Annotated in this window: 53 protein-coding genes, 1 tRNA gene and 1 pseudogene (1 of these 55 running past the window's edge); 21 read left to right on the top strand and 34 right to left on the bottom strand. The window is 64.6% G+C overall.

The window, feature by feature from the left end:
* The 6 genes from HXX15_RS22400 to HXX15_RS22375 all read right to left on the bottom strand — a co-directional run.
* Positions 1-704, bottom strand: partial view of an ABC transporter ATP-binding protein gene (locus HXX15_RS22400; protein ID WP_296519120.1) — the 5' portion only. Its footprint begins 142 nt before the window's first position; 704 of the gene's 846 nt are visible here — the first part of the coding sequence; its start codon is at positions 702-704; the stop codon falls past the left edge of the window.
* Between the two features lie 246 nt (positions 705-950).
* Entirely contained in the window at positions 951-2234 is a 1284-nt protein-coding gene (locus HXX15_RS22395; RefSeq protein WP_296519119.1) for an ABC transporter substrate-binding protein, read from the bottom strand.
* Between the two features lie 57 nt (positions 2235-2291).
* Positions 2292-3365: a branched-chain amino acid ABC transporter permease gene (locus HXX15_RS22390; RefSeq protein ID WP_296519118.1), complete on the bottom strand. Its 1074-nt coding sequence runs from the start codon at positions 3363-3365 to the stop codon at positions 2292-2294.
* 3 nt (positions 3366-3368) lie between these two features.
* Complete coding sequence (locus HXX15_RS22385) at positions 3369-4262, bottom strand: branched-chain amino acid ABC transporter permease (protein ID WP_296519116.1); 894 nt, start codon at positions 4260-4262, stop codon at positions 3369-3371.
* A gap of 151 nt (positions 4263-4413) precedes the next feature.
* Positions 4414-6345, bottom strand: coding sequence for a long-chain fatty acid--CoA ligase (locus HXX15_RS22380; protein WP_296519115.1), 1932 nt, complete (start codon positions 6343-6345; stop codon positions 4414-4416).
* Positions 6342-7172, bottom strand: a complete 831-nt coding sequence (locus HXX15_RS22375) for an ABC transporter ATP-binding protein (RefSeq protein WP_296519113.1) — start codon at positions 7170-7172, stop codon at positions 6342-6344. The genes HXX15_RS22380 and HXX15_RS22375 overlap by 4 nt, the downstream gene beginning before the upstream one ends.
* A 292-nt stretch (positions 7173-7464) precedes the next feature.
* Between HXX15_RS22375 and HXX15_RS22370 the strand changes: the two genes are divergently transcribed.
* Together HXX15_RS22370 and HXX15_RS22365 are read left to right on the top strand one after the other, a co-directional pair.
* A complete protein-coding gene (locus HXX15_RS22370) occupies positions 7465-7755 on the top strand; it encodes a type II toxin-antitoxin system prevent-host-death family antitoxin (RefSeq protein WP_296519112.1) in 291 nt (96 codons plus the stop codon).
* Positions 7752-8144 carry a PIN domain-containing protein gene (locus HXX15_RS22365; RefSeq protein WP_296519110.1) on the top strand — a complete coding sequence of 131 codons (393 nt, stop codon included), beginning with the start codon at positions 7752-7754 and terminating at the stop codon, positions 8142-8144. Before HXX15_RS22370 ends, HXX15_RS22365 begins: the two co-directional genes overlap by 4 nt.
* A 31-nt stretch (positions 8145-8175) precedes the next feature.
* On the opposite strand, the gene HXX15_RS22360 is transcribed toward HXX15_RS22365, so the two are convergent.
* From HXX15_RS22360 to HXX15_RS22330, 7 genes are all read right to left on the bottom strand, one after another.
* A complete protein-coding gene (locus HXX15_RS22360; RefSeq protein WP_296519108.1) occupies positions 8176-8871 on the bottom strand; it encodes an ABC transporter ATP-binding protein in 696 nt (231 codons plus the stop codon).
* The gene (locus tag HXX15_RS22355) at positions 8871-9620 is read right to left on the bottom strand and encodes an ABC transporter ATP-binding protein (RefSeq protein ID WP_296519106.1); all 750 of its coding nucleotides are present in this window, start codon (positions 9618-9620) and stop codon (positions 8871-8873) included. The genes HXX15_RS22360 and HXX15_RS22355 overlap by 1 nt, the downstream gene beginning before the upstream one ends.
* Positions 9617-10918 carry a branched-chain amino acid ABC transporter permease gene (locus tag HXX15_RS22350; protein WP_296519104.1) on the bottom strand — a complete coding sequence of 434 codons (1302 nt, stop codon included), beginning with the start codon at positions 10916-10918 and terminating at the stop codon, positions 9617-9619. Before HXX15_RS22350 ends, HXX15_RS22355 begins: the two co-directional genes overlap by 4 nt.
* Positions 10915-11862: a branched-chain amino acid ABC transporter permease gene (locus HXX15_RS22345; RefSeq protein ID WP_296519102.1), complete on the bottom strand. Its 948-nt coding sequence runs from the start codon at positions 11860-11862 to the stop codon at positions 10915-10917. Before HXX15_RS22345 ends, HXX15_RS22350 begins: the two co-directional genes overlap by 4 nt.
* Positions 11863-12054: 192 nt before the next feature.
* Positions 12055-13287, bottom strand: coding sequence for a branched-chain amino acid ABC transporter substrate-binding protein (locus tag HXX15_RS22340; protein WP_296519101.1), 1233 nt, complete (start codon positions 13285-13287; stop codon positions 12055-12057).
* Positions 13288-13543: 256 nt separating this feature from the next.
* A complete protein-coding gene (locus HXX15_RS22335; protein WP_296519130.1) occupies positions 13544-15982 on the bottom strand; it encodes a CoA transferase in 2439 nt (812 codons plus the stop codon).
* A gap of 66 nt (positions 15983-16048) precedes the next feature.
* Positions 16049-16894, bottom strand: coding sequence for a uroporphyrinogen-III synthase (locus HXX15_RS22330; RefSeq protein WP_296519098.1), 846 nt, complete (start codon positions 16892-16894; stop codon positions 16049-16051).
* Between the two features lie 149 nt (positions 16895-17043).
* On the opposite strand from HXX15_RS22330, the gene purU reads away from it, so the two are divergent.
* Complete coding sequence (gene purU, locus HXX15_RS22325) at positions 17044-17907, top strand: formyltetrahydrofolate deformylase (RefSeq protein WP_296519096.1); 864 nt, start codon at positions 17044-17046, stop codon at positions 17905-17907.
* Positions 17908-17943: 36 nt separating this feature from the next.
* On the opposite strand, the gene HXX15_RS22320 is transcribed toward purU, so the two are convergent.
* A complete protein-coding gene (locus HXX15_RS22320) occupies positions 17944-18219 on the bottom strand; it encodes a hypothetical protein (RefSeq protein ID WP_296519129.1) in 276 nt (91 codons plus the stop codon).
* A 424-nt stretch (positions 18220-18643) separates the two neighbouring features.
* Between HXX15_RS22320 and HXX15_RS22315 the strand changes: the two genes are divergently transcribed.
* From HXX15_RS22315 to HXX15_RS22290, 6 genes are all read left to right on the top strand, one after another.
* Complete coding sequence (locus HXX15_RS22315; protein WP_296519128.1) at positions 18644-19822, top strand: ABC transporter substrate-binding protein; 1179 nt, start codon at positions 18644-18646, stop codon at positions 19820-19822.
* 191 nt (positions 19823-20013) lie between these two features.
* Positions 20014-20880, top strand: a complete 867-nt coding sequence (locus HXX15_RS22310; protein WP_296519094.1) for a branched-chain amino acid ABC transporter permease — start codon at positions 20014-20016, stop codon at positions 20878-20880.
* 6 nt (positions 20881-20886) lie between these two features.
* The gene (locus tag HXX15_RS22305; RefSeq protein ID WP_296519091.1) at positions 20887-21900 is read left to right on the top strand and encodes a branched-chain amino acid ABC transporter permease; all 1014 of its coding nucleotides are present in this window, start codon (positions 20887-20889) and stop codon (positions 21898-21900) included.
* The gene (locus tag HXX15_RS22300) at positions 21897-22649 is read left to right on the top strand and encodes an ABC transporter ATP-binding protein (protein ID WP_296519090.1); all 753 of its coding nucleotides are present in this window, start codon (positions 21897-21899) and stop codon (positions 22647-22649) included. The genes HXX15_RS22305 and HXX15_RS22300 overlap by 4 nt, the downstream gene beginning before the upstream one ends.
* A complete protein-coding gene (locus HXX15_RS22295) occupies positions 22642-23352 on the top strand; it encodes an ABC transporter ATP-binding protein (RefSeq protein ID WP_296519088.1) in 711 nt (236 codons plus the stop codon). Before HXX15_RS22300 ends, HXX15_RS22295 begins: the two co-directional genes overlap by 8 nt.
* A gap of 69 nt (positions 23353-23421) precedes the next feature.
* On the top strand, positions 23422-24540 hold the full coding sequence (locus HXX15_RS22290; protein ID WP_296519086.1) for a cobalamin-independent methionine synthase II family protein: 1119 nt from the start codon (positions 23422-23424) through the stop codon (positions 24538-24540).
* Positions 24541-24656: 116 nt separating this feature from the next.
* On the opposite strand, the gene HXX15_RS22285 is transcribed toward HXX15_RS22290, so the two are convergent.
* The gene (locus HXX15_RS22285) at positions 24657-26360 is read right to left on the bottom strand and encodes a tetratricopeptide repeat protein (protein WP_296519084.1); all 1704 of its coding nucleotides are present in this window, start codon (positions 26358-26360) and stop codon (positions 24657-24659) included.
* Positions 26361-26444: 84 nt separating this feature from the next.
* Entirely contained in the window at positions 26445-27758 is a 1314-nt protein-coding gene (locus HXX15_RS22280) for a UDP-glucose/GDP-mannose dehydrogenase family protein (RefSeq protein ID WP_296519127.1), read from the bottom strand.
* Between the two features lie 213 nt (positions 27759-27971).
* Here HXX15_RS22280 and HXX15_RS22275 point away from each other — a divergent pair, with 213 nt between their 5' ends.
* The 3 genes from HXX15_RS22275 (at position 27972) to ahcY (ending at position 32287) form a co-directional block, all read left to right on the top strand.
* Positions 27972-29324 (top strand): hypothetical protein, encoded by a 1353-nt coding sequence (locus HXX15_RS22275; protein ID WP_296519082.1) that lies wholly within the window; start codon positions 27972-27974, stop codon positions 29322-29324.
* Between the two features lie 58 nt (positions 29325-29382).
* Positions 29383-30579: a methionine adenosyltransferase gene (metK, locus tag HXX15_RS22270; RefSeq protein WP_296519080.1), complete on the top strand. Its 1197-nt coding sequence runs from the start codon at positions 29383-29385 to the stop codon at positions 30577-30579.
* Between the two features lie 283 nt (positions 30580-30862).
* Complete coding sequence (gene ahcY, locus HXX15_RS22265) at positions 30863-32287, top strand: adenosylhomocysteinase (RefSeq protein ID WP_296519078.1); 1425 nt, start codon at positions 30863-30865, stop codon at positions 32285-32287.
* A 261-nt stretch (positions 32288-32548) separates the two neighbouring features.
* On the opposite strand, the gene HXX15_RS22260 is transcribed toward ahcY, so the two are convergent.
* A complete protein-coding gene (locus tag HXX15_RS22260) occupies positions 32549-33319 on the bottom strand; it encodes an abortive infection family protein (RefSeq protein ID WP_296519076.1) in 771 nt (256 codons plus the stop codon).
* Between the two features lie 63 nt (positions 33320-33382).
* Between HXX15_RS22260 and HXX15_RS22255 the strand changes: the two are divergent.
* Both HXX15_RS22255 and HXX15_RS22250 read left to right on the top strand, forming a co-directional pair.
* A pseudogene (locus tag HXX15_RS22255) lies at positions 33383-33523 on the top strand (adenosylhomocysteinase); the annotation flags it as partial.
* A 266-nt stretch (positions 33524-33789) separates the two neighbouring features.
* On the top strand, positions 33790-34692 hold the full coding sequence (locus HXX15_RS22250) for a restriction endonuclease (protein ID WP_296519074.1): 903 nt from the start codon (positions 33790-33792) through the stop codon (positions 34690-34692).
* Between the two features lie 123 nt (positions 34693-34815).
* On the opposite strand, the gene HXX15_RS22245 is transcribed toward HXX15_RS22250, so the two are convergent.
* The 9 genes from HXX15_RS22245 to HXX15_RS22205 all read right to left on the bottom strand — a co-directional run bounded on the left by HXX15_RS22245 (position 34816) and on the right by HXX15_RS22205 (position 42587).
* On the bottom strand, positions 34816-35226 hold the full coding sequence (locus tag HXX15_RS22245) for a type II toxin-antitoxin system VapC family toxin (RefSeq protein ID WP_296519072.1): 411 nt from the start codon (positions 35224-35226) through the stop codon (positions 34816-34818).
* Positions 35226-35483 (bottom strand): type II toxin-antitoxin system Phd/YefM family antitoxin, encoded by a 258-nt coding sequence (locus HXX15_RS22240; protein ID WP_296519070.1) that lies wholly within the window; start codon positions 35481-35483, stop codon positions 35226-35228. Before HXX15_RS22240 ends, HXX15_RS22245 begins: the two co-directional genes overlap by 1 nt.
* Before the next feature lie 117 nt (positions 35484-35600).
* The gene (locus HXX15_RS22235; RefSeq protein ID WP_296519068.1) at positions 35601-36023 is read right to left on the bottom strand and encodes a type II toxin-antitoxin system VapC family toxin; all 423 of its coding nucleotides are present in this window, start codon (positions 36021-36023) and stop codon (positions 35601-35603) included.
* The gene (locus tag HXX15_RS22230; protein ID WP_296519067.1) at positions 36020-36268 is read right to left on the bottom strand and encodes a plasmid stabilization protein; all 249 of its coding nucleotides are present in this window, start codon (positions 36266-36268) and stop codon (positions 36020-36022) included. Before HXX15_RS22230 ends, HXX15_RS22235 begins: the two co-directional genes overlap by 4 nt.
* Positions 36269-36350: 82 nt before the next feature.
* On the bottom strand, positions 36351-37973 hold the full coding sequence (gene mdlC / locus HXX15_RS22225) for a benzoylformate decarboxylase (protein WP_296519065.1): 1623 nt from the start codon (positions 37971-37973) through the stop codon (positions 36351-36353).
* Positions 37974-38125: 152 nt separating this feature from the next.
* The gene (locus tag HXX15_RS22220; protein ID WP_296519063.1) at positions 38126-38989 is read right to left on the bottom strand and encodes a MaoC family dehydratase N-terminal domain-containing protein; all 864 of its coding nucleotides are present in this window, start codon (positions 38987-38989) and stop codon (positions 38126-38128) included.
* On the bottom strand, positions 38986-40098 hold the full coding sequence (locus HXX15_RS22215; RefSeq protein ID WP_296519061.1) for a CaiB/BaiF CoA-transferase family protein: 1113 nt from the start codon (positions 40096-40098) through the stop codon (positions 38986-38988). Before HXX15_RS22215 ends, HXX15_RS22220 begins: the two co-directional genes overlap by 4 nt.
* Positions 40099-40108: 10 nt before the next feature.
* Positions 40109-41281: an acyl-CoA dehydrogenase family protein gene (locus HXX15_RS22210; protein WP_296519059.1), complete on the bottom strand. Its 1173-nt coding sequence runs from the start codon at positions 41279-41281 to the stop codon at positions 40109-40111.
* A gap of 40 nt (positions 41282-41321) precedes the next feature.
* Positions 41322-42587, bottom strand: coding sequence for a cytochrome P450 (locus HXX15_RS22205; RefSeq protein WP_296519057.1), 1266 nt, complete (start codon positions 42585-42587; stop codon positions 41322-41324).
* Between the two features lie 310 nt (positions 42588-42897).
* Between HXX15_RS22205 and HXX15_RS22200 the strand changes: the two genes are divergently transcribed.
* Entirely contained in the window at positions 42898-44070 is a 1173-nt protein-coding gene (locus tag HXX15_RS22200) for an isovaleryl-CoA dehydrogenase (protein ID WP_296519054.1), read from the top strand.
* A gap of 235 nt (positions 44071-44305) precedes the next feature.
* On the opposite strand, the gene HXX15_RS22195 is transcribed toward HXX15_RS22200, so the two are convergent.
* The gene (locus tag HXX15_RS22195) at positions 44306-44740 is read right to left on the bottom strand and encodes a hypothetical protein (RefSeq protein WP_296519052.1); all 435 of its coding nucleotides are present in this window, start codon (positions 44738-44740) and stop codon (positions 44306-44308) included.
* Between the two features lie 262 nt (positions 44741-45002).
* On the opposite strand from HXX15_RS22195, the gene HXX15_RS22190 reads away from it, so the two are divergent.
* Complete coding sequence (locus HXX15_RS22190) at positions 45003-45293, top strand: hypothetical protein (protein WP_296519051.1); 291 nt, start codon at positions 45003-45005, stop codon at positions 45291-45293.
* A 147-nt stretch (positions 45294-45440) separates the two neighbouring features.
* On the opposite strand, the gene HXX15_RS22185 is transcribed toward HXX15_RS22190, so the two are convergent.
* Together HXX15_RS22185 and HXX15_RS22180 are read right to left on the bottom strand one after the other, a co-directional pair.
* The gene (locus tag HXX15_RS22185; protein ID WP_296519049.1) at positions 45441-46259 is read right to left on the bottom strand and encodes a DUF2927 domain-containing protein; all 819 of its coding nucleotides are present in this window, start codon (positions 46257-46259) and stop codon (positions 45441-45443) included.
* Between the two features lie 66 nt (positions 46260-46325).
* Positions 46326-46934 (bottom strand): L,D-transpeptidase, encoded by a 609-nt coding sequence (locus HXX15_RS22180; protein ID WP_296519047.1) that lies wholly within the window; start codon positions 46932-46934, stop codon positions 46326-46328.
* A gap of 231 nt (positions 46935-47165) precedes the next feature.
* On the opposite strand from HXX15_RS22180, the gene HXX15_RS22175 reads away from it, so the two are divergent.
* From HXX15_RS22175 to HXX15_RS22165, 3 genes are all read left to right on the top strand, one after another.
* Positions 47166-48710, top strand: coding sequence for an acetolactate synthase large subunit (locus tag HXX15_RS22175; protein ID WP_296519046.1), 1545 nt, complete (start codon positions 47166-47168; stop codon positions 48708-48710).
* Between the two features lie 88 nt (positions 48711-48798).
* The gene (locus HXX15_RS22170) at positions 48799-49299 is read left to right on the top strand and encodes a hypothetical protein (RefSeq protein ID WP_296519044.1); all 501 of its coding nucleotides are present in this window, start codon (positions 48799-48801) and stop codon (positions 49297-49299) included.
* Positions 49300-49397: 98 nt separating this feature from the next.
* Positions 49398-49829 (top strand): DUF5413 family protein, encoded by a 432-nt coding sequence (locus HXX15_RS22165; RefSeq protein ID WP_296519042.1) that lies wholly within the window; start codon positions 49398-49400, stop codon positions 49827-49829.
* A 901-nt stretch (positions 49830-50730) separates the two neighbouring features.
* On the opposite strand, the gene HXX15_RS22160 is transcribed toward HXX15_RS22165, so the two are convergent.
* From HXX15_RS22160 to HXX15_RS22145, 4 genes are all read right to left on the bottom strand, one after another.
* Complete coding sequence (locus tag HXX15_RS22160; RefSeq protein ID WP_296519040.1) at positions 50731-51048, bottom strand: hypothetical protein; 318 nt, start codon at positions 51046-51048, stop codon at positions 50731-50733.
* 183 nt (positions 51049-51231) lie between these two features.
* Positions 51232-51306 (bottom strand) — tRNA-Val (locus HXX15_RS22155).
* 117 nt (positions 51307-51423) lie between these two features.
* Positions 51424-52698, bottom strand: a complete 1275-nt coding sequence (locus HXX15_RS22150; protein ID WP_296519039.1) for a hypothetical protein — start codon at positions 52696-52698, stop codon at positions 51424-51426.
* A gap of 227 nt (positions 52699-52925) precedes the next feature.
* Entirely contained in the window at positions 52926-53546 is a 621-nt protein-coding gene (locus HXX15_RS22145; protein ID WP_296519037.1) for a DUF1134 domain-containing protein, read from the bottom strand.
* A gap of 110 nt (positions 53547-53656) precedes the next feature.
* Here HXX15_RS22145 and HXX15_RS22140 point away from each other — a divergent pair, with 110 nt between their 5' ends.
* Positions 53657-54157 (top strand): YHS domain-containing (seleno)protein, encoded by a 501-nt coding sequence (locus HXX15_RS22140; RefSeq protein WP_296519035.1) that lies wholly within the window; start codon positions 53657-53659, stop codon positions 54155-54157.
* A 3-nt stretch (positions 54158-54160) separates the two neighbouring features.
* Here HXX15_RS22140 and HXX15_RS22135 read toward each other — a convergent pair whose 3' ends face one another.
* Positions 54161-54994: a 3'(2'),5'-bisphosphate nucleotidase CysQ gene (locus HXX15_RS22135; protein WP_296519033.1), complete on the bottom strand. Its 834-nt coding sequence runs from the start codon at positions 54992-54994 to the stop codon at positions 54161-54163.
* 132 nt (positions 54995-55126) lie between these two features.
* Here HXX15_RS22135 and chpT point away from each other — a divergent pair, with 132 nt between their 5' ends.
* Positions 55127-55804 (top strand): histidine phosphotransferase ChpT, encoded by a 678-nt coding sequence (gene chpT / locus HXX15_RS22130; RefSeq protein WP_296519031.1) that lies wholly within the window; start codon positions 55127-55129, stop codon positions 55802-55804.
* Positions 55805-56039: the final 235 nt, after the last annotated feature.

Here is a 56039-nt window from a genome sequence, read left to right as displayed (position 1 = left end):
TGTTCCATGATGTAGCCGTGGCTGGCCACCGAAAGGGCTGCGCGGGCATTCTGCTCGACCAGCAGGATGGTGACGCCGAGGTCCTGGTTGATCTGGCGGATGATCGAAAACACTTCCTTGACCAGGAGCGGCGACAGCCCCATCGACGGCTCGTCCATCAGGATCATCTTCGGCCGCGCCATCAGCGCCCGGCCGATCGCCAGCATCTGCTGCTCGCCGCCGCTCAGATAGCCGGCAAGGCCGGTGCGCTCCTTGAGCCGCGGGAAATAGCGGTAGACCATCTCGATGTCGGACGAGACCTCGCGATCGCTGCGGGTGAAGGCGCCGAGCCGCAGATTCTCCAGCGAGGTCATGTCGGAGACGATGCGGCGGCCCTCCATCACCTGGAAGATGCCACGGCGGACGATCTTGTCCGGATCGATGCCATTGATCCGTTCGCCGTCGAAGATGATGTCGCCGCGGGTGACCTCGCCGTCCTCGGTCTTCAGCAGGCCGGAGATCGCCTTCAGCGTGGTCGATTTGCCGGCGCCGTTGGCGCCGAGCAGCGCCACGATGGCGCCCTGCGGCACCTCGATCGACAGCCCGCGCAGCACCAGAATGACATCGTCATAGACCACCTCGATGTTCTTGACGCTGAGCAACGGGGCTGCGGCGGGCGCCGCATGCGCGGTAGGCGTTCGCGAAATGTCGATTGCTTCGGCCATGGTGTTCCTGGCGTTCACGAGTGTCCCAAGGTGTCGGTGAAGCAACGCGCTTCATTCTGCCTGCTGCCGTCATCACCCGCGAAAGCGGGTGACCCAGTATTCCAGAGCGCTGAAATTCGCTGGCAACGCTGCGGCGTACTGGATCCCCGCTTTCGCGGGGATAACGGCTGTGCAGATTTCGTCGGCCGGCCCTCCCCGCAAGGGGGAGGGAGGCCATTGGCGTTTCGTCAGATCACGAACCCACGATCACCAGCCGGCCCATTCCGGCTTGCGCGGCAGTTCGACGGTCTTGACCTTCTCGAGCTTGATGGTGCCCTTCTTGATCAGGTCGGCGGTGTCGCCGTCGGTCTGGCCCGAGACCTTGGAGCGATAGAGATCGACCTTCAGCGTGCCGCGGTGGTCCTTGTCGGTCCAGGTCGAGGGATTGCAGACGCCTTCCATCCCGGCCGGCACCCAGTCCTTCTTCTGATAGAAACCCTTGGCGACGTTCTCACCGGTGGCACCGCCGTTCTTGACGGCCCAGTCCAGCGCTTCCTTCATGTACATCGCCGAGCAGACCGCGGCGACGTAATGCACCGGCCGATAGGCCGTGCCGGTCGGATCGGACATCTTGGAGATTTCCTGCACGGTCTTCATGCCCGGCGCGTCGCCGCCCCACGCCACCGCGGTGCGCAGCGGGAAGATCACGCCATCGGCGGCATCGCCCGCGGTCTTCGCGGCGTTCTCGTCCATGCCCCAGACGTTGCTCATGAACTGCACGTCGACGCCGGCGGTCTTGCAGGCCTTCATCACCGAGATGTTGGAGGCTGCGGTGTTGCCGAGATAGGCGTAGTTCGCGCCGGCACTCTTCAGGCTCAAGCACTGCGCGCTGTAGTCGCCCGGCGCCAGCGCGAACACCAGCGGCGGCAGCACCTCGAAGCCGAGTTCGGCGGCGATCGCTTCGCCGGCGGCCTTGGGCGCGTTCGGATAGGGATGGTTGGCGCCCATATGGACGAATTTCGGCTTGCCGGGCTTGCCCTTGGCCTTCCAGTCCTCGGCGGCCCACATCAGTTCGGCGCGCACCGCGTCGGAATAAGACGGGCCATAGAAGAAGTTGTAGGGCGCGGGCTTGGCCTTGCCGCTGGTACCTTCGGGATCGGTCAGCGCCGCCGCATAGGAGCCGGACATGTCGGGGATCTTGTCCTGCGCCAGGAACCCGGTCAGCGCCTCGGTATCGGCGGTGCCCCAGCCCATGATCGCCGCGACCTTGTCGCCGCCGGACCACTTCTTGTACAGCGCGATCGCGCGAGGCACCTGGTAGCCGTAATCATTGGTGTCGATGGCGATCTGCTTGCCGCCGACGCCGCCGTTCTTGTTGATCCAGGCGAAGGTGTCGGCGACGGCCTGGCCGTAGGGGGTGCCGACGTCCGAAGTGCCGCCGGAATAATCCGCCAGATGGCCGATCGCGATCTGCGCCTGCGCACCCGCCGCCGCCGAGGCGATCAGCAGCGCCAGCGAGGCGGTGCTCAAAAGGGATTTCATCGTCTTCATTCTGTTCCTCCGGTGGTCTTTGTCGAGGTCGTGCGTCCGATCCGTCCCGTTCCGACCTCAATGCGAGAACGGGTAGAGTTTCCAGTAGGTCTTGATCTGCCGCCAGCGATGCGCCAGCCCGTCCGGCTCGAAGATCAGGAACGCGATGATGATCAGTCCGATCGCGATCTCGCGCAGGAAGGTCAGGTTGTTGTTGAGCGACAGCGCGCGGTCGATCGCGCTGCCCTTCAGCCCGGCGCTGATCCATTCCATGGTTTCCGGCAGCAGCACCACGAAGGCGGTGCCCATCAGCGTGCCCATGATCGAGCCGGTGCCGCCGATGATGATCATGGCGAGAAAGATGATCGAGCGTTCGATGCCGAAGCCTTCGTTCGACACCACCAGCTGGTAATGTGCGTAGAGCGCGCCGGCGAGGCCGGCATAGAACGCTGCAAGCCCGAACGACAGCGTCCGGTATTTGGTGAGGTTGATGCCCATGATCTCGGCGGACAGATAGTGGTCGCGCACCGCCACCAGCGCGCGGCCGTCGCGGGTCCGCATCAGATTGGTCACCAGCAGGTAGCTGACCAGCAGATAGGCCAGCACGACGTAGAAATATTGCCGGTCGCCGCGCAGCACGTAGCCGAAGATCGAGAACGGGTTGGCCATCGCCGGCACCGAGCCGCCGGTGAACCATTCGGCGCGGGAGAAGAAGTCGAGCAGGATATATTGCGCCGCCAGCGTGGCGATCACCAGATACAGTCCCTTCAGCCGCGCCGCCGGCAGGCCGAACACCAGCCCGACTAGCGCGGTCAGCAGTCCGGAAAGCGGAATCGCGAAGAACACCGGGATCGGCAGGGTGTTGGAGATGTAGGCCGAGGTGAAGGCGCCAAGCAGGAAGAACGCGGCGTGGCCGATCGAGATCTGGCCGGTGAAGCCGACCAGGATGTTGAGGCCCAGCGCCGCGATGCCGAAGATGCCAATCTGGATCAGGATGCTGAGCCAGTAGGCGCTCAGCACCATCGGGGCGAAACAGATCAGGATCAGGCCGACGATCGCGGCGTTGCGGCTGGTCCGGGTCGGGAAGATCGTGGTGTCGGCGGCGTAGGTGGTGCGGAAATCGCCGGCGGGGATCAGGGAGGGGCTTGCCATGGGTCAGATCCGCTCGATGTCTTTGGTGCCGAACAGCCCGTAGGGTTTGATCATCAGGATGATGATCAGCACGTAGAACGGCGCGATCTCGTAGAGATTGCCCCAGTGCAGATATTCGCTGTCGACATATTGGGCGACGTTCTCCAACAGCCCGATGATGATGCCGCCGAGCACCGCGCCGCCGATCGAATCCAGCCCGCCGAGGATCGCCGCCGGAAAAACCTTGATGCCGTAGGCCGACAGCCCCGACGAAACGCCGTTGACCACGGCGACGACGACGCCGGCGACCGCCGACACCGTGGCGGAGATCGCCCAGGCCATCGCGAACACGCTCTTCACCGAAATGCCGAGCGACTGCGCTACTTGCTGGTTGAACGCGGTGGCGCGCATCGCCAGACCATATTTCGAGACCCGGAAGAACCACGCCATCCCGATCATCATCGCCACCGAGACCACCAGGCTCATCACATAGACGGTCTGGATCTGCAGCCCGGCGAAACTCACCGACTGGCTCTCGAACACCCGCGGAAACGGCTGCGGGCTGACGCCGTAGATCCATTTCAGCGCTGCCTGCAGCACGGTGGACAGCGCGATCGTCACCATGATCACCGAGATGATCGGTTCGCCGATCATCGGCCGTAGGAACACGATCTGGATGACGATACCGAACGCGAACATGAACACCAGCGTCAGCGGCATGCCGAGATAGAACGGCACCTGGTATTTAGCCAGCAGCGTCCAGCACACCCAGGCGCCGACCAAGAGCAACTCGCCCTGCGCGAAATTCACCACCTGGGTGGCCTTGTAGATCAGCACGAAACTCATCGCCACCACGCCATACAGCGTGCCGACCACGAGGCCGTTGACGAGAAGCTGGATCAGAAGCTGGGAATTCATGCGGATGCGTTTCCGGCGTCGTTGCATTTCGTGAAAGCTGAAAGCCTTTCCGCGTCATGCCCGGGCTTGTCCCGGGCATCCAGGTCTTGGCAGCACGGGACGGCGTGGACGGCCGGGTCAAGCCCGGCCATGACGGTGGAGAGGTTTCCGTTCATTCCGCGGCCTCCGCGAGCACCTGATCGCGGGCGAGGTCGACGACCTGGAGCGTGGTGCGGATCCGCTGGGTGGTACCGTCCTGGAACTTGATTACGGTATCGACCGGGATATCGCGCGCGCCGCCATAGATGTCGTCGATGATGGTGCCGTATTTCTCGTTGATGACGCTGCGGCGGACTTTTCGGGTCCGGGTCAATTCGCCGTCGTCAGCGTCGAGCTCCTTGTACAGCAGCAGGAATTTGGCGATCCGCTGCGCCGGCGGCAGCGTGGCGTTGACCGCCTCGACCTCCTTGCGCAGCAGCGCGTAGACCTCGGGACGCGAGGCGAGGTCGGTATAGGTGGTGAAGGATATCCGCTTCTTCTCCGCCCATTTCGAGATGATCGAGAACCGGATGCAGATCATCGCCGCCAGCACGTCGCGGCCGGCGCCGAGCACCACGGTCTCGGCGACGTAGGGCGAGAATTTCAGTTTGTTCTCGATATATTGCGGCGAGAACCGCTCGCCATGCGAGGTCTCGGCCAGGTCCTTGATGCGGTCGATCACCACCAGCTGCTTGGCGTCGTTGAAATAACCGGCGTCGCCGGAATGCAGCCAGCCGTCCTGCATGTCGGCGGCGGAGGCTTCCGGATTCTTGTAGTAGCCGACGAACATGTTGGGGTGCCGCACCACGATCTCGCCGACGCCATGGATGTCGGGATGATCGATGCGGATGTCGATGTCGCCGGAGAGCGCCACGCCGGTGGTGTCGGGGTCGACGGCGTCTTCGCGGTGAAGCGTATAGGCGCCGAGCGTCTCGGTCTGGCCGTACAGCGTCCGTAACGGCACGCCCATCGCGCGAAAGAATTTGAAGGTGTCGGGACCCAGCGCCGAGCCGCCGGTGGCGGCCGACCGCAGCCGGGTGAAGCCGAGCCGGTCGCGCAGCGCCCGGAACAGCACAGCGTCGGCAAAGCCGGAATGCCGGCCCTGCGCCAGCGCCGCCAGCCCGGTCTTCATGCCGATGCCGTAGAGGCCCTGTTTGAGCGGCGATGCATCCATTACCCGGGCTCGGACGTCGGCGGCGATGCCCTCCCACACCCGGGGCGCGAACAGCACGAAGGTCGGTGCGATCTCGCGGAAGTCGTTCATCATGGTGTCGGGCTGCTCGACGAAGTTGACCTTCATCCGGCAGATCAGGTTCTGCGCCAGCGCGTAGAGCTGCTCCATCACCCATGGCAGCGGCAGCACCGAGACGTACTCATCCTCGGGCCCTCTTGGGTCGAAGGCGAGGTAAGCGGCGCAATGGCGCAGCAGCCGGCCCGCCGGGACCATGGCCAGCTTTGGATGCGAGGTGGTGCCGGAGGTGGTGCCGAGGATCGCCACGTCCTCGCCCTTGGTGGCGTCGACCAGTTGGTCGTACAAAGCGGGTTCGCGCGCGGCGCGGTCGCGGCCCATCGCGGCGAGCTTGTCGGCTTCCAGCAGCCGCGGGTCGTCGTATTTGCGCATACCGCGCGGGTCGGAATAGACGATGTGTTGCAGGTTTGGCACCCGTTCGGCCAGCGCCAGCAGCTTGTCGACCTGCTCCTCGTCCTCGGCGAACACCAGCCGCGCTTCGCCGTAGGTCAGCAGGTAGGCGGCTTCCTCGTCGAGCACGTCACGATACAGCCCGAGGCTCATCGCGCCGATGGTGTGGCTGGCGATTTCGGCCGCGACCCAGTCCGGGCGGTTGTCGCCGATGATGCCGATGACGTCGCCGCGCGTGAGGCCGAGTTCGAGCAGGCCGAGCGCGAAGTCATGCACCCGGCGCTGGTAGTCGCTCCAGCTGAACACTCGCCACAGCCCGAGATCCTTCTCGCGCAGCGCGATCTCGCTGCCATGTTCGCGGGCGTTGAGACGCAGCAGCTTCGGAAAGGTATCGGCCTGCGCCACCCGGCCCGCATAGTCGATCATGCCGCGCACTCCGGAGCTGTCGGATGATCCGGCGCGTCGTCGGGATCGACCAGGATTTCGTCTTCCTCGCCCAGATAGGCTTTCTTGACATGCGGATCGGCCAGCACCGCGCCGGGATCGCCCTCGGCGATCTTGCGGCCGAAATCCAGCACCATGACGCGGTGGGAGATGTCCATCACCACGCCCATGTCGTGCTCGATCATCATCACCGTCATGCCGTATTCTTCGTTGAGGTCGACGATGTAGCGCGCCATATCCTCCTTTTCCTCGAAGTTCATCCCCGCCATCGGCTCGTCGAGCAGGATCAGGCTCGGTTCCAGCGCCATCGCGCGGGCCAGTTCGACGCGCTTGCGCAAACCGTAGGGCAGGGTGCCGGCGGTGGCCTTGCGCACGCTCTGCAGGTCGAGAAAGTCGATGATCTCCTCGACCTTGTGGCGATGCTCGAGTTCTTCCTTGCGGGCGCCGGTGAACCAGTACAGCGAGCCGGTGATGAAATTGTTTTTCAGCAGATGGTGTCGCCCGACCATGATGTTGTCGAGCACGCTCATGTGGTGGAACAGCGCCAGGTTCTGGAAGGTGCGGCCGATGCCGAGCCCGGCGCGAGCGTTGGGTTTCAGCGCGGTGATGTCACGGCCGCGCCAGAACAGCTGGCCCTCGGTCGGGGTATAGCGGCCGGAGATGCAGTTGACGATCGAGGTCTTGCCCGCGCCGTTCGGTCCGATGATGGAAAACAGCTCGCCATCATTGACGGCGAAGCTGACCTCGCTCAGCGCGCGCACGCCGCCGAAGCGTAAGGACACGTCGCGCACTTCCAATGCGTGTTCCAAACCTTTCCTCCCTCGAGCCTGGTTCGGCGATGGATCCGGCCTGCGGTCCCATTCTGCTTGCCGTCCAAGCGTTTTCGACGCTTTGCATCAGCGGTTTATCCGCTTGTCCGAACTTACACCAGCGGGATGGTCGGCCATATTCGACTAAGGAGGTTCTGGATCACTTGGATACTGCCGGGCCAACCGGGATGGCGGGCTCGCCATAGGGGTGTGGACGGCCATTGCCAAACATTTTTGACAAAGTAGCCTCTGGTAGCTACAATTTATCAATGCGCTCCGTGGGTCTTTCGCAATGCGGTCCGTCGGTCTCAAGACACTCAAGAACAGATTGAGCGAATACGTCCGGATCGCCGCCAGTGGCGAGACCGTTCTGGTCACCGATCGGGACCGTGTCGTGGCTGAAATGGGTCCGCCCAGCCCAACCCGAAGTTCGATTCTGTCGGACGCGCTGTTGCTGGATGCCGTCCGCCAGGGCTGGCTAACGCCGCCGGTCTCGGTCGGGCGCGGGCCACCGGCCCGCCAACCGGTGATGACGATCGCCACTCTCTTGAATGATCTTCAGAACGATCGAGCAGACCGGTGATCTATCTCGATAGCTCTGTCGCGCTCGCATATCTGCTGGCAGAAGATCGATCTCCGCCCGATGAGCTCTGGGACGAGCAACTGGTGTCCAGTCGGCTGCTTGAATGCGAGGTTTGGAATCGGATCAATGCGCAGCAGCTTCACGATTCGCATGGCGATGCGGTGCGGAATTTGATCGGTCGCGTGGCCATGATCGAAATGGTGGGACCTGTGCTGACGCGCTCGTTGCAGGCCTTTCCAGTTCCGGTCCGGACGCTGGATGCCATTCATCTTGGAGCTATGGAGTTCATCCGCGCTCAAAAGCAGCTGGTGCAACTGGCCAGCTACGATCAGCGGCTCATTGCGGCAGCGCGCCTGCTCGGAATTTCCGAATGGAACGCGAGCCGGTAAGCGGTCGGCCCGAGGCCTAGGTGGTATTGCCTCAGACCTCGAGCCATTCCTTGCGGATGGCGTCATTGGCCTTGAGTTCCTCGGGGGTGCCTTCGAACACGATCTTGCCGTGGCCCATCACATAGACCCGGTGCGAGATCCGCAGCGCGATCGAGAGCTTCTGCTCCACCAGCAGGATCGCGACGCCGCGGCGGGCGATCTCGGCGATCAGGTCGCCGACCTGCTGGACGATGATCGGGGCGAGGCCCTCGGTCGGCTCGTCGATCATCACCAGTTCGGGATCGCCCATCAGGGTGCGGCAGATCGTCAGCATCTGCTTCTCGCCGCCGGACAGCACGCCGGCGGCGGTGTCGGCGCGTTCCTTGAGGTTGCTGAACATCTCCAGCATGTCGTCGAGCCGCCACTTGCCGGGGTTCTTCGGGTCCTTGACGCCGAGCATCAGGTTCTGCCGCACCGTGAGGCCCGGGAAGATGTCGCGATGCTCGGGCACATAGCCGAGCCCGAGATGCGCGATCTTGTAGCTCGGCAATCCGGCGATGTTGGCGCCCTTGAAGCTGATTGTGCCGTGCGGCGGCACCTCGCCCATGATCGCCTTCACGGTGGTGGAGCGGCCGACGCCGTTGCGGCCCAACAGGCTGACCACTTCGCCGGCGTCGATATGCATGTCGACGCCCTGCAGGATGTGGCTCTTGCCGTAATAGGCGTGCAGGTCTTTGACCTCGAGCATCACGCCGCCTCCTCGCCGAGATAGGCTTCCTTGACCTTCGGATTGCCGCGGATTTCCTCCGGGGTGCCAGAGGCGATGATCTGGCCGTAGACCAGCACCGAGATCCGGTCAGCGAGGCCGAACACCACGCTCATGTCGTGCTCGACGATCAGCAGCGTGCGGCCCTCGGTGAGGCGGCGGATCAATTCCACCGCGCGCTCGGTCTCGGCATGGCTCATGCCGGCGGTCGGCTCGTCGAGCAGGATCACATCGGCGCCGCCCGCGATGGTGATGCCGATCTCCAGCGCGCGCTGTTCGGCATAGGTCAGGAGGCCGGCCGGAACGTCGCGGCGGCCGACCAGGTGGATGTCCTGCAGGATTTCCGCGGTGCGCTGGCGCACCTCGGGCAGCTTGTCGACATTCTTCCAGAACGCGTAGCGGTGCCCGGTCGCCCACAGCACGGCGCAGCGCAGATTTTCCCACACCGTCATGTTGGCGAACACATTGGTGACCTGGAAGCTGCGCGACAGCCCGCGGCGGTTGATCTGGTACGGCCGCAATCCCGAGATGGTCTGGTCGCGCAGCAGGATGCTGCCGGCGCTCGGCGTCATGTAACCCGAGATCAGGTTGAACAGCGTCGACTTGCCGGCGCCGTTCGGGCCGATCAAGGCGTGGCGCTCACCCTGGGCGACCGTGAGGCTGACGTTCTGGATCACCTTGGTGACGCCAAAGCTCTTTTCGACGCCGCGGAGTTCGATGGCGGTGCTCATGTGGCGTGCACCTTGGCGCGGGCGGCGGTCAGCGTTTCGTCCCAGACATGGGCGGTCCGGCGCCAGCTGATCCGGGCCAGCGCGAAGCCGCCCACGATCAGCGCCGCGGCCACCAGCCAGGTGATCGAACTGGCGGCATTGAACGGAATGCCGAACGCCTTGACGTGGGGATCCTCGCCGGGATTGACGGTGTAGTGCACGGTGGTCTCGATCGCCAGCATCAGCCCGGTGATCAGCGCCAGCGTCGGCAGGAGGGCGATCAGATAGCTCGGCAGCATCCGCGTCAGCATGCCGGCCTTGATCAGCGGCCGGTGCATCATCAATAGGCCGGTGATGCCGCCGGGCGCGAACATCACCACCGCTATGAAGAACAGGCCGAAATACAATTGCCATACCGTGGTGAGGTCGCTGAGGCCGAGCGACAGCACGGTGACGAAGATCGCGCCGACGATCGGGCCGATGAAGAAGCCGATGCCGCCGATATAGGCGGCGAACAGCACGGTGCCGGACTGCACCGCGCCGAGATAGGCGGAGTTGGCGATCTCGAAATTGATCGCGGCGAGCGAGCCGGCGATGCCGGCGAAGAAGCCGGCGAAGCAGAATGCCAGATAGCGGACCACGTGCGGGTCGTAGCCGACGAACTGCACCCGCTCCGGATTGTCGCGCACCGCGTTGCACATCCGGCCGAGCGGGGTCCGGGTCAGCGCGTACATCGCGATCACCGCGATCAGCGTCCAGGCCGCGACCAGGTAATAGATCTGGATCTGCGGCCCGAAATTGAAGCCGAAGACCTTCAGCAGCTTGGTGCGGTTGGCGGAGACCCCGGCCTCGCCGCCGAAGAAGGTGCGCAGGATCAAGGCCGAGGAGGCGACCAGTTCGGCCAGCCCGAGCGAGATCATCGCGAACGCGGTGCCGCTGCGCTGGGTCGAGACCCAGCCGATCAGCGCTGCGAAGAACAGTCCGGTGACGCCGCCGATCAGCGGCACCAGCGGCAGCGGGATCGGCCATTTGTTGGCGCCGATGATGTTGATGGCGTGGATCGCCAGAAAGCCGCCGAGGCCGTAATACACCGCGTGGCCGAACGACAGCATCCCGGTCTGGCCGAGCAGGATGTTGTAGGACAAGGCAAAGATGATCGAGATGCCGATCAGGCTGAAGGTGGTGAGCGAACCGCCGGTAGCGAACAGCTTCGGCAGCAGCAACAGCACTAGCGCCACGACGACCCAGATCGCGTAGAATTTCAGTTTGTCGGCCAGTGCGGGCAGCGGCGGGGCGGCGGTCGCGGCGAGGTCTCTCATGTGTCGCGCGTCCCCAGCAGGCCCATCGGCCGGAAGATCAGAATCAGCACCAGCAGCAGATAGGGCATGATCGGTGCCACCTGCGCGATGGTGACGCTCCAGATGTCGGCGACCCAGCTCGACGCCCAGTCCGGGCCGAGCGGCCCGAAGGCGCCGGCCAGCGAGCCGTTCATCGACACCGCGAAGGTCTGCACCAGCCCGATCAGCAGCGAGGCGACGAAGGCGCCCGGCAGCGAGCCGAGCCCGCCGACCACGACCACCACGAACAGGATCGGGCCGAGCAGCCCGGCCATGTTGGATTGCGTCACCAGCGCCGGACCGGCGATCACGCCGGCGACCGCGGCGAGCGCGGTGCCGACCCCGAACACAAGCATGAAGATGCGCCCGACATTGTGGCCGAGATGGCCGACCATGTTGGGATGGGTCAGCGCCGCCTGCACGATCAGCCCGATCCTGGTCTTCTTCAGCACCAGCAACAGGCCGACGAAGATCGCGATCGACACCGCCAGCATGAACATCTTGAAAGCGGGGTAATTGGTCGAGAAGATCGTGAAGGCCGGGAAATCCAGCAGCGGCGGGACGCGGAAATCCACCGGGCTCTTGCCCCAGATGATCTGCACGATTTCCTCGATCGCGAATGCGAGCCCGAAGGTGAACAGCAGCTCGGCGACGTGGCCGTTCTTGTGCACCGGACGCAGACCGTAGCGCTCGACCGCGGCGCCGATCGCGCCGGCGAGGATCGGGGCGATCAGCAGCGCCGGCCAGAATCCGACCCAGCGGCTGATCTGGAAGCCGAAGAACGCGCCCAGCATGTAGAAGCTGGCATGTGCGAAATTCAGCACGCCGAGCATGCTGAAGATCACGGTGAGGCCGCTCGCCATCAGGAACAGCAGCATGCCGTACAGCACGCCGTTCAGGGTGGATATGACGATCAGTTCAAGCACGGAGGGGCCTGTCGGTTACGATGAGGTGGTGGCAGTAACCTCGGATTGCGAAGCAATCCGGGTGAGGGGGTGTTTCGACACAACGCAGAGTCCGCGTGATGCCGAGGCGACCCCTCACCCCGATCCTCTCCCCGCACGCGGGGAGAGGGAGAATGCCGCACGCGTTCGTCCGCTGTGCGCCTCTCGCCGTACTTATGGCCGTTCCATCTTGCAGGTGGTCGGCAGCATGGTCTGCGCGGTGTCGATCGTGGCGACGGTCTTCCAGCCCCAACCGGTCTTCTCCTCGTCGAATTCGCCAGCCTTCAACTCGCCGAACTGCGCGATGTACATTGGCTGGAAAAACTGGTGGTCGTCCTTGCGCATGGTGGCTTTGCCGCCATTCAGCACCTCGAAATCCATGCCTTCGAGCGCCTGCGCGACCTTGACCGGTTCCAGTGACTTGGCCTTTTCGGCCGCGGCTGCAAACATCCGCATTTCGTTGACGGCGCGCGGGTAGACGTTGGTCTGGCCATCGTACTTGGCGCGGAAAGCCTTTTCGAAAGCCTGTCCGTCACCGCCCTTGAGGTTGGGAATCCCCTCCACAATGCCGTAGACTTGGTCATTCAGCCCGGCCTGCTTGATCGCGGTGGGGCCGCCGGTGCCGCCAGCGTAATAGGTATACCAGTTCACCTTCAATCCGGAATCCGCCGCCGCCTTCAGCAGCAACGCGAAGTCCTGGCCCCAGTTGCCGGTGACGACGGTGTCGGCGCCGGAGGCCTTGATCTTGGCGATATAGGGCGCGAAATCGCTGATCTTCAGCAAGGGATGCAGTTCGTCGCCGACGATCTGGATGTCGGGCCGCTTGGCGCCGAGCATCGCCCTGGCCTGGGTGCGGACCGACTGGCCGAACGAATAGTCCTGGTTGATCAGGTAGACTTTCTTGATCGCCGGAACGGTCTTCATGTAGTTGGTGAGCGCTTCCATCTTGATGTCGGAATTGGCGTCCCAGCGGAAATGCCAGAAGCTGCACTTCTCGTTGGTCAGCACCGGATCGACCGCGGCATAGTTGAAGTACAGCACTTCCTTGCCGGGATTGCGCTCGTTGTATTTGGTGATGAAATCCGACAACGCGCCGGCGACCGAGGAGCCGTTGCCCTGGGTGACGTAGCGGACGCCGGCGTCGATCGCCTTCTGCGCCTGGATCAGGCTTTCCTGCGGATTGGTCTTGTTGTCGAGCGGCACGATCTCGACCTTCTTGCCGAGGATGCCGCCCTTGGCGTTCTGTTCCTCGGCCAGGAACTGGAAGGTCTTCAGCCCGACCTCGCCGACGCTGGCGCCGCCGCCGGACAATGGATCGATATAGCCGATCTTAACGGTTTCCTGCGCCATCGCCGCGGTGCCGAGCATCGGCAAGGCCAATGCGGCGATCATTACTAGTCTGTTCATGTCATTCCTCCCTGGAGTTTTTGTCGGGTTTGCCGTTGTCGGCGGTGTTAGCGCAAATCGGCCGGATTTTTCAAGCCACCGGAGGCGCTCCATTTGATCGCCATAGTGGTCCAACGCGCCGGGATCGGCAAGGCTGCGCTGTGTCCGATTGCGAGAACGCAAACGTCGCCGCGCGGTGGAACTCCAGATGACGAATTCCGCGCGGCGAAACTGGCCGGAAGCTTTGCGCAAAGATTGAGCTCGAATGACGAGACGATTAATCGGCGGCGCGCCCCGCCTTGCTGGTCTTCGAGATCGCGACATTGCCGATCACGCCGTCGTCGCGCAGCTTCGCGATTTCGGCTTGGCCAAGGCCGAGCAGGCCGCCTAGGACCTCCATATTGTGCTCACCCAGCGTCGGCGCCAGCCGTTCGATCGCGTAAGGCAATCTGGCATCGCCCTCGCGATAGGACACTGACGGCAACAAATGCGGGCCCATGAACGGCCGCACCACCGGCTGCCAGTGTCCGATCGTCATCAGGTGCGGATCGCCCGGCAGGTCGGTCGGCAGCCGCGCCACCCCCGCCGCGATCCCGGCGTCCTGCAGCGTCACCATCGCGAGATCCGGCCGCACACTCGAGGTCCAATGCCGCACCGCGACCTCGATCCGGTCCTCGTCGGCGCGGCGGCCGTTGGCGCCGGCAAGCCTCGGGTCGGCGGCGAGGTCCGGCCGGTGCATCACTTTGCACAGCGCCTGCCACTGTGCGTCGGTCTGCACCGCCAGGGTCACCCATTGATCCTCGCCGAGGCACGGGAAGCAGCCGTTCGGTACGAATTGCGGGTGCCGGTTGCCGATCCGCGGACTGGTCATGCCGGTCGCGGCCTGCTCGATGATCGAGGGCGCCAGCATCGGCAGCATGCATTCGACCTGCGCCAGATCGATGTGCTGGCCCTCGCCGGTGGCCTTCTGATGCATCAGCCCCAGCATCAAGGCCGCGGCGGCACTGATGCCGCCGACCGGATCGCCAAGCGCGGCATGCACCATGGTGGGCGGATCGCCGTCGCGGCCGGTGACCGAGGGCAGCCCCGAGGCCTGCTCCAGCGTCGAGCCATAGGCGCGGACGCCGCTCCACGGCCCGGTGATGCCGAACGCCGGCATCGTCACCACCACCAGCCGCGGATTGATCGCATGCATCGCCGCGACGTCGAGCCCGAGCCGCGGCAGCACGTCGGCGGCGTAATTGTCGATCACCGCGTCGGCCTCCGCGAGCAGTCGCTTCAGCAGCGACAGGCCGGCGTCGGTGGTCAGGTCCAGCGTGATCCCGCTCTTGTTGCGGTTCATGGTCTGGAACCAATAGGTCTTTTCGTAGGTGCGCTCGGGATGATACGGCCCGCGCGGATCGGTGCCGCGAAACCAGTCCGGATACTGGCAGGACTCCACCTTGATCGCCTCGGCGCCGAGATCGCCGAGCTGCCGCACCGCGGAAGGCCCGGCCCAGCCCATCGTCAGATCGATGATCCGCAGCCCCTGCAACGGCAATGCTTCGCCCGCCGTCGCGGCGCGTTCGGCGCTGCGCCGGTGCGGGGGCAGGGCGTCATCATTGTTGTCGCCGGCGAGCGGTGCCCGGCCGTTGGGTTTCGGCGGCGAGCCGGTCAGATGTTGCGGCAGCACCGGCGCGTCGAACGCGGCGGTGCCGATTTCGACCTTGGCGAAGCTGCCACGATCGCGAAACACGGCTTGCGACAGCAATTGTGCCATGTCCGGCACCACCGCGAGCGGCAAGCGCAATTCGATGCCGCGCTCGAACCATTCCATCGCGGTCCTGTGCAGCAGCACCGGGCGAATGATGCCGTTCAGTTCCTCGGCGTGCAGGAAACGGTCGGCGGTGGCGGAATAGCGCGGGTCCGGTCCGAGCTCGGGCAAGCCCAGCATCGCGCAAAACCCCAACCATTGCGCCGGCGTCACCACGGTGACGCCGAGCCAGCCGTCTTTGGTGGCGTAGTTGCCGACCGGAAAGCCGCGGCCGAACCGGTTCAGCCCGATCCGCGGCCTGGTGTGGCCGGCCTCAAGCGCGAGCGCGATGTCGAACTCGGTGATCTGCAGCATCGCCTCGAAGGCGTTGACCGCGAACCGACGCGCGCCCTGATCGGCGCGGGCAAAGAGTCCGGCCAGCGTCGGAATGAACGCGGTCAGTCCGGTGACGATTCCGGTCTGGCCGTCGCGCGGCAACACTGGTGGGCCTTCGATCGGGCCAACCAGCTTCACCAGCCCGGCCAGGCTGCGGCACACCGACTCGGTGGTGGTGTAATCGCGGTATGGCCCGTGTTCGCCGAACCAGGAGAGCGCGGTGATGGCGAGCCCCGGTTGCGACCGGCGCAGGTCATCATGCGACAACGGCGAGGCCTTGATGGCGGTCGGATGGCGCGCATCGAGCAGCAGATCGCAACTGGTTAGCAGCGAACGGATACGTTCGATGTCCGCGGGGCGCGCGAGATCGGCAATGACGCTGCGCTTGTTGGTGTTGAGCCAGGCGAAGCTGCCGCTCTCCAGGCGGCCGTCGCCGGCGTCGACCAGCGGCGCGGTCCGCCTTGCCGGATCGCCGCCCGGCGGCTCGATCTTGATGACCTCGGCGCCGAAGTCGGCGAATAATTTGCCGCAGTAACCGAGCGCATCGCCGGATCCAATTTCCACGACGCGCAATTCCGACAACGGCATCTCCACCCGACCTTGTTGTTGTTGGTTGGCGGACATCTTGGCGACGCGGGCGCGCGCGTCAAGCCGTCATGGTCGTGCGCCGGAGCGCGGCGCGGTGTTGCCGAGTGCTGCGGCGATGGCGCCGATCAGCGGCTTCATGAAGAATGCATCGCCGGCCGGAAAGATATCGGTGCGCAGGCCGTGCGCCTTCAGCTCCTCGGAGACCACCGGTCCCACCGAGGCGATCGGAGTCTGTTCGAGTCCGGCGCGCAGACGGTCCTCGCAATGATGCGCCTTGGCGACCTCGATCAGCCTGCGGATTTGGCCCGAGCTGGTCAGCGCGATCGCGTCGACCCGGCCTCGCGCCATCTCGTCGATCGCGGCCACGACATTGGTTTCGGCGGCGCGGGCGTCGTAGGCATAAGGCAGCACACAATCGACTTCGGCGCCTTGCGCTTCGATCGCGCCGATCAGCACGTGATGATCCTTGTCGGGATAAAGCTGCAGCCCGACGCGATGACCGCGCAGGTCGAGGGGCGCCAGCGTCGCGGCGATACCCTCGGAGGTCGGTACCTCGGTCGTCACGCTGGGCTGCAATCCGAGCTCGCGCAGCGCGCGGCCGGGCTTCGGACCGCGGGCGAAGCTGCGTGACTTTGCGATCGCCGCGACGAAGTCCGGCTCGCGATCGATCCGCCGCGCCGCCTGCACCAGCCGACGCAACCCTTCGCCGGTGGTGAGCACCAGATCGTCGAACGGCCTGGCGATGCAGCGGCCAATCCAGGCCGCGACCGGCGCCGGGTCCGGCGCGTCGTGGATGGTGAACATCGGGCATTGCAGCACGTCCGCGCCCTGCTCGGCGAGCAGCCGGGAGAACTGCGCCTCCTCGCGGGTTTCGAGGATCAGAATCCGATAGCCGCCGAGTCGTCCGACCATGAGGTGCCTTGAAAAGTTGCCGCGATCGCGGCCCGTCGATCGGCCATCTTGCCGCCGCGACCGGGATTGGCGCAAGACCGTCGCCGGTGATAGAGCAGGGCTTCGAAGGCGAGTTCCAAGCCGTCCGTCGCCGCAACCCAGCCTGACTCATGCCCCACCATCAATTCGTCTTGACCTTGTCCTGTCCGGATCGCGCCGGGATCGTGGCCGCGGTGTCGACCTTTCTGTTCGACAACGGCCAGAACATCCTCGACGCCCAGCAGTTCAACGATGTCGAGAGCAACCACTTCTTCATGCGGGTGGTTTTCAATCGAAGCCAGGCCGCGGTGCCGCTGGAGGCGCTGCGGGCCGGGTTCGGACTGGTCGCAGCCAAGTTCAACATGGGCTGGCACATGCGGGACCGCGAAACCCGGCGCCGGGTGATGCTGCTGGTGTCGCAATCCGACCACTGCCTCGCCGACATCCTGTATCGCTGGCGGATCAACGAGCTACAGATGATCCCGACCGCGATCGTCTCCAACCACCCGCGCGAGACCTTCAGCGGCTTCGACTTCGGCGAAATCCCGTTCTTCCACCTGCCGGTGACCAAGGATACCAAGCGGGCGCAGGAAGCCGCGATCACCGCGCTGATCGCCAAGACCAAGACCGACCTGGTGGTACTGGCGCGCTACATGCAGATCCTGTCGGACGAGATGTCGGGCCGGCTGGCGGGACGCTGCATCAACATTCACCACTCGTTCCTGCCGGGGTTCAAGGGCGCCAAGCCGTACCACCAGGCGTTCGATCGCGGCGTCAAGCTAATCGGCGCCACCGCGCATTACGTCACCAGCGCGCTCGACGAAGGCCCGATCATCGATCAGGACGTCGAACGCATCAGCCATCGCGACACCCCGGAGGATCTGGTGCGCAAAGGCCGCGATATCGAGCGCCGAGTGCTGGCCCGCGCGATGCGCTATCATCTTGAGGATCGGGTGATCCTGAACGGCCGCAAGACCGTGGTATTCATGGATTGAGGTCGGCGATCCGGTCGTCGAGAAAGCTGGCCGGAATTATTTCGCCGGGCTGGTCGCCGACGCGTTGCCGTTCTCGAGCTTTTCACGCTCGGCGGCGGGCAGCGAACGCAGTCGCTCCTTTTCCTTCATATACGCATCGTATTTCACGGTGCCGGGGCGCGGCGGCGCGTCGGCGGGCAAGCCGCCGGCCCATTTCGGGACGACGTCGGCCATTCCGACGGTCAGCGTTTCGTTGATGGTGCCGCAGCCCGTCAGGCTTCCGGCCAGTAGCGCGACGGCGACGACAAGGATGCGGAACAGACTGACTTGCATACCGAACAGAATGCCTTGATTCAGAACCAGCGAACAGGTGACGACGAACAGCCCATTATACAAGCCGCGATCGATTGCCCCGCGGTGTTCCGGTCCGGATATCCGATATTTGAATACCTGATATCGCATCCATCATCGCGGTTTCCATGGCAATGATATGGCCGGTTTTCGGTCGGCCGATGCCAATGCCGGGGACTGGCTCGGGCAAGCCGTCGCCTGTAGTCAGGTAGAGTAACGTCAGAACCTTGGCAATTCGTTGCCATGCGGATCGGCGGTTGATCCCGATGGGTCGGCGGATCGGTGGCCGCAATTGACAATTGGCCGTGGCTGGAGTGGCGTGTCGCTGCGAACCACGACGAGATCGGGATTGATCATCAAAGAAGGCCGGAAACTCGGCTTGAGGGAACAAGGGATGGGGACACTCATGTTGACTGGCACAAGAACGCTCTGGCAAGCCGCCTGCATCGCGCTCGCGGGCGCCGCGCTGATCGCGACCGCGCAGGCCCAGGAGACCGTCAAGATCGGCCTGATCCTGCCGATGACTGGCGGCCAGGCCTCGACGGGCAAGCAGATCGACAACGCGGTCAAGCTCTACATCCAGCAGCACGGCGACACCGTCGCCGGCAAGAAGATCGAGATCATCCTCAAGGATGACGCGACGCTACCGGACAACACCAAGCGCATGGCGCAGGAGCTGATCGTCAACGACAAGGTCAGCATCATCGCCGGCTTCGGCATCACCCCGGCGGCGCTCGCCGCGGCGCCGCTGGCGACCCAGGGCAAAATCCCGCAGGTGGTGATGGCGGCCGGCACCTCGATCATCACCGAGCGCTCGCCCTATATCGTGCGCACCAGCTTCACGCTGGCGCAGTCCTCGACCATCATCGGCGACTGGGCCGCCAAGAACGGCATCAAGAAGGTCGCGACGCTGACCTCCGACTATGCCCCCGGCAACGATGCGCTGGCCGCCTTCAAGGAGCATTTCATCGCCGGCGGCGGCGAGATCGTCGAGGAGGTCAAGACCCCGCTGGCCAATCCGGACTTCGCGCCGTTCCTGCAGCGGATGAAGGATTCCAAGCCGGACGCGGTGTTCGTGTTCGTGCCGGCCGGGCAGGGCGGCAGCTTCATGAAGCAATATGCCGAGCGCGGGCTCGACAAGAGCGGCATCAAGGTGATCGGCCCCGGCGACGTGATGGACGACGATCTGCTGAACGGCATGGGCGACGCAGCGATCGGCGCCGTCACCGCGCACATGTATTCGGCGGTGCATCCGTCGGCGCTGAACAAGGAATTCGTCGCCGCCTACAAGAAGGCCTATTCGACCCGTCCGGGCTTCATGGCGGTCGGCGGCTATGACGGCATCCACCTGATCTACGAGGCGCTGAAGAAGACCGGCGGCAAGGCCGACGGCGATTCGCTGATCGAAGCGATGAAGGGTATGAAGTGGGAAAGCCCGCGCGGGCCGATCTCGATCGATCCCGAGACCCGCGACATCGTCCAGAACATCTACATCCGCAAGGTCGAGAAACAGGACGGCGAACTCTACAACGTCGAATTCGCCACCTTCGAGGCGATCAAGGACCCCGGCAAGACGAAGAAGTAGTCGAAAGGAGCGACGAGTGCCGAGTTCGCGGTGGCGCGTCGCTCTCTCCACGTCATGCCCGGGCTCGTCCCGGGCATCCACGCCCTGGCCGCATTGCTCGCGGACGTGGATGGCCGGGACAAGCCCGGCCATGACCAGCAGAAGTGTCGCAAATCGTTTCTAACGCGTCGTATCTCGGCTAGATCGCTTTCATGACTCTCCTCACCATCCTGTTCGACGGCGTCGCCTACGGCATGTTGCTGTTTGTGCTGGCGTGCGGGCTGGCGGTGACGCTCGGGCTGATGAATTTCGTCAATCTGGCCCACGGCGCCTTCGCGATGGCCGGCGGCTATGTCTGCGCCGTGCTGGTGAACCAGAGCGGCTGGCCATTCTTCGCGGCGCTGCCGATGGCCTTTGTGGCCTCCGCGCTGATCGGCGTGGTGCTAGAGCGCTCGCTGTATCGCCATCTCTACACAAGGCCGCATCTCGACCAGGTGCTGTTCAGCGTCGGGCTGGTGTTCATGTCGGTGGCGGCGGTCGACTACATCATGGGGTCGTCGCGGGTGTTCATTACACTGCCGGCGGCGCTGCAGGGCCAGTTCGACCTCTACGGCGTCGGCATCGGCCGCTACCGGCTGATGATCATCGTGATCTGCGGCCTGCTGACCGCGGGGTTGCAGTTGGTGCTGGCGCGGACCCGGTTCGGCAGCCGGCTGCGCGCCGCGGTCGACGACCCGCGCGCCGCCAGCGGGCTCGGCATCAACGTGCCGCAGGTGTTCGCGCTGACCTTCGCGTTCGGTTGCGGGCTGGCCGGGCTCGGCGGCGCGCTGAGCGCCGAGATCCTCGGGCTCGATCCGTATTTCCCGCTGAAATTCATGATCTATTTCTTGATCGTGGTGACGGTCGGCGGCTCCTCCAGCATCACCGGGCCGTTTCTGGCCTCGCTGCTGCTCGGCATCGGCGACGTCGCCGGCAAATACTATCTGCCCAAGCTCGGCCCGTTCGTGATCTACACCATCATGATCGTGATCCTGATCTGGCGCCCGAACGGTCTGTTCGGCCGTACCGCGACGCGCTGAGCGGCCATGGCTCCTCTCCCAGAAATCGGCGTCCACGCCCAGCGCCGGGCGCGCTGGCATCCAGCCGAATTCGTGTTCTGGATCGTCGTGGTCGGCTGCGCCTTCCTGTTTCCGTCGCGCTACCTGATCATGACCGACATCCTGCGGCTGGGGCTGTTCGCGCTGTCGCTGGATCTTATCCTCGGCTATGCGGGCATCGTCTCGCTCGGCCATGCGGCGTTCTTCGGCCTCGGCGCCTATGGCGCCGGCCTGCTGGCGCTGCACGGCATCGTCAAGGAGCCGGTGCTGGCGCTGCTGGTCGCGGGTCTGGCGGCCGCCGCGCTCGGCTTCCTCACCAGCTTCCTGGTGATCCGCGGCGTCGACCTCACCCGGCTGATGGTGACGCTCGGCATCGCCCTGCTGCTGGAGGCGCTGGCGGAGCGGTTCTCCAACATCACCGGCGGCACCGATGGGCTGCAGGGCATCGAGATGCAGCCGATCCTCGGGCTGTTCGCCTTCGACATGTTCGGCAAGGTCGGGTTCTGGTACTGCCTCGCGGTGCTGTTCGTGCTGTTCCTGCTGGCGCGGCGGATCGTGCATTCGCCGTTCGGGCTCAGCCTGCGCGCGATCCGCAACAATCCGCTGCGGGCCGCGGCGATCGGGATTCCCGTGAGCCGGCGGCTGATCGCGGTCTATACGCTGTCGGCGGCCTATGCCGGGATCGCCGGCGCGCTGTTCACCCAGACCACGGCGCTGGCCTCGCTCGACGGCTTCTCGTTCGAGCGTTCGGCCGACCTGATGTTGATGCTGGTGCTCGGCGGCACCGGCTATCTGTATGGCGGGCTGATCGGCGCATTGGTGTTCAAGTTGCTGCAGGAGACGTTCTCGACGCTCACGCCGCAATATTGGCAGTTCTGGATCGGGCTGGTGCTGGTGGTGATCGTGCTGGTCGGCCGCGACCGGATGCAGGACATCGCGCTGTGGGCGCCGCGGCTGATCGCCAGACAATTCGCCCGCCGCAAGCCCGGAGGCGCAGTATGACGCTGGCGCTGGAAACCATCGGGCTGGAGAAGCATTTCGGCGGGCTCAGGGTTACAAACGAGCTGTCGCTGAAGATCAAGGCCGGCGCACGCCACGCGCTGATCGGCCCGAACGGCGCCGGCAAGACCACGGTGATCAATCTGCTTACTGGCGTGCTGACGCCCGATGCCGGCCGCATCCTGCTGCAGGGCCACGACATCACCAATATGCCGGTGCACCGGCGGGTGCTGCGCGGGCTGTCGCGCACCTTCCAGATCAACCAGCTCTATGCCGACCTGACGCCGCTGGAGACCATCGGCCTCGCGGTGTCCGAGCGTCTCGGCCATGGCGGCGACTGGTGGCGCCGGATGGGCACCCGCGCCGACATCAACGGCGAGATCGCGGACACGTTGGCACGCTTTCATCTGCTCGAGGTGATGAACGAGCCGACCGGGACGCTGCCCTACGGCAAGCAGCGCCTGTTGGAGATCGCGGTCGCCATCGCCACCAAACCAAAGGTGCTGTTGCTCGACGAGCCCGCCGCCGGCGTGCCGGAGAGCGAGCGCCACGACATTCTCGCCGCGGTCGCCAATCTGCCGCGCGACGTCACCGTGCTGCTGATCGAGCACGACATGGATCTGGTGTTCGCCTTCGCCGACCGGATCTCGGTGCTGGTGACCGGGGCGATGCTGGTCGAAGGCGCGCCCGACGAAGTCGCGCGCGATCCGCGGGTCAAGGCGGTCTATCTCGGCGAGGGCGCCGATGTCTGATTTTCTCGTCATCGACCATCTGCGCGCCGGCTACGGCGAGGCCGTGGTGCTGCCGGACCTGTCGCTCACGCTAAAAGACGGCGAGGTGCTGGCGCTGCTCGGCCGCAACGGCACCGGCAAGACCACTCTGGTGAATTCCATCGTCGGCGTCACCCGCCGCTTCAGCGGCACGCTGCGGCTCGGCGGGGTGGATATCACCGCGCTGCGGCCGGACCAGCGGGCGCGGGCCGGGATCGGCTGGGTGCCGCAGGAGCGCAATATCTTCCGCTCGCTGACGGTCGAGGAAAACATGACCGCGGTGGCGCAGCCTGGGCCCTGGACGGTGGAGAAGATCTACCAGATGTTTCCGCGGCTGAAGGAGCGTCGCAGCAATTTCGGCAACCAGCTGTCCGGCGGCGAGCAGCAGATGCTGGCGGTCGGCCGCGCACTGACGCTGAATCCGAAGGTGCTGCTGCTGGATGAGCCGACCGAGGGGCTGGCGCCGATCATCGTCGAGGAATTGCTGGCGGCGCTCGGCGCCATCACCCGGGCCGGCGGGATCTGCTCGATCATCGTCGAGCAAAACGCGCAAAAAATTCTCGGGTTGTCGGATCGCGTTGTGATATTGGAGCGCGGCGCGATCGTTCACGACGCGGCCAGCGCGGCGCTCAAAGCTGATCCTGCGACGCTGGAGCGGTTCCTCGGCGTCACCGCGAAAGTGTAGTTGATCGGTTTGCATTGAATTAATGAAGTTGTTTTATCGGATTGCAACGCCGTCCCAGGGAGTGAAGTGATGCAGCGAACCAGAGCGCCGTTCCGAGCCGACGAAGTCGGCAGCCTGTTGCGACCGCAGAAGATCAAGGACGCACGCGCCAAGTTCGAGAAGGGCGAGATCACCGCCGCCGACCTGCGCAAGGTCGAGGACATGGAGATCGAAAAGATCGTCCACAAGCAGTCGGCGATCGGGCTGAAGCTCGCCACCGACGGCGAATTCCGCCGCTCCTGGTGGCATTTCGATTTCCTCAGCCATCTCACCGGCTGCGAATTGTATCATCCCGACCACGGCATCCAGTTCGCCGGCGTGCAGACCCGCAACGATTCGGTGCGGGTGATCGGCAAGCTCGATTTCCCCGACGATCACCCGATGCTCGAGCACTTCAAGTTCCTGAAGAAGCACGCCGATATCGCGCATGTCACGGCGAAGATGACGATCCCGTCGCCGGCGGTGCTGCATTTCCGTGGCGGCCGCAAGGCGATCTCCAAGGAGGTCTATCCGGATATCGAGGTGTTCTTCGAGGACCTCGCCCGGACCTATCGCAAGGCGGTGAAGGCGTTCTACGATGCCGGCTGCCGCTATCTGCAGTTCGACGACACGGTGTGGGCCTATCTGTGTTCGGAGGCCGAATTGCAGAAGGTGCGCGACCGCGGCGAGGACGCCGACAATCTGCAGCAGATCTACTCGCGCATGATCAACTACGCGATCGCCGAGCGGCCCGCCGACATGGTGATCACCACCCACGTCTGCCGCGGCAATTTCCGTTCGACCTGGATTTCGTCCGGCGGATACGAGCCGGTCGCCGAGACGCTGCTGGCCGGCACCAATTACGACGGCTACTTCCTGGAATATGATTCCGATCGCGCCGGCGGCTTCGAGCCGCTGCGGTTCCTGCCGAAGGGCAACAAGGTGGTGGTGGTCGGCGTCATCACCTCGAAGGTCGGCGAACTGGAGAAGAAGGACGACATCAAGGCCCGGCTGATGGAAGCGGCGAAATTCGCGCCGCTGGAGCAGCTCGCGGTATCGCCGCAATGCGGCTTCGCCTCCACCGAGGAAGGCAACATCTTGTCCGAAGAGGAGCAATGGGCTAAGCTGCGGCTCGCGGTCGAGGTCGCCCAGGAGGTGTGGGGCAAGTAGCTCTGGCCTGACGGCGTCGATGTGAGCCGCAGCACGTAGGGCCAGCAAGACGGCTCATGGTTCGAGACGCGCGCAGAAGATGCGCGCTTCTTACCATGAGGGGCATAATCCCGGGCTTACGACTTCCCGCCGAGATACACCTCGCCCAGCAGTGACGAGTTCGACCACGGCACCTGCTTGCCCCTGGTCGCAGCCACCACTTCGGCGCGGACCCGGGTCAGCATCTGCTGCACTTCGAGACCTGCGGTGCCGATATGGCGCGCCAGCGCCGCCGAGAACGGGCTGTTGTCGCCGTCGCCGTCGAGCGCGACCTGTCCCGGGGCGGTGGCGAACGCGATCAGCGTGCCGGCGCCCCCGGTTGCGCCCGACACCGGCGTCACCGGCGCGGCCAATCCCGCCGCAGCCTCGATCGAACGGCTGGGATCGGCGGAGGCGACGTCGCGCGGCAGCGGATTGTTGCGGCAGGCGTCGAGGATCAGGATGTTGGTGCGGATCTGGTCGTCGAGACCGGCGAGCAGGCTGTCGATCTCGGTCATCGCCTGCACCGGATTGGCGTTGCCCTTCAATTGCACGTCGACCGGCACCAGGAAATTGCGGCCGTCGATCTGCACGCCATGGCCCGCATAATAGAACAGCGCGATCTGCGCTCGCGCCGCGTTGCGCATGAAGTCATCTGTGGTATGGCGCATCGCGGCGGCGTCGAGGTCGATGCCCTCGACCACCTCGAAGCCGAGCTCGCGCAGGTTCCTGGCGATGGCGTGAGCGTCGTTCGGCGCGTTCGGCAGCGCCTTGACGCTGCGGTAGCCGCCATTGCCGATCACCAGCGCCACCCGGCGGTCCTGCCGCGCGCCGCCGGCTGCCTTCTCGACCTGAGCAGATTGCGGCGCGGCTGTCGGCGCAGGCGCCGCGGCCGGCGCGCGCAAGGCGGGCGGCGGCTCCGCCAGCAGCGCGGCCCGCACCCGCGCGGTGGCCTGGTTGGCCTTGCTGCCGGCGTCCGCGGCCTTGCCGCTGAGCACGGTGTTGAAGTCGGCCCGGGCGCTGGCAAGGTCGCCCTTCACCTCATAGGCGAGGCCGCGCTGCAAATAGGCCGAGATCAGCACGCTGCCCGGCGGCGTCATGATGTTGACCGGGGCTTTCGCCCGGGCCAGCGCGATCGCCGCTGTGGCGTCGGCGATGGCGCGGTCGATCTCGCCCTTGGCGCGCCAGATCACGGCGCGGCTGATCAGCGGAGCGGGCAGCGCGGGATCGAGCCGGATCGCCTGGTTGATATCGGCGAGCGCGCCGTCGAGGTCGCCCAGCGCCTGCTTCACCACGCCGCGGTTCTTCCAGCTATAGGCCTCGTCGGGAGTCAGTCGGACCGCCTGATCGTAGTCGGCCAGCGCCCGCGCATAATCGCCCTTGCCGTGCCAGGCATTGCCGCGATTGTGGAACACGATGGCGTTTGGCGGGCCGATCCGCAGCGCATCGTCGAAATCGGCGATCGCGATGTCGTATTCGCCCTTGTCGTAATAGGCCGAGCCGCGCAAATTATGCAGCGCGACCTGTCCCGGCAGCAGCCGTAACGATTCGGTGGCATCGGCGATCACCCGGGCATAGTCGCCCTTCTTGTTCCAGCCGACCGCGCGCCAGAAATAGATCGTGGCGAGCTTCGCCCCGGAAAACACTTTCAGCGCGATGATCTTGTCGCAGGCTGCGATCTGCTGATCGGCCGGGGTGTTCTCGCTGGTGCAGAGCGGGCCAAGCTGCGACCGCGGCTGCGCCGCCGCCAGCTGCGGCGCCAGCAGCGCGAACAGCGTTGCGATCAGAACCAAACGGCGCATCCCACCCTCGCGCGCAAAGCCAATACCGTCCGCATTGGTCGCGGCGGCGCCCGATCCGGTTCGAGGCCAGTGCCGCCGGTTCGGTTATCCTTGGCCCGGTCGCCCGATGCTGTGATAGGCGAAGCCGTGCTCGGCCATTTCCTCCGGCCGATAGACGTTGCGCAGATCGACCACAATCGCCTGTTTCATCTCACGCTTCAGTCGGCCTAAGTCGAGCGCGCGGAACTGCACCCATTCGGTGACGATCACCAGCGCGTCGGCGTCCTTGGCGCAGGCATAGGCGTCCTCGCAATAAGTGATGTCGGGTAGTTCGTGTTTGGCTTGCTCCATTCCGACCGGATCGAACGCGCGCACTTTGGCGCCCATGTCCAACAGGCCGGTGACCAACGGAATCGACGGCGCCTCGCGCATGTCATCGGTGTCGGGCTTGAAGGTGAGGCCGAGCACGGCGACGGTCTTGCCGCGCAACTGGTCGCCGAGCGCGTGATACACTTTGCGCGCCATCGCCCGCTTGCGGTTGTCGTTGACCGCCAGCACCGCCTCGACGATCCGCAGCGGCACCTCGTGGTCGAGCGCGATCTTGACCAGCGCGCGGGTGTCCTTGGGAAAGCACGAGCCGCCGAAACCCGGGCCGGCATGGAGGAATTTTGCCCCGATCCGGTTGTCCATGCCGATCCCGCGCGCCACTTCCTGGACGTCGGCTCCGACCTTTTCGGCCAGATCCGCGATCTCGTTGATGAAGGTGATCTTGGTGGCGAGGAAGGCGTTGGCGGCGTATTTGATCAGTTCGGCGGTGCGCCGCGCGGTGTACATCACCGGTCCCTGGTTCAGCGACAGCGGCCGGTAGATTTCGCCCAGCACCTTGCGGGCGCGCTCGTCGGAGGTGCCGACCACGATGCGATCGGGGAACTTGAAGTCGCGGATCGCCGCGCCCTCGCGGAGGAATTCCGGATTCGAGGCGACGGCGACGTCGGCGCCGGGATTGGTCTCGCGAATCAGCCGTTCGACCTCGTCGCCGGTCCCGACCGGCACCGTCGACTTGGTGATCACCACGGTGAAGCCCTGCAACGCCGCGGCGATGTCGCGCGCGGCGGCATAGACGTAGCTAAGGTCGGCGTGGCCATCGCCGCGCCGCGACGGCGTGCCCACCGCGATGAACACCGCGTCGGCCTTGCCGACCGCCGGGCTGATGTCGGTGGTGAAATCCAGCCGTCCGGCCTTGACGTTCTCGGCGACCAGCGCCTCCAGCCCCGGCTCGAAGATCGGGATCTCGCCGCGCTGCAACGCCGCGATCTTGTTGTCGTCGAGGTCGACGCAGGTGACGCGATGGCCGAAATCGGCGAAACAGGCACCTGACACGAGCCCAACGTAGCCCGTTCCGATCATCGCAATCCGCATGACATACCTATTGTATCTGGCGCGCGACAAGGATCGCTGCACGCGCGCCTCTTAGCAGACGCGATGTGAACTCCCAATGACCTCGCCAGCACCGGCGCTGGGTTTCGCCGTTCCGGGGCACCGGGCAGACCGCCCAATCGTCGCATTTGCATGGTGGGCAGACGGTGGTAGGAAACCGCCGCGATCCTGTTTTGCCCACCGGCCTTGGCATCGATGAAGAACGACCAGCTGCTCAGCCAGATTTCCGACTATTGCCGCCACGCGGCGATGGCGGAGAGCACCTTTGGCCGCCGCGCCGTCAATGACGGCAAGCTGGTGCACCGGCTGCGCGAGGGCAAACGCATCACCATCGACACGCTGGAGCGGATCCAGGCCTTTGTCGCGGCCGGTTCCGGCCTGGCGCCGCCGCCGCGCGGCCTGGTGGTGCCGCCGGAGCGGCGCGACCCGCAGGGCAATTTCCGGTTTTTCGAGAACCGGCAGAAATACTTGTTGTTCGTGCACACCTGCAGCGAAAAACGTGTGATCGCCGACCGGGTGGTGCTGGAATTGGGCAGCATTCATCCGCGGCCGCCGGCGCTGCGCCTGTTCGATGCCGGCTGCGGCGACGGCACCGTGCTGGCGCGGGTGCTGCGGGCGATGCACAGCCGGATGCCGCATATGCCGTTCTACGTCGCCGGCAAGGAACTCAGCCTGGAGGACGTCCGGCTGACCCTGGACAAGGTGCCGGACCGGCTGTTCGAGCACCCGGCCACGGTGTTCGTCCTTACCAACATGTATTACGCCGAGGCGCCGTGGCTGACCCCGGCCTCGCCGGCGGCCGCCGCCGGGATGATCTGGCACGAGGTAGCGCTGCGCGGCGACTCCTCTGGCGATTTCGAGGCCCAGATCGCCGAATTGGGGCCGTTTCTCGCGGAAAACTGGCGTGCCGATGTCAGTCCGCGCTCCGGCATGCCGATCTATGAGCGCCCGGTGGCGCTGGTGATCTACCGGGAAGACCACCGCTTCCTGCTCGATTCGATCATTCCCCGGGCAGGCCGCAGCGAGGCCAATTTCGACCTGATCATCGCCTCGCAGCCCTATCGGGCGAAATCCAGCGTGAATTTCCGAGCCAAGCGGATCATCGCACCGTTGGCGCGGGCGCTACGCGCCGGCGGCCGGCTGATCGGAATCCACTCCCACGGCCAGGATCCTGGGCTGGAAATCGTCCAGGCGGTCTGGCCGGAAGAAAATCCGTTCTCGATCAGCCGCCACGAGCTGCTGCGTGCGGTGAAATACGAGCTCGGCGCGGCCGGCCGGGACCTCAACTTTAGCGCTTATGCGGATAGCCGTTCGATCTTCCGTTATGATATGGAAGCGCTGCCAAATGAGGTCACCGGATCGATCGGCAGTTCGACGGCCTTTGCAGCTTGGAACGCAGCGGTGTATGTGGCTCAAATCGAGGATGACCGGTTAACGGAAATGACTCAGGGCGGCCACTATCTCGATGCCACCAGAGAGGTTTTGCGCAAGCACAGCGGGCTCTGGTTTTACGACGAATCCTACGTCATCTCGCGTCGTCGCGATTGACATTTCAGGGACAAATTTCACGAAAGGGCCGCCGGGACCCGGCGGAAAGGGGTTGGTGATGCGCGCGTCTTATATGTTCACGAGTGAGTCGGTTTCCGAAGGCCATCCGGACAAGGTCTGCGACCGGATTTCCGACGAGATCGTCGATCTGTTTTTCCGCGAAGGTCCGAAGGCCGGTATCGATCCTTGGGCGATCCGCGCCGCCTGCGAGACGCTTGCCACTACCAACAAGGTGGTGATCGCCGGCGAGACCCGCGGCCCGGCATCGGTGACCAACGAACACATCGAACACGTGGTGCGCGCCGCGATCAAGGACATCGGCTACGAGCAGCCGGGTTTTCACTGGAACACCTGCGACATCGAGATCCTGCTGCATCCGCAGTCGGCCGATATCGCCCAGGGCGTCGACGCGCTGCAGCCCGGCACCAATCAGGAAGAGGGCGCCGGCGACCAGGGCATCATGTTCGGCTACGCCACCAACGAGACCGCCGACCTGATGCCGGCGCCGATCTTCTACGCCCACAAGATTCTGCGGCTGATTTCCGAAGCCCGCCATGCCGGCATCGAGAAGGTGCTCGGCCCCGACTCCAAGAGCCAGGTCACCGTGCAATACGAGAACGGCAAGCCGGTCGGCGTCCGCGAGATCGTGGTGTCGCATCAGCATCTGGTCGAGGATATGACCTCGAACCAGGTCCGCGAGCGCGTCGAGCCCTATGTCCGCAAGGCGCTGCCCGAGGGCTGGATCAGCGACAAGACCATCTGGCACATCAATCCGACGGGTAAATTCTTCATCGGCGGTCCCGACGGCGACGCCGGCCTGACCGGCCGCAAGATCATCGTCGATACTTACGGCGGCGCGGCCCCGCATGGCGGCGGCGCGTTCTCCGGCAAGGATCCGACCAAGGTCGATCGCTCGGCCGCCTATGCGGCGCGCTACCTCGCCAAGAACATCGTCGCGGCCGGTCTCGCCGGGCGCTGCACCCTGCAGCTGGCTTACGCCATCGGCGTGGCGCGGCCGCTGTCGATCTATATCGACACTCACGGCACCAGCGAGATTCCGGAGGAGAAGCTCGAGAAGGCCGTCGCCGAGGCGATGGACCTGACCCCGCGCGGCATCCGCAAGCATCTCGATCTCAACAAGCCGATCTATGCCCGGACCTCGTCCTACGGCCATTTCGGTCGCACCCCCGACAATGAGGGCGGCTTCTCCTGGGAAAAGACCGATCTTGCCGAGGCGCTGAAGCGCGCCATCTAAGTTCGAGCCTCCCCCGGCCTGTCGCCGGGGGAGGTCGTGCCGCAAATGCAAGCCACAGACTGAAAGTTTGTCGTCATTGCGAGCCGAGGCCGGCGCGCAGCGCCGTCCGATAGCGAAGCAATCCAGGGGCCGCGAGCAAGGACTGGATTGCTTCGTCGCAAGAGCTCCTCGCAATGACGTACTCGGGCTCTCAGGATGACGCTTTGGTTGCAGCAACCGCCATAAACTGCCCGATTTCGTTTCGTATCGAACTGTCCGAATTACTCCGTTTCAGGGAAACCAGATGACCGCCACCAAGCCGACCTTCACCGACTACATCGTCAAGGACATCGGGCTCGCCCCGTTCGGCCGCAAGGAGATCTCGATCGCCGAGACCGAGATGCCCGGCCTGATGGCGACCCGCGAGGAATACGGCCCCAAGCAGCCGCTGAAGGGCGCGCGGATCGCCGGCTCCTTGCACATGACGATCCAGACCGCGGTGCTGATCGAGACCCTGGTGGCGCTCGGCGCCGACGTGCGCTGGGTGTCGTGCAACATCTACTCGACCCAGGACCACGCCGCCGCGGCGATCGCCGCCGCCGGCATCCCGGTGTTCGCCATCAAGGGCGAGAGCCTGGAAGACTACTGGGACTACACCGCCCGGATGTTCGACTGGCACGGCGGCGGCACCCCCAACATGATCCTCGATGACGGTGGCGACGCCACCATGTACGTCCATCTCGGCCTGCGCGCCGAGAACGGCGACGCCGCCTTCCTCGACAAGCCCGGCTCCGACGAAGAGGTGATCTTCTTCGCGCTGCTGAAGAAGCAGCTGAAGGAAAAGCCGAAGGGCTATTTCGCCGCGATGGCCGCCAACATCAAGGGCGTCTCGGAAGAGACCACCACCGGCGTGCACCGGCTCTACGACATGCAGAAGGCCGGCACGCTGCTGTGGCCCGCCATCAACGTCAACGACTCGGTGACCAAGTCGAAATTCGACAATCTCTATGGCTGCCGTGAATCGCTGGTCGACGGCATCCGCCGCGGCACCGACGTGATGATGTCGGGCAAGGTGGCGATGGTCGCCGGCTTCGGCGACGTCGGCAAGGGCTCGGCGGCCTCATTGCGCCAGGCCGGCTGCCGCGTGCTGGTCTCCGAAGTCGATCCGATCTGCGCGCTGCAGGCGGCGATGGAAGGCTACGAGGTCGTGACCATGGAAGACGCCGCGCCCCGCGCCGACATCTTCGTCACCGCCACCGGCAACAAGGACATCATCACCATCGAGCACATGCGCGCGATGAAGGATCGCGCCATCGTCTGCAACATCGGCCACTTCGACAACGAGATCCAGATCTCGCATCTGAAGAACCTGAAGTGGGACAACATCAAGCCGCAGGTCGACGAGATCACCTTCCCGGACGGCAAGCGGATGATCCTGCTGTCGGAAGGCCGGCTGGTGAACCTCGGCAACGCGATGGGTCACCCGAGCTTCGTGATGTCGGCGTCGTTCACCAACCAGACGCTGGCGCAGATCGAACTCTACGCCAACAACAAGGACGGCAAGTACAAGAAGGAAGTCTACGTGCTGCCGAAGTCGCTCGACGAGAAGGTCGCGATGCTGCATCTCGCCAAGATCGGCGTGCAACTGACCAAGCTCCGCCCCGACCAGGCCGCCTATATCGGCGTCAAGCCGGAAGGCCCGTTCAAGGCGGATCATTATAGGTATTGAGCGGGGAGGGCGGGCGCGCGGAGCCATCCGCGCGCGGCCACCGGCTCACACCGTCATGGCCGGGCTTGACCCGGCCATCCATCGGAACACGAAAGCCCCGGAGCGATCCGGGGCTTTTTTTGAGTTGCACGATGTTGGAGGCGATACCCGCACATGCGAGCATGCCGTGTTCTTAAAACGTACCGAAGGTTCGGCGTTCTCAGTTGAATCGTCCCCGCTAGACTCGTTTGCAGAGTTCAGTGAAAGGTGCCGGCGGTGTTTTCAAGGTTTCACAGAGGCAAGATCTTGCCATGTTTCGATGAGGAAAGTAGCCATCGCGCCTGCGAGGTTCACTGCCAGTTGCGCATGCCGCGGCGCCGGCCTCACTGCGGCCTTCCCCTTGCCGTGTGCGTCACCGATCTTATTGCGTAGCGACCCTAGGCCTTCCACGACGCTTGTTGCTCCGCCGAGTATCCTTTTGAAGGCTTCCTCAGCATGCTGGCTAGGGGCAATATTGAGCTTTAAAGCTACGGCCCGGTAGAGCCCCGGCAAGTCGTCGTTGTCGGTATAACTCCCGCCGGTCTCGTCCAGAATATGCTTGCAAACGGTCTCCAGCAGCGTGCGCGCGCTGGTAATAGCTCCTTCGGGGTCCGCGTGACGGCGCTCAAGTGCTCTGCTCCAGACGGCATGCACGCCGTCAGGGTCAAAGGACTTCAGCACATCAGAGGCGACACTATCGACGGGCGCCGTGTTTCTATTTTCCAGAAAGTCAAGCACGGGTGTCAGGCCATCGCGGACATGTCGACGGCGCTTCTCCCAATGCCCGCTACTCCCGGTCGGCAGGTCTTTGGCATACGACCAGAAATGATTGAGATCTCGCGAGGTTCGCACGAATTGCGGCAGCAACGCCTTTAGCGTCTCGTCGCCCATCAACACGCCGCGCAGTTGCATGTACATCCCAGTCTGACTTCTGTCACCCTCGCAGGCGGCTAGGAGGATGTTTTCCAACATCCTGGCCTGCTCCAGTGAAGTATCTGGGATGTCGTCGAACATGCTCCCGAGTATCATGGCGGTTCCAGAATCTCTACCCCTTGGAGCTCGTCCTGCGACTTCATCCTGCGCCTCGCCAAGATCGGCGTGAAACTCATCAAGCTGCGCGCCGACCAGGCCGACTACATTGTCGTCAAGCCGGAAGGACCGTTCAAGTCGGGTAATTACCGGTATTGGGATTCCTCAGCCGTCATCGCCGGGGCTTGACCCGGCGATCCAGCTAAACACGAAAGCCCCGGATCGGTCCGGGGCGTTTGTCCTCATCGGGACATCGACTCTTTCCTAGCGAAAAGCAGTCTCTCTCGTTGCGCATCGCTTCAACCCCCGGTAGCGTCTCGCGCCTACGATTGTCAGTATGTCCGCCGCCAGGCTCCGGCCAAGACCTCTCGCACCGAACCATCTGTTAAGAAGACTGGCGCGGTACCGAATTATCCGCTGGTGCGGGCTGAGGGTTAAACGGAAGGGGGCACCATATGCCTGAGATTACAATTCCACGCACTGGCGCGCACCTTCGCAAATTGTTCGAGATACTCCTGGCCAATCCTGAAGGGCTCCAAGCCCGAGAAGCCCTCAAACAATTGGCAGCGTCCGTGCAACTGACTCCGTATGAGGCTGGACTGTACGAGAGCACCGGTACACCTCGCTTTGAGAAGATCGTGCGATTTGCGACGATTGATTGCGTGAAGGCCGGTTGGCTTGTGAAGAACAAGGGCGTCTGGTCGATCACCAACGCTGGTCAGCAGGCGTATAGGGACTTTTCTGATCCAGAGGCCTTCTATCGTGAGGCAATAAGGCTCTACCGAGAATGGCGGATCGGCGCTCCGACCAAGCCCCAAGTCGAGAGCTTGGAAGAACTCGATTCAGCGGAAACCGCAAAAGCTGAAGCCAGTATCACTTATGAAAAAGCGGATGAACAGGCTTGGGACGAGATCGAAGCTCACTTGCGCGCGATGCCGCCCTACGAGATGCAGGATTTGGTTGCCGGTCTGCTGAAAGGGCTCGGCTACCACATTGCGTGGGTATCACCGCCGGGTAAAGACGGCGGCATCGACATCATTGCGCATACGGACCCGCTCGGGACACAGCCGCCGCGAATAAAAGTTCAGGTCAAGGGTGGCAATCAGAGGATTGATCTACCGACCCTGAATTCCTTTCTCGCAGTCGTCGATAGCGGCGATGTCGGTCTTTACGTATCGGTTGGCGGGTTTACCAAGGATGCCGAGGATACCGCTCGCAAGCAAACGAGCCGCAAGATCACGCTGATTAGTGCTGAGCGTTTGGTCGAGCTTTGGATCGAAGCGTACGCAAAGTTGGATCAGAAGTCGCGGCAACGGCTTCCGCTCTCGCCAATCTATTTTCTTACACCTGAGGATTGAGACGCCCTTCCTGACATATTGGGCGGATTAGCGCAGCATAATCCGCCGTTTCGCCGAGACAAGCCCTACGATGGCGCTAAGTCATCGCTCGCCATCCCCAGGCTTCGCTCCGCCCCACCCTCGCTACGCCTTCCCGAACGGATCGACCACCGCCGCCCCGGTCGGCGCGAAATCCGAGACGTTGCGCGTCACGACGGTCAGCCCATGCTCCAGCGCGGTGGCGGCGATCATCAGATCGGCGCTGTCGTTGCCGAGCGCGGCGCTCAGCGCCCCCCAGCGCCGGGCCGACCGCAGATCGAACGGGACGATCCGCTCGCTATAGACGGTCAGGACCTTATCCAGCCAGGCGGCGAGCGCGCGTGCAAAGTCCGGGTCGGTCGGGCGCTGCCGCGCGATCCCGCGCTCGATTTCGCCGATGCTGATGACGCTGAGGAAGAGGTCGGCCGTTCGCTGACGCTCGAACCAGGCGACGACCTGCGGGTCGCGCTGCCGCTTGCGGAGTTCGGACAGCGTGACGGTGTCGATCAGATACATCACAGATCGAGTTCGCGCATCCGCACGTCGCCGCGCGAAAATTCACCATCGTCCTGCGGCATCGCCAGCAGCACGTCGGCGAAGGACGGCGCATGGGCGCGTTCGAGCCGTTGCAGGCGCTCGTATTCGGTCACGTCGACCACAACGACGGCAGGCTTGCCGTGCTTGGTCACGGTTTGCGGGCTGCGCCGCGCGGCCTCGACGACCTCGCTGAAGCGGTTCTTGGCGTCCTGCACCGACCAACTGCGTTCGGCCATTGGGTGGATCTTTCTGGCTAGATTATCTAGCTAGAATACGGCGAACATCGATCGCGGTCAAGGCATCGGGCGCTGAAAAGGCGCGCGTCGTCTCACCAAAGCTCGAGCTGGAAACCTCTACGTCCCCGTCCACGGATCGACCACCGTGATGCCGCAGTCGGCGAAGTCGGAGGTGTTGCGGGTTGCCAGCCGGGCGCCGCGCGAACGGACGATGGCGGCGATCTGGGCGTCGATCTGACTGATCGGTCGCCCGCCGTGGCGCCGGCTCGCCGCGATGGCCGGATAGGCGTCGGCGGCGTCGGTGTCGAACGGCAGCACGCGACCGGCCAGATCGACCGCGAAGATCGGTCGCGCGGCGGCGATCAGCTCGTCCCGGCGGCGTCCTTCCGGAAGCAGCGCCAGGCCGTAGAAGATCTCCGCCTGCGTCAGGGTCGTGGTGAACACGCCTGCCATCGGCTGTTCACCGAACCACGCCATCACCGCGGCATCCGGCTTTGGACGCATCAGCTCCGAAATGACGTTGGTATCAAGGACGATCATTCGCCGAAATCCGGCGGCTGCCGAATGTCCTCGCGGCGCGTTTCGCGGAGGTCGACGCCGCCGAGCGCCGCGAACCGATCATGGATGGCTTGCGCGAGATTGCGTGCGCGAGGCTCGTCGGTCGACAGCGCCGAACGCAGGATGTCCCGCGCCTCGTCCTCCATCGAGCGCCCGTTGACGGCGGCGCGCACGCGAAGCCGCTTCTTGATGGCGTCGTCGATGTTCCTGATCGTCATCACCGCCATGGCAGCCTCCATAAGTCAATGACTGCAAAATAGTCAATGAAGAGCTGGCGAGCAAGTGGTGAAAGGGCGAATCGTCCCGCGCTCACCCCTTCTTCGCGTAGAGCAGCGGCACGGCGGCATCGACCACCACTTCGACCAGGCTGACGCCGTCGTGGGTCAGCGCGCGGGCCAGCGCCGGGGCGAGGTCGGCGCAGTTGGTGACGCGCGCGGCGTCGCAGCCGAGGCCCTCGGCGAGGCGGACGAAATCGATGCCGGGGAGGTCGAGGCCGGGCACGTTGCGAACCTGCATCACCTGGCTGAACGAGCGCATCGCGCCGTAGCCGCCATTGTTGATCACCACCACGGTCAGCGGCAGCTGGCGTTGCGCCGCTGTCCACAGCGCCTGGATCGAATACATCGCCGAGCCGTCGCCGATCAGGCAGACGATGCGGCGCGCCGGCTGCGCCAGCACGGCGCCGACCGCGGCGGGCAGGGCGAAGCCGAGGCCGCCGCTCGCCATGGTGCAAAAACTGTCCTGGCCGCGCATCGGCATGAATTCTTGCATCGCCGGCCGGTGCGACGGCGCTTCCTCGACCAGCATGGCGTCGGCCGGCATCGCCGACGCCAGCGCGTGCAGCAGGAATTCCGCCGGGATCGGATCGGCGACGGCGGGCGCCGGCGGCCGCACGCGCGGGGCGGGCGCGGCGCGCCTGGTCTCCGGCAGCAGCTCGAGCAGCAGCGTCAGCGCCGGCACCATGGTGGCGACGATGCTGGTGCCGACCGGGGTGACGGCGGCGGCGGTGGCGTCGTCGGTGATCTGGAAGATGTCAGTTGCGCCGTCGAAGATCGCGGCGTGGCCCTCGACATGGAAGGTGAACACCGGCGCGCCGATCACCACCACCAGATCATGGCCGCGCAACGCCTCGGACAATTGTCCCGGCGCGGCATGCAGGAAGCCGGCGAACAGCGGATGGGTTTCCGGAAAGCTGCAGCGATGCGAGAACGGGCTGGCCCACACCGCCGCCTTGGCGCGCTCGGCCAGCCGCACCATCAGGTCCACGGCGCGGGCGCGATCGACCGCAGGACCGACCACGAAGGCCGGAGTCTTGCTGGCGGCCAGCGCCGCGGCGAGCGCCTGCATCAGCGCCGGCTCCGGCCCGCTCTCGCGGCTGATGCGGCGCGCGGCGACCGGCGCGGCGGGCCGCGCCCAGTCGTCGATCGGCACCGAGACGAAGGTCGGCCCGCAGGGCGGCTGCATCGCCACATAATAGGCGCGGGCGATCGCGGCGGGCACGTCCTCGGCGCGCGCCGGCTCGACGCTGTATTTGACGTAAGGCAGCGGGAATTCGGCGGCGCGCTCGGCGCCGAGGAACGGCTGCAGCGGCAGCAGGCTGCGCGCCTGCTGGCCGGCGCTGATCACCAGCGGGGTCTGGTTGCGATAGGCGGTGTAGATGTTGCCGAGCGCATTGCCGACCCCGGCCGCCGAATGCAGATTGACGAAGCCGGCATTGCGGGTCGCCTGGGCGTAGCCGTCCGCCATGCTGACTACGCTGGCCTCCTGCAGGCCGAGCACATAGTCGATGTCGTCCGGCCAGTCGGCGAGGAACGGCAATTCGGTCGAGCCGGGATTGCCGAACACCTTGCTGATGCCGAACGCGCGCAACAGGTCGAGCGTCACGGATTTGACGGTGGTAGGCGCGGCTCTGTTTGCCTTGTCGCGTGCCAAGATCGTTTCCCCGTATCAGTCGGCGTTGATGATGCCGTTGGCCGATCAATCCGGGTGAATGGGGCGGAAGTCAACTCATGGGTGTCGATGTCCTTGCCATAAAGGCAGCGCGCTCCCTCGCCCCGCTTGCGGGGAGAAGTCCATGCGCGCGATCACCACGTCGCAGTGCCCTTCATGGTCGGCGAACCCGCCGCATTCGCGGTCCAGACGTCGATGCCGGTCGCGGTCTCGTTGGCGTTGACCGAAAATTCGGCGCCGTCGAACAGCGGCTGCAGCCCGCGATAGGCGAATTTCTTCGGCGCCTGGCCATCGTGCAGCTTGGCGGCGAATTCCACCAGCAATGCCGCCTGCATCGGGCCGTGCACCACCAGCCCCGGATAGAACTCGACCTTGGTGACGTAGTCGCGGTCGTAATGGATGCGGTGGCCGTTGAAGGTCAGCGCCGAATAGCGGAACAGCAGCACCGGATCGGCGAGGTGGCTCTCGCGATGGGCGGCCGCGGGCGGCGCCGCGGCGGGCTTCGCCGGCGCCGCGGCGGCATTCGGGTTGTCGCGATAGACCAGGTCCTGGCGCTCGCGGATCGCGATGCCGCGCGGCGTCGTGATCTCGTGCTGCACCGAGACGAAGCACAGCGACCCGGTCGAGCCGGTCTTCAGCGTCACGTCGGCGATGGTCGACGTCCGCGTCGCCTCGTCACCGACGCATAGCGGTTCGATGAATTCGATTTCGCCGCCGGCCCACATCCGGCGCGGCAGCGGCACCGGCGGCAGGAAGCCGCCGCGGGTGGGGTGGCCGTCGGGGCCGAGCATCGCCATCGGATAGACCGGCTGCGCCAGGCACCAATGAACCGTGAACGGCGCGGCGTCGCCCGGCTGCGGCGTGCCGATGTCGAGAAACAGCGTCGCCCGCAGCCCCTTCACCAGCTGCGCGGTGACGGTGTCGGTGGCCTGTTCGCTGCGGCCGATCCATTGCCGCAGGTGATCGAGATCGAGCGCGTCGGTGGCGGGAGCGGTCATGGTGTCGGCTTTCCGGGTTTGGATTTGTCGCCGATCCCCGGCACCGCGCCGTAGCTGCGCGGCTCGTCGACGACGATCGCCGCCGGGGCCGGATAGCTCACAACGCCGGCCGGGGTTTCGACGGCGATCCGGCGCAGATGCGGATGCTTGGCGAGGTCGCTCATGGTGTTGACCTCGGCGAAGGCGATGTCGGCGCTGGCCAGATGCGCCAGCAAATCCTCCCGGGTCAGCGCGCCGAAGGCGTCGGCGACGGTCCGGTCGGTGAAGGCGCGGTTCCGCACCCGCTCGACGCCGTTGCACAGCCGCAAATCGTCGATCAGCTGCGGCTGGCGCAGCACCTCGGCGCAGAGTTTCTTCCACTCCCGCTCGCTCTGGATCGAGATCAGGATGTCCTTGCCATCCTTGGAGGTGAACACCCCATAGGGAGCGATCGACGGATGCGCCAGGCCCATCCGCTGCGGCGGGTTGCCGGCCTCGGCGTTGAGCAGCGGCACGGTGAGCCAGTCGGCCATCACGTCGAACATCGAGATTCGGATGTCGGCGCCCTGGCCGTGGCGCGAGCGCCCGATCAGCGCCTCGAGGATCGCCGCCTGCGCGGTGGCGCCGGTGGCGACGTCGACGATCGACATCCCGACCCGCGACGCGCTCTCCGGTCCGCCGGTGATCGAGGCGAGGCCGCTTTCGGCCTGGATCAGCAGGTCATAGGCCTTGCGCTCGGCATAGGGGCCGTCGTCGCCATAGCCCGAGATGGTGCAGATGATCAGCGCCGGATAGTCTTGGCGCAGCCGTTCGCGGGTGAAGCCGAGCCGGTCCATCGAGCCGGGCTTTAGATTCTGCAGCAGCACGTCGGCGGTGGCGATCAGCGCCTCGAGATCGTTGCGGCCATCCTTGGTGGCCAGATCGATCACCGCGGATTCCTTGCCGCGATTGAGCCAGACGAAGTAGCTGCTCTGGCCCTTGGCGGCGTGGTCGTAGCCGCGGGCGAAATCGCCCTCCGGCCGCTCCACCTTGACCACATGGGCGCCGGCATCCGCCAGCCGCGAACTGCAGAACGGCGCCGCGACCGCCTGTTCGACGGCGACGACGGTCAATCCTTCAAGCGGCAGCATGGCGGCGCCCCTAGTAAGAGCGCGGCATGCCGAGCACGTGCTCGGCGAGATGCGACAGGATCAGATTGGTGGAGATCGGCGCCACCTGATACAGCCTTGTTTCGCGGAATTTGCGCTCGACGTCGTATTCCTCGGCGAAGCCGAAGCCGCCATGGGTCTGCACGCAGGCATTGGCCGCTTCCCAGGAGGCGTCAGCCGCCAGCATCTTGGCCATGTTGGCTTCGGCGCCGCAATCGAGCCCGGCCTCGTATTTGCGCGCGGCTTCCTTCACCATCAGCTCGGCGGCGCGCATCTGCGCATAGGCCTTGGCGATCGGGAACTGCACGCCCTGGTTCTGGCCGATCGGCCGGCCGAACACCACGCGCTCCTTCGCATAGGCGGTGGCCTTGGCGATGAACCATTTGGCGTCGCCGACGCATTCGCTGGCGATCAGGATGCGCTCGGCATTCATGCCGGACAGGATGTAGCGGAAGCCCTTGCCTTCCTCGCCGATCAGATTTGCCGCCGGCACCTTGAGGTCGGTGAAGAACACTTCGGTGGTGGCGTGGTTCATCATGGTGCGGATCGGGCGGATCTCGAGGCCGTTGCCCTTGGCTTCTTTCATATCGACCAGGAACACCGACAATCCGTCGGTGCGCTTCGCCGACTGGTCCTTCGGCGTGGTCCGCGCCAGCAGGATCATCAGGTCGGAATATTCGGCGCGGCTGGTCCAGATCTTCTGGCCGTTGACGACGTAGTTGCCGTCCGCATCCTTCCTGGCGAAGGTCTTCAGCGAGGTGGTGTCGGTGCCGGAGGTCGGCTCGGTGACGCCGAACGCCTGCAGCCGGACTTCGCCGGTGGCGATCTTCGGCAGCCACTGCGCCTTCTGCGCATCGCTGCCATGCCGCAGCAGCGTGCCCATGGTGTACATCTGGGCGTGGCAGCCGCCGCCATTGCAGCCGGCGCGCTGGATCTCTTCGAGGATCGCAGCGGCGGCCGACAGCCTCAGGCCCGAGCCGCCATATTCCTCCGGGATCAGCACCGACAGATAGCCAGCCTCGGTCAGCGCATCGACGAAGGCCTTGGGATAGGCCATGTCGCGGTCGAGTTTGCGCCAATATTCGCCGGGAAACTGCGCGCACAATTTGGCGACGGCATCGCGGATGTCATGGAACTCGTCCTGCTCCGCGGCTTGGTTTTTCATCAAGGAAATTACACTCTGGTCTGGATTGTCGGGGGATGTGTCAGGAGACGCGAACCGGCAAGGACTCGTAGCCTTTGACGAAGCTCGAATACACCCGCTTCGGCTCTCCGACAACTTCAATACGCTCGAACCGCTTGAGCATTTCCTCCCACACGATCCTGAGTTGCAGCTCGGCGAGCCGCATCCCGACGCAGCGGTGGATACCGAAGCCGAATGACAGATGGGTGCGCGGCCGGGCGCGGTCGATGATGAAGTCGTTAGGGTTCTCGATCGCTTCCTCGTCGCGGTTGCCGGAGACGTACCACATCACTACGCGGTCGCCTTTCTTGATGGTCTTGCCGCCGAGTTCGGTGTCTGCCAGCGCGGTACGGCGCATATGCGCCAGCGGCGTCTGCCAGCGGATCACCTCGGGCACCATGGTGTCGATCAGCGCCGGGTTGGCGCGCAGCTTGGCGAACTGATCGGGATTCTCGTTCAGCGCCAGCACCGATCCCGACATGGTATTGCGGGTGGTGTCGTTGCCGCCGACGATCAGCAGGATGATGTTGCCGATCAGGTTGTCGTGGGTCATGTGCCGGGTCGCATCGTTGTGCGCCATCATCGAGATCAGGTCGTTGCGCGGCTCGGAATTGACGCGCTCGTTCCACAGCTTGGTGAAGAAGGTCGCGCATTGGCTCAACTCGTCGCGGCGCTGCTCCTCGGATTCGACGATCATGCTTTTCGGCAGCGCGGTGGCGACGTCGGACCAGCGCGTCAGCTTGCGGCGTTCGTCGAACGGAAAGTCGAACAGCGTCGCCAGCATCTGGGTGGTCAGCTCGATCGAGACCCGGTCGACGAAATTGAAGGTCTCGTTGCGGGGCAGGGCGTCGAGCACTTTGCCGGTGCGCTGTCGGATCAGGATCGCGAGTTCGTCGAGATGGGTCGGCGTGAACATCGGCGACACGGTCTTGCGCTGCTCGGCGTGGCGCGGCTGATCCATCGCGATGAAGCTCGGCCAGTCATAACCCTGCGGGGCGTCGCGGATCGAGATGCCGCCGAGCGTCGAATCCGACGAGAACACGCCGTGATTGGTGTCGACATGCATGATGTCGTTGTATTTGGTGACCGACCAATACGGCTCGATCGGCGCGTTGGTGCAATAGTGCACCGGCTCTTCCTTGCGCAGCCGCTCGAACCACGGCCACAGCGTATCGTCGCGGAAATGCCGCGGCGCGCCCGGATGGAATTGTGCCAGCGGGGTGGCGTAGGCTTCCTCACGCGCGGCGCGCTGGCGGGCGGCTTTCTCGGATTCGATGGTGCCGTGCATGGCGGCGGCCTCCCTGGTCGTTGTCGCCGTGGCGGGTGCCGGCGGGTGATTTGCGGGCGGAATTACAGCCGGTCGCGGTGCCGAGGGCAAGGTTTCCCTGCGCCGTTTGGCCTCGCGCCGAACAATTTGATCCGACAGTACAATCCGTGATGTTCCGGCACTTGTGTCGAGCCGCTGGCGATTTCGGGCCGGTTTCGCTATGCGGCAGGCCGCGACCATTGTCCCCTTCTCAGCCTCGCACTTGCGTGACATGGTCGCCGCAACCAAAAAGCCGCGGCGCCGACCGCTATCGACCAGAGAAAGCCCGACCATGATCCCCAATGCGCAACGGATGTTCAACTTCGACCTCGGCGAGACCGCGGATGCGATCCGCGAGACGGTGCGGGATTTTTCGCAGAACGAAATTGCTCCGCGCGCCGACGAGATCGACAAGAGCAACCAGTTCCCGCGCGACCTGTGGCCGAAGCTCGGCGCGCTCGGGTTGCACGGCATCACCGTCGAGGAGGAGTATGGCGGCTCCGGGCTCGGCTATCTCGAGCATTGCATCGCAGTCGAGGAAATCTCCCGCGCCTCGGCCTCGGTCGGACTGTCCTACGGCGCGCATTCCAACCTCTGCGTCAACCAGATGCGCCGCAACGGCAACGAGGCGCAGAAGCGCAAATATCTGCCGAAGCTGATCAGCGGCGAACATGTCGGCGCGCTGGCGATGTCGGAGCCGGGCGCCGGCTCCGATGTGGTGTCGATGAAGACCCGCGCCGAGAAGAAGGGCGACCGCTACATCCTGAACGGCAGCAAGATGTGGATCACCAACGGCCCGATCGCCGAGACGCTGGTGGTCTATGCCAAGACCGATCCGGCGGCGGGCGCGCGCGGCATCACCGCCTTCATCATCGAAAAGGGGATGAAGGGATTCTCCACCGCGCAGAAACTCGACAAGCTCGGGATGCGCGGCTCGGACACCGGCGAGTTGGTGTTCGAGGATTGCGAAGTGCCGGAGGAGAACGTGCTCGGCGATGTCGGCCGCGGCGTCAACGTGCTGATGAGCGGCCTCGATTACGAGCGCGCGGTGCTGGCGGCCGGGCCGCTCGGCATCATGCAGGCCTGCCTCGACGTGGTGATGCCCTACGTGCACGAGCGCAGGCAGTTCGGCCAGCCGATCGGCACCTTCCAGCTGGTGCAGGCCAAGGTTGCCGACATGTATGTGACGATGAACGCCTCGCGCGCCTACGTCTACGCGGTGGCGAAATCCTGCGACCGCGGCGAGACCACCCGCGAGGATTCCGCCGGCGCAATCCTCTACGCCGCCGAACGCGCCACCCAATGTGCGCTGGATGCAATCCAGCTGCTCGGCGGCAACGGCTACATCAATGACTACTCCACGGGCAGGTTGCTGCGTGACGCAAAACTGTACGAGATCGGCGCCGGCACCAGCGAAATCCGCCGCATGCTGATCGGCCGCGAATTGTTCGAAAAGACGGCGTGAGGCAAAGCCTCTCATTCCGGGATGCGCCCCGCTTTGGGCGCAGGCCCGGAATCCATACGCCGCAGCGTCGCGTTGTGGCGATGCCGTCGATCTATTTGAGGCCAGGGGTTATGGATTCCGGGCCTGCGTTCAGGTCGGCTGCGCCGACCAGAATGCATCCCGGAATGACAACCTTGACGCGATCGTGTCTGCACAATTGCCGCGCGCCGTAACGACGCCCGGCGTGTGTACAACTTCAAGCCGTGCAGGCCGGCACGAACTGCGCGAGCTCTGGGCCGCGCAAATACAGCATCTCCGTCCGCAATCCTCCGCGGCGTGAAATCCAATGGCGAATTGCCCCGGGCAGATTGGCCAGCACCACGTGGGTCCAGCGCGCGCTGATCACCGCGTGACCGTGGTCGTCCGGCTCCCATGCCGAATGGAAACCGAGCGTGGCGTTCTGGGTGGCGCAGAGCCGGCCGCGCGGGACGATGCCGAGCACTAGCGTGCACGCCGACAGGCACGATCCGTCGATCACGACGCGCTCGTTCGACGCGCGGGCACTCCGGTATCTCGATAAGTAGTCCTCGATGCGGCCGCCGGAATCCGAATGGATCCAGATTGTTGCATGCGCCGACGTCGCCCATGACAGCGCCAGCGCCATCATGGCCAATCCTCCAAGTTTACGCACAACATTCCTCCCTGCTTTTCTTGCTCTGGTATCTGCGATTGCGAACCAGATGCGAAAGCCTGTTAGTTAGCTCCAGACGAGCGACTAACTTGTTTCGAATTGTTGCAGAGAGTGGACGTTACGACAATTCCTTCATTAGGACAAAGTTAACTACAACATGCACTTTAAATGGTTGTGCTGATCATCTCGGCCGACATTTGCGTGTGGTATTTTTTGCGTATTTGCGACCCCCTCCGAATTCCCAAAGATGGACAATTGAAAGATGAAGAAGCTCGCGCCTTTTGCCTTCCTCGCGCTGATTTCCCTGGCCCTGCCGGCGTGCAATCAGACGACGGTGGCGTCTAACTCGTCCGGCCTGCAACGGACCGGCTACAATTCGGCGTCTATGCCAGCCCCCGCGGTATCCGCATCGCCCACCCGTCAGGCCTCGGCGATGGGCCGGAGCAATGGCGCGGTCGCCGATTGCCGGTCGAAATTCGCGATGGATCCGAACGCCTATAGCGCCTGCCTGCAGAACCTGCCGGCCAGCGCGCTGGTTGCCAGCAACCGCTGACGGTTGATGCGAACCCGTTCCCCTTCCCGAGCGGGAAGGGGACCGGGTCGTCCGGAAGGCGATTTGCGATCCGAACCGCTAGATCATGATTCTGAAAAGTGGATAGCGGTTTGCGGAAAAGATCATGCTCAATTGAAAACCCGGCGCCTATTCGGCGAGATTGTTCAGCTTCGCCACCCAGGCCCGCACATCTGCCAGCACCTGCGGCAGCACCGCCTTGACCTCGGCGATCGTCATCCCGGCCTTGATCTGCGGGTGATACAGGATGTTCAGCAGGTACTGATCGTAGACGTCGAAATAGCCCATCTGGACGGCGTCGTTGAACATCGTCCATGGCACCGAATCAGTGTCGTTGATCGGCCCCAGCGACTGCAGCAGTTCCTCGTAGGCGCAGTCGAGGAAGACGAAGTCGCCATTGTCGACGGTGAGGATCACGTCGGAATGCTCGATCTCGTATTTCTCGTTCTTGCGAAAGCCGGACAGGCATTGCGGATCGAGCGAATTGTGGATTTCACGGGCCCGCTCGGCGCCGTAGAAGCTGGTGATGGTGCGGTCGAGGTCGCGGTCGCGCACCAGCCGCACGGCGACATTGGCGGCGTCGGCCTTGTCCGCCATCGCGATGTCGAGATGTTCAACTTTGGCGGCGATATCGGCGACGACTTTGGCGAGCCGCGCCTTGCGGTCGGGGCGGTTGGCGCCGTCGGCGAATACCCGGACCGGCGAGTCAAATTTGCGGATCCGGTCGACCCGGCCGGCCAGATGGAATTCGGCACCGAACGCCGTCTTGAAGAAGCCGTCGAGGATCTCGGCGTCGCTGAAGCTCTTCTTTTCAGTCCGTTGCTTCGTCGCGATCGCCGCCGGTTCGGCGGCGGTGGATGGCTTAAGCGCGGCCGCGCCGATCGCCGCGCCGGTCAGGACGACCGCGAACAGCCATGGCACCCGCCGGGACAGCAGAGCATTTTGCATCGCCGTAATGCTGCCGCGATCCCTATCCTTGCGCAAGGATGATGGCGCGTCGGCCCGCGGCCGAACTCAGTTCTTCACCACCACCGTGGCGCCGACTGAGACACGGTTGTAGAGGTCGGTGACGTCGTCATTGGTCATCCGGAAGCAACCCGACGACACTGCCTGGCCGATCGTCTCCGGCTCGTTGGAGCCGTGGATCCGGTACAGCGTGGAGCCGAGATACATCGCGCGGGCGCCGAGCGGATTCTCGATGCCACCGGGCATGTGGCGCGGCAGGTCGGGGCGCCGGGCCAGCATCTGCGACGGCGGGGTCCAGCTCGGCCATTCCTTCTTCGCGGTAATGCGATGCACGCCGCCCCAGCGGAAGCCGTCGCGGCCCACCCCGATGCCGTAGCGCAGCGCCTGGCCGTTGCCGGTGACCAGATAGAGCCGGCGCTCCCCGGTGCTGATGACAATGGTGCCCGGTGCATAATGGCTCTGGAAGCCGACCACGGTGCGGGGAATCGGGCCGGTGCCGCCACCGCTGCCGAAACCGGAGAAGAAATTGGCCAGCGACGGCGAATCGTCGACCTGGAAGTCCTGCTTGGGCTGATGTTTGCGCTCGCGCGCGTCGGCGGGGGCGGCGATGGCGATCATCGCGGTGACGGCGAAAAGCACGGCAAAAATTCGGTTCATCATCTTCCTCGCGACAAAATCTGCGCCCGAGAGAGGCCATAATTCGCCCGGCTTCGCAACCCACGGCCGCGTGAGCCCAGCGGTTCCGGGCGATGGTGTGAAAACGGCAACAGCAGCCGGTCGCGCTCCGCTTGCTGGCGATGGCAGCAATGTGCGCCCGCGAAGCCTTTGACGAAATGGTGGAACAATGATTGATCGATTGCAGGAACAAAAGCCGAGAGGGAGCGAGCGATGAACGGTGCGGAAAGCCTGGTGCGAACCTTGGTCGCGGGCGGCGTCGATGTTTGCTTCGCCAATCCCGGGACTTCGGAGATGCACTTCGTCGCCGCACTCGATCGCGTCGAAGGGATGCGCTGCGTGCTCGGGCTGTTCGAGGGCGTGGTGACCGGCGCCGCCGACGGCTATTACCGGATGAAGGGATCGCCGGCCTCGACGCTGCTGCATCTCGGCCCCGGACTCGCCAATGGCCTCGCCAATCTGCACAACGCCAAGAAGGCGTCGTCCGGCATCGTCAACATCGTCGGCCAGCACGCCACCTACCATATCGACTACAACGCGCCCTTGACCTCCGACATCGAAGGCTTGGCGCGGCCGATGTCATCCTGGGTCCGGACTTCGCCGGATGCGCAATCAGTCGCCGGCGACGGCGCCGCCGCGATCGCCGCGGCGAAAAGCCATCCGGCGCAGATCGCCACCCTGATCCTGCCCGCCGATACCGCCTGGAACGAGGCCGACGGCATCGCGGCGGTGCCGGAGGAGTCCCAGCGCGCGAGTTATTCGCCGCGCGCGGTGGAGACCGCGGCGAAAATCCTACTCGGCGGCGCCCACACCCTGCTGCTGCTGTCGGGCGGCGCGCTCACCGAGCACGGCCTGGCGCTGGCGGCGCGGATCGCCGGCAAGACCGGCTGCAAGGTGATGGGCCAGACCTACAATCCGAAGATGGCGCGCGGCCGCGGCCGCTTTTCGATCGACCGGATTCCTTACGTGATCGAGCAGGCGCTGCCGATCCTGAAGGACTTCAAGAATATCGTACTGGTCGAGGCCAACGATCCGGTGGCGTTCTTCGCCTATCCGAACAAGCCGAGCCTGTTGAAGCCGGAAGGCTGCGAGGTGCATCGCATGACCGCCGGCGGCGAGAATTCGGTCGCCGCACTCGAGGCGCTGGCCGGCGCGCTCGGCGCCAAGCCGCAGGACGCCCAGCCGCAAAAGCTGGTCGAGCTGGCGAAGCCGACCGGCGCGCTCAACCACGCCTCGATCGCGATGGCGATCGCGATGGCGATCCCGGAGCACGCCATTGTCATCGATGAATCGATCACCACCGGCCGCGGCTTCTTTCCGCCGACCGCCGCGGCCGCGCCGCACGACTGGCTGCAGAACATGGGCGGCTCGATCGGGTTCTCGACCCCGGTCGCCACCGGTGCTGCTGTGGCGTGTCCCGATCGCAAGGTGATCTGCATGGTCGGCGACGGCAGCGCGATGTATACGCTGCAATCGCTGTGGACCCAGGCACGCGAGAACCTCGATGTCACCACCATCGTGTTCGCCAATCGCACTTATCAGATACTGAAGGGCGAGTTCGAGGGCGTCGGCGCCGGCGAGATGGGCCGCCGCGCCGCCGACATGCTCAACATCGACCGCCCGGCGCTGGACTGGGTGGCACTGGCCAAGGGCATGGGTCTGCCGGCGCGTTCGGTCGCCACCGCTGAGGACTTCAACAAGGCGCTGGCCGACGGTATCGCTGGCAACGGGCCGAACCTGATCGAGGTGTTGATGTAGTGTCGCGCCGTGTCCGAATTGGTTTTGCGCCGGACCGCGGTCTGGGCCATGATGCGCGCGTTCGGGTGTCCGAGCGGGGCGAGGGTGAATGCAGGGCGCGTTGGACAAGCTCGCGGGCGCGGTCGAGCAACTCTATGCACGCGACGCTTTCCTGTTCGCCAAGGATCTCGGAGAGCGGACGCTGACGCACCGGGTCGCGGTTCATCTGGAACATCAGTTCCCGGATTGGAGCGTCGATTGCGACTATAACCGACTCGGCGACCGCACCTGGCTGCTGCCGAAGGCGAGCATCGTCTCGACCGACGACGATCTCGGCAAGTCGATCTATCCCGACATCGTCGTGCATCGCCGCGAGGTGCCGGACAATATGCTCGCGGTCGAGGTCAGGAAGGCGCGCAATCACCAGCCGTTGGAGCACGACCGGCACAAGCTGCGCGCGCTGACCGACCCGCATCTGTGGTTCGCCTACCGCATCGGGGTCTGTCTGATGCTGGGCAAGAGCGGCGTTACCGCGTCCGAAGTGTTCGTCGGCGGCGGCGCCGACTCCGCCTTGTCGGAGTGGTTTTCACGCCGTCTGAAATTGGACTAGATTGCGCGACGGCCGGCCGGGCGAACGGTTCAAGGCCTCAAGTCTGGAGCGGCAGGTCTGGAGTCTGCAATTCTGGAGATGGCAATTCTGGAGATGGCATGAAGCGATATCTGATTTTTGCGCTGCTTGGTCCGTTCGTTGGCGGACTGTTGCTGCTGTTCGCCACCAGCTATCTGTCGGGCTACTGGGTCCACACCAATCTGATGGAGATCAAGAAGTTTTTCATCGTCCTCTTCAAGTCGCTGAAATACAGCTATCTGTTCGGAATCTTGCCGGCGCTGATGATCGCCGCGGTCGATGAGATCTTCTGTCATGTTCGACGGATAGGCCCGCTGTCGCGGATGCTGCTGGTTGGCGCGATCGCCTTCCTCGCCACCGCGTTCATGTACAGCAACCGTGGCCCCGACAGCGGCGCGCTGCAGTTCATCCTCTACGGGCTGGTGGGCCTGGTGCCGGCGCTGCTGTCGTCCTGGCTGTCGCACAAATTCGCCGACCACCCTGCACCACAGGCGGCGCATTCGGCGAGCTGATCGGACGCGAAGCGCCTGTCCCCTCGCGGCGGCGAGGAGACGCGGAATCCGACAATTCCCACCCTCGTCATTCCGGGGCGCGAGCAGCTTCGCTGCGAGCGAACCCGGAATCTCGCTGAAGCACTCGGCATTGCCGCAAGATTCCGGGTTCGCTCGCCCGACGGGCTCTCGCCCCGGAATGACTGCGAACTCGATGAGGCGGATCAACTCACCTGGAAGTGCTGCCGTGATGGTGAGACACGCGCCGCCCCCCGCGCTGCAGCCGGATGCCGCGAAGCGCCTTCTTGGGTAGGATTCACGCGTCGGAAAAAAATTGCTGATTACTTATCCCCGGACCCCGAACCTCCCTTATCATGCGCTGGTCCCGCCCCACGGAGGGGCGTTTCGCGATCGTCACGGACGCGGGGCGGGATGCGGTGGACGCGGTCGGCGTCGGCCGGGGCGGATGCGGGATCGGCCGCAGCCTAACCGGTGGACGACGCGCCGACGGCGGACGACCGAAGTCGCGTGGTCCCGGCGTCGCGATGCTGACGCCATGTGAAAGCGGAGGCTCCGTCCTGATGCCGACAGCGGAGATCCCTCAGCCAACACGAGCGGTGACGAAAACAGCCGTCCACCGGGGAGAGCGCGAAATAGGTCGTAACCCATCGCGTGCGGAACGCCGGATGTTTCCGGTGTGGCCGTGGTGACTAACTCGTGTGCTTGTTTTCACTGCACACGAGGCCGCGGGTGCATCGGGCACCCGGCGTTCCGCGCGCCCTCTTCAAGGAGAGGGCGGGACGCTCGCCGCAAAACCCGGGCGCAAACGCGCCGCGGGAACGATCGCGCATATCCGGACTCATCGTGGCTGTTTGACAATCAAATCGGAATTCGCGCTCGGCGTTCGCGCGAGCGCGGGCGACTACGACCGCGCCGGGCTATCGCCCCACGAACTCAGGCTTTCGATAGCGTCTTCCTGCAGCGCCTCTTCGAGGATAGCCTTCAGCGCCGCATGCCGCTCGGTAACGGCCTTGAAATCGGCGGCGGTCATGCCGGCGTCGCGGGCCTGGACCAGCCGGCTGAGGCGAAGAAACTCCTCGGTCTCCTCCGGCGACAGGCCGACGATCACGGTGCCGCCCTGACTGTCCCTGGTCAGCGCGCGCTTCTGCTCCAGCCACAGCCGCAACGCGGTTTCCTGCTCCAGCAGGGCAGTGATCTTCTGTTCGTATGAATGAGGCATGGGTTTCGTCCGTTTCCCGACCCTGTCGGCTGCCCGACCCTGTCGATGGTCTGATGAGCCATCTGCGCGCTGGCTAGCGCGGGGTGCGGTGCGGCCGCATTGTGCAGAATCAAATGTTACCGCGCGGGCGCCGCGGCATTTCGGCAAAGCGGTAACGGGTTCTGTGGGGGCGGCGGTGCGGAATGGTGGGCGCACAAGGGATCGAACCTTGGACCTCTCCCGTGTGAAGGGAACGCTCTCCCGCTGAGCTATGCGCCCGGGATGATCGTACATCTCGGGAACGGCGGTTTCCGCCGGTCCTGAACGACCTTGATGGCGGGATTTACGGAGTGCAGGGCAGGGGTGTCAAGCGCCCTGCCGGGCGTTTGCGGATATTCAGCCGATCTGGCGGGCGCGGGAGGCATGCGACTGCAGCGCCCGGATCCGTTCCGCCAGCGTGCCGCGGGCGGGCTCGATGCCGTTCATCGGTTCGGCGCCGTTGGCGGGGCGGGCGGCTCTCGCTGGCTCCGGCTCCGCCGCCAGGATCGCCTCGATCGCCGAATCCGGTCCTTCCAGCGTCATCGCCAGCTTGGCCACTTCGGCGGCAATGTCGTTGATACGTTCGCGCAGCAGCGCGTTCTCCATCCGCTCGGTGGCCCACGAGCTTTCGGCCTGCTGCTGGATCGCGTTGAGATCGCGCTGCGCCTGGGTGCGTTCGTCGCGGGCGACCCGCAACTGCTCCTCGAGCGCGGCCTTCTCGGCGCGCAGCCGGCCGAGCTCGGGCGAATTGCCGCCATTCATCGCGGCGACATCGTCGCGCAATTGCTTGGCGGCGGTTTCGGCGGCGGCGTTGGCGGCCTTCAGCTGATTGTTCTCGAATTCGCGCTCGGCCAGCAATTTTCCCTGGGTGGCGAGCCGGTTCTCCAGATCGTTGACGCGGTTGCCGAGCATCTCGGCTTCCTTGACCTGGACGATTAGCTGGCGGTCGAGATCGGTCACCCGCTGGCTGAGATTCTCCACCCGCCCGCGCGCCTCCTCGAGCTCGCGGGTGGCGGCTTCGGACTCGCCGCGCTGCTGCTCCAGCCGCGACTGGGTGGCGGCGAATTCTTTCTCGGCGTCGTCGACGCGGTTCTTCAACGCGTCGATCTGGGTCCGCACCGCGATCAGTTCGACTTGGCGGCTGTCCGCCATCATCGAGCGGTCGCTCAATTCGGAATTGATCCTGGCGAGCTCGGCCTGCTTGTCGATCAACGCGGTTTCGGCGCCACGCAGCGCCTGGGTCTTGGTGGCGAATTCTTCCTCGGTGGCGCGCAACTGCTCCTTGACCGCCTTCTCGCGGGCTTCGAGCGTGAAGATCGCGGCGTTCTTCTCGCCGAGTTCGATCTTCAGCCGGTTGATCGCATCGCTCTTCTTGCCAAGCTCGGCGAATTGGCTGGTGGTCTTGTTCTTGAGCTGGTCGACGCTCATCTCCAGCCGCCGCGCCGACATCGCGAATTCGGCGCGCAGCTGATCCTTGTCGGCCTGGATTTCGGCCATCGATAGCGGCGTCGCCGCTTCGAGGCGCTTGGTGGTGAGGCGTACCGCGCGGTTATGGACCAGCGGCACGATCATTAGCCCGCACAGCATCGAGACCAGAAAACCGATCGCCAGATACATGATCGGCTCGATCATGGATGTCTCCTACACGAGGAATCGACGCACCCGTTCCGCAATGCCAAGCAGGCCCGGCGGATCGCGTCAGCACAAGTTGTAATCGCGAGCATTTTGTTGAGGCAAACGAGTTCGCACCGCTCAAAAACCCTGCTCCTCACAATGCCATGAGGTGCACGGAAAATACCAGCCCAATGCCGCGTTAACGTGAATCCGTAACCAGATACGGCCGCGCGCTGGCGGTCGGATCAGAACGGGTTCCAGGTCGCATTCGGGGTATATTTGAGATACCCGATATTGGCCCCTAACCGCAGCCCGAGGCCGGAGCGGATCGGCACCAGCACGATATTGTTGGCGGTCAGCGCGGTCATGCCGAAGCCGCCGACGATATAGGCCGAGCCGTCGATACCGGCGAAGCGCTGATAGATCGCATTGGTCGACGGCAGATTGTACACCAGCGTCATGGTCCGCGCGCCGTCGCCGCCCCAGTCGAAGCCGACCGACGGACCCTGCCAGTACACCCGCAGATCGCCGGCGTTCTTGGTGTAGAGCGTGCCTTCGCCATAACGCAGCCCGGCGACGAAGGCGCCCGAGCCTTCCTCGCCCAGGATATATCCGTTCGGCAGGCCCCATTGACTGACCGCGCGCTCGATCACCGAGGCCAGCCCCCTGGAGACGTTGCCGAAGAATCGGTGGCCGGCATTGGTCAACTCATCCGGGCCGAAGGTGCTCGGGCTTGCCGCCGCCCGTGGCGGCGCAGGCTGTTGCTGGTATGGCGGCTGCTGCGGCTGCCCTTGCTGCGCTGTTGCCGGCGCGATCATGGCCAGCGCGGCGAGCGTCAGCGCAGCGAGGCGTGAAGCGAAGCTCATGAAACTTACCCCTGGGTATTGAAATGCTCGCGCCGCTCTTAACCGGATGCTGACCGGCATCCTTTACGCTGCGTCGATTGTCCCCGACTCGGATGTTATCGGTACCAACTATGACGGCACAACGGCAGGAAAGAAACGCTTGGCGCCGCGGAATAGCCTTGATCGGGCTGCTGGCGGCGGTTGTGCTGGGCTCGGCCGCGATGGCCCAGGCCGCGACCACCGAGCGGGTAGTGGTCAATCGCCACACCGGTCTGGCGATCGGCGGCTTTGATCCCGTGGCGTATTTTACCGATCACGAAGCCAGACTCGGGGACGTCCAATTCGAAGCTTCCGCGAGCGGCGCGGTCTGGCGCTTCAGCAATTCCGGCAACCGTAGCTTTTTCCTCGCCCGTCCAGATATTTACGCCCCGCAATTCGGGGGCTATGACCCGGTCGATGTGGCGCGCGGGGTGGCGGTGGCGGGCAATTCCCTGCTCTGGCTGGTGATTGGCCAACGGCTCTATCTGTTTGGGCGCGAGCAAAACCGCGACGCCTTCGCAGCGAACCCGGAACAGTTTCTGCAGGACGCCGGCCAACGCTGGCCCGAGTTGCTTTCCACTCTGGCGGAGTAGCGCTCAGCCCACCGCGTTCGGATCGCCCCAAGCAATGAACTCCGGCACGATGAATTTTTCCCCCGGTTCGTCGAAGCGCAGAGCGACGCCTTTGCTGTCGGTCACCCGGCCGCCCGCCGCGGTGACGATGGCGTGGCCGGCGGCGATGTCCCATTCGCAAGTCGGCGCGAGGCGGGGGTAGATATCGGCCCTGCCTTCCGCGACCTGACAGAACTTCACCGCTGAGCCGACCATCTGCCGAACCGCGCCCGGCCTGCTGTCGATGAAGGCGATGGTTCGATCGTCGAGATGCAGCCGGCTGATCGCCACGATCCAGTCGCGGCCGGCAGCGGGGAACGGCCGGGTGTGGATCGGCTCGGCTTTGTAGGTCAAGCCATCGGCGTTGATCGTCAGTCGTTCGGCGCCGACGCCGACCAGCCCGCGCCATACGAGGCCAAGCGCAGGCGCTCCGACGATGCCGAGCAGCGGCTTGCCATCGGTCACCAGCGCCAGATTGACCGTGAACTCGTCACGGCCGGCGACGAACTCCTTGGTGCCATCCAGCGGGTCGATCAGGAAGAAGCTGCCCGAACCGGGCCGGCCGAGTGCGGCGCGTTCCTCGGACAGCGCGGGAATGCCCGGCATCAGCCGCGCCAGCCCTTCGGCAATGATCCGGTCGGAGGCCAGATCCGCCTCGGTGACCGGCGATCCATCAGATTTACCTTCGACCGCCATGGTGCCGCGATTGACCGCGAGCGTGGCGGCGCCGGCGCGGAGCACCAGATCGGTAAGGGGCTCCATCATCGCGGCCGCGGCGTCGCGGCCGATTGCCGGTCCGGGCAGGATTGCCTTATGCATGAACGTCGTCTTCCTTAAGACGGCCCGAGCGGTGGCCGTTGTGTTGGCAGTGCAACCGCCTGCAGTGTATCAAGCCATCAAGCATGGCTGATTCGTCTCGTCCGAGCCGAGCGGCTTCCGAGGAACAGATCAATGTCTGGCACTGCCCCTCCTGCCGAAATCCCCGCGCAAGTTCCCGCGCCGGTCCCCGCACCCGATGCGCTGGAACTTGCAGCGCTTTTGTGTTCGCGGGTTTGTCATGATCTCATCAGTCCGGTTGGCGCGATCGTCAATGGACTTGAGGTGCTCGATGACAGTCCGAAGCAGGAAGATCGCGAATTTGCCCTCGATTTGATCAGAAAGAGCGCCAAAACGGCGTCGGCGCGGCTGCAATTCTGCCGGCTTGCGTTCGGCGCAGCCGGGTCTGCCGGTGCGCAGATCGACCTCGGCGACGCGCAGAACATGGCGCGGGGACATCTTGAGGACGAAAAGACTAAGGTTGCGTGGAATCTGCCGCGAATCCTGCTGCCGAAGAACCGGGTCAAGCTGCTGCTCAATATGATGGTGATCGCGCAGCAGACGATTCCGCGCGGCGGCCTGCTAACGGTCGATCCCGTCGGCGAAGGCGAGGCGATGGGCTTCCGGGTCACCGCGGCCGGGTTGAATGCACGGGTGCCGCAGAACATCATCGATCTGCTGAGCCCCGGCCACACCGGAGCGGTCGAATCCCATGCGGTGCAGCCTTATTACACCCGGCTGCTGGCGCAGGCCTGCGGATTGAGCGTGACACTGGCTCCCGAGGGCGAAGCGGTGGTCGTCACCGCGTCCTGATCCACCGGGTCATGGTTAACCTCAGGTTAAATATCGCCGGCAGCTTTTGAAAATCCGCCTCTATCTCAAGGTAGGGCGCATTCGGTCCCGATACTCAACCAATATTAAACGCTTTCCGCACACAGTAACCGCATTCTTAGGGGCGTGACGAGAGTCACGCGCCGGTGCGATTGAAAGCGTGTGTCATGGACGATCTTCTGCGTGAATTTCTGACTGAGACGAACGAGAGTCTGGA

The sequence above is a fragment of the Rhodopseudomonas sp. genome (genome assembly GCF_013377015.1).
Taxonomy (GTDB): domain Bacteria; phylum Pseudomonadota; class Alphaproteobacteria; order Rhizobiales; family Xanthobacteraceae; genus JARJEH01.
This window is presented reverse-complemented; position numbering and strand designations above follow the sequence as displayed.

Excerpts from the sequence above, each read along its gene's own strand:
- HXX15_RS22395 (WP_296519119.1), bottom strand. The coding sequence starts at position 2,234 with ATGAAGACGATGAAATCCCTTTTGAGCACCGCCTCGCTGGCGCTGCTG.
- HXX15_RS22390 (WP_296519118.1), bottom strand. The coding sequence starts at position 3,365 with ATGGCAAGCCCCTCCCTGATCCCCGCCGGCGATTTCCGCACCACCTAC.
- HXX15_RS22385 (WP_296519116.1), bottom strand. The coding sequence starts at position 4,262 with ATGAATTCCCAGCTTCTGATCCAGCTTCTCGTCAACGGCCTCGTGGTC.
- HXX15_RS22380 (WP_296519115.1), bottom strand. The coding sequence starts at position 6,345 with ATGATCGACTATGCGGGCCGGGTGGCGCAGGCCGATACCTTTCCGAAG.
- HXX15_RS22370 (WP_296519112.1), top strand. The coding sequence starts at position 7,465 with ATGCGGTCCGTCGGTCTCAAGACACTCAAGAACAGATTGAGCGAATAC.
- HXX15_RS22360 (WP_296519108.1), bottom strand. The coding sequence starts at position 8,871 with ATGCTCGAGGTCAAAGACCTGCACGCCTATTACGGCAAGAGCCACATC.
- HXX15_RS22355 (WP_296519106.1), bottom strand. The coding sequence starts at position 9,620 with ATGAGCACCGCCATCGAACTCCGCGGCGTCGAAAAGAGCTTTGGCGTC.
- HXX15_RS22350 (WP_296519104.1), bottom strand. The coding sequence starts at position 10,918 with ATGAGAGACCTCGCCGCGACCGCCGCCCCGCCGCTGCCCGCACTGGCC.
- HXX15_RS22340 (WP_296519101.1), bottom strand. The coding sequence starts at position 13,287 with ATGAACAGACTAGTAATGATCGCCGCATTGGCCTTGCCGATGCTCGGC.
- HXX15_RS22335 (WP_296519130.1), bottom strand. The coding sequence starts at position 15,982 with ATGCCGTTGTCGGAATTGCGCGTCGTGGAAATTGGATCCGGCGATGCG.
- HXX15_RS22330 (WP_296519098.1), bottom strand. The coding sequence starts at position 16,894 with ATGGTCGGACGACTCGGCGGCTATCGGATTCTGATCCTCGAAACCCGC.
- purU (WP_296519096.1), top strand. The coding sequence starts at position 17,044 with ATGCCCCACCATCAATTCGTCTTGACCTTGTCCTGTCCGGATCGCGCC.
- HXX15_RS22320 (WP_296519129.1), bottom strand. The coding sequence starts at position 18,219 with ATGCAAGTCAGTCTGTTCCGCATCCTTGTCGTCGCCGTCGCGCTACTG.
- HXX15_RS22315 (WP_296519128.1), top strand. The coding sequence starts at position 18,644 with ATGTTGACTGGCACAAGAACGCTCTGGCAAGCCGCCTGCATCGCGCTC.
- HXX15_RS22310 (WP_296519094.1), top strand. The coding sequence starts at position 20,014 with ATGACTCTCCTCACCATCCTGTTCGACGGCGTCGCCTACGGCATGTTG.
- HXX15_RS22305 (WP_296519091.1), top strand. The coding sequence starts at position 20,887 with ATGGCTCCTCTCCCAGAAATCGGCGTCCACGCCCAGCGCCGGGCGCGC.
- HXX15_RS22300 (WP_296519090.1), top strand. The coding sequence starts at position 21,897 with ATGACGCTGGCGCTGGAAACCATCGGGCTGGAGAAGCATTTCGGCGGG.
- HXX15_RS22295 (WP_296519088.1), top strand. The coding sequence starts at position 22,642 with ATGTCTGATTTTCTCGTCATCGACCATCTGCGCGCCGGCTACGGCGAG.
- HXX15_RS22290 (WP_296519086.1), top strand. The coding sequence starts at position 23,422 with ATGCAGCGAACCAGAGCGCCGTTCCGAGCCGACGAAGTCGGCAGCCTG.
- HXX15_RS22285 (WP_296519084.1), bottom strand. The coding sequence starts at position 26,360 with ATGCGCCGTTTGGTTCTGATCGCAACGCTGTTCGCGCTGCTGGCGCCG.
- HXX15_RS22280 (WP_296519127.1), bottom strand. The coding sequence starts at position 27,758 with ATGCGGATTGCGATGATCGGAACGGGCTACGTTGGGCTCGTGTCAGGT.
- HXX15_RS22275 (WP_296519082.1), top strand. The coding sequence starts at position 27,972 with ATGAAGAACGACCAGCTGCTCAGCCAGATTTCCGACTATTGCCGCCAC.
- metK (WP_296519080.1), top strand. The coding sequence starts at position 29,383 with ATGCGCGCGTCTTATATGTTCACGAGTGAGTCGGTTTCCGAAGGCCAT.
- ahcY (WP_296519078.1), top strand. The coding sequence starts at position 30,863 with ATGACCGCCACCAAGCCGACCTTCACCGACTACATCGTCAAGGACATC.
- HXX15_RS22260 (WP_296519076.1), bottom strand. The coding sequence starts at position 33,319 with ATGTTCGACGACATCCCAGATACTTCACTGGAGCAGGCCAGGATGTTG.
- HXX15_RS22250 (WP_296519074.1), top strand. The coding sequence starts at position 33,790 with ATGCCTGAGATTACAATTCCACGCACTGGCGCGCACCTTCGCAAATTG.
- HXX15_RS22245 (WP_296519072.1), bottom strand. The coding sequence starts at position 35,226 with ATGTATCTGATCGACACCGTCACGCTGTCCGAACTCCGCAAGCGGCAG.
- HXX15_RS22240 (WP_296519070.1), bottom strand. The coding sequence starts at position 35,483 with ATGGCCGAACGCAGTTGGTCGGTGCAGGACGCCAAGAACCGCTTCAGC.
- HXX15_RS22235 (WP_296519068.1), bottom strand. The coding sequence starts at position 36,023 with ATGATCGTCCTTGATACCAACGTCATTTCGGAGCTGATGCGTCCAAAG.
- HXX15_RS22230 (WP_296519067.1), bottom strand. The coding sequence starts at position 36,268 with ATGGCGGTGATGACGATCAGGAACATCGACGACGCCATCAAGAAGCGG.
- HXX15_RS22220 (WP_296519063.1), bottom strand. The coding sequence starts at position 38,989 with ATGACCGCTCCCGCCACCGACGCGCTCGATCTCGATCACCTGCGGCAA.
- HXX15_RS22215 (WP_296519061.1), bottom strand. The coding sequence starts at position 40,098 with ATGCTGCCGCTTGAAGGATTGACCGTCGTCGCCGTCGAACAGGCGGTC.
- HXX15_RS22210 (WP_296519059.1), bottom strand. The coding sequence starts at position 41,281 with ATGAAAAACCAAGCCGCGGAGCAGGACGAGTTCCATGACATCCGCGAT.
- HXX15_RS22205 (WP_296519057.1), bottom strand. The coding sequence starts at position 42,587 with ATGCACGGCACCATCGAATCCGAGAAAGCCGCCCGCCAGCGCGCCGCG.
- HXX15_RS22200 (WP_296519054.1), top strand. The coding sequence starts at position 42,898 with ATGATCCCCAATGCGCAACGGATGTTCAACTTCGACCTCGGCGAGACC.
- HXX15_RS22190 (WP_296519051.1), top strand. The coding sequence starts at position 45,003 with ATGAAGAAGCTCGCGCCTTTTGCCTTCCTCGCGCTGATTTCCCTGGCC.
- HXX15_RS22185 (WP_296519049.1), bottom strand. The coding sequence starts at position 46,259 with ATGCAAAATGCTCTGCTGTCCCGGCGGGTGCCATGGCTGTTCGCGGTC.
- HXX15_RS22180 (WP_296519047.1), bottom strand. The coding sequence starts at position 46,934 with ATGAACCGAATTTTTGCCGTGCTTTTCGCCGTCACCGCGATGATCGCC.
- HXX15_RS22175 (WP_296519046.1), top strand. The coding sequence starts at position 47,166 with ATGAACGGTGCGGAAAGCCTGGTGCGAACCTTGGTCGCGGGCGGCGTC.
- HXX15_RS22170 (WP_296519044.1), top strand. The coding sequence starts at position 48,799 with ATGCAGGGCGCGTTGGACAAGCTCGCGGGCGCGGTCGAGCAACTCTAT.
- HXX15_RS22165 (WP_296519042.1), top strand. The coding sequence starts at position 49,398 with ATGAAGCGATATCTGATTTTTGCGCTGCTTGGTCCGTTCGTTGGCGGA.
- HXX15_RS22160 (WP_296519040.1), bottom strand. The coding sequence starts at position 51,048 with ATGCCTCATTCATACGAACAGAAGATCACTGCCCTGCTGGAGCAGGAA.
- HXX15_RS22150 (WP_296519039.1), bottom strand. The coding sequence starts at position 52,698 with ATGATCGAGCCGATCATGTATCTGGCGATCGGTTTTCTGGTCTCGATG.
- HXX15_RS22145 (WP_296519037.1), bottom strand. The coding sequence starts at position 53,546 with ATGAGCTTCGCTTCACGCCTCGCTGCGCTGACGCTCGCCGCGCTGGCC.
- HXX15_RS22140 (WP_296519035.1), top strand. The coding sequence starts at position 53,657 with ATGACGGCACAACGGCAGGAAAGAAACGCTTGGCGCCGCGGAATAGCC.
- HXX15_RS22135 (WP_296519033.1), bottom strand. The coding sequence starts at position 54,994 with ATGCATAAGGCAATCCTGCCCGGACCGGCAATCGGCCGCGACGCCGCG.
- chpT (WP_296519031.1), top strand. The coding sequence starts at position 55,127 with ATGTCTGGCACTGCCCCTCCTGCCGAAATCCCCGCGCAAGTTCCCGCG.